The organism is Arthrobacter sp. WCS2018Hpa-7 (assembly GCF_031843805.1).
Classification (GTDB): domain Bacteria; phylum Actinomycetota; class Actinomycetes; order Actinomycetales; family Micrococcaceae; genus Arthrobacter.
The window spans coordinates 284,195-330,767 of the sequence record NZ_JAVTJB010000004.1 but is presented as its reverse complement, the minus strand read 5'-3'; the positions used below and the strand labels follow the sequence as shown (position 1 = coordinate 330,767).

Sequence of the window (46,573 nt, the reverse complement as noted above, 5' to 3'; positions counted from 1 at the left end):
GCCCCTCGCACCCCTTAAGCACAAACACCGCACCCACACCCGCCACACGCACCAGAGGTTACAGGCGCGAACGGCGGAAAAGGCGCGACCCAAAAAACGCCACCCGATGCACCCATTCACCCCCGCGGCGCCCGCTACTGCCCCTCGCACCCCTTAAGCACAAACACCGCACCCACACCCGCCACACGCACCAGAGGTTACAGGCGCGAACGGCGGAAAAGGGCGCGGCGGCGTGAAGAGAAGAAGTGCGCTTACTCGTAAACGTGCGGGGCCAAGGTGCCCACGAAGTCCAGGTTGCGGTACTTTTCGGCGTAGTCGAGGCCGTAGCCCACCACGAATTCGTTGGGGATGTCGTAGCCAACGTACTTGACGTCGATCTCCACCTTGGCGGCGGTCGGCTTGCGGAAGGCCGTGCAGATCTCGACGCTGGCCGTGCCACGGGACTCGAGGTTGGACTTGAGCCAGGAAAGGGTCAGCCCGGAATCGATGATGTCCTCAACAATCAGGACATCCTTGCCCATGAGGTCGGTGTCAAGGTCCTTGAGGATCCGGACAACGCCGGAAGACTGGGTACCGGAACCGTAGGACGAGACAGCCATCCAGTCCATGCTGACATGGCTGTGCAGTGCGCGCGCCAGGTCAGCCATGACCATGACCGCACCCTTGAGGACACCGACGACCAAGATGTCGCGGCCCTCGTAGTCCTTGTCGATCTGCGCCGCGAGTTCCGCGATGCGCGTTTGGATCTGCTCTTTGGTGTAAAGAACGTGCTTGAGATCTGCCTGGACGTCGTTTGAATCCACCAATGGCTCCTGTTTTGATGCTCGGGTGCGGCTACTGTTGGGACGGTTTCTGATGCCGGAATACTAGCTTCCCACAGCGCGCGGCTTCGCGGGGACCGCCGTCGGCCGAATCACGCGCACGACTGGCAGCCGGAGCACCGGCGGAAACCGAACGCTCCTGCTCCAAATCGCTGAGGGACAACCGGTAGACACTGACGTGGCCGGGAAGTTCCACGGGCCCGGCTGACCCTTGGCGTCGAAGCAGCGCTTCCGCAGCTTGGAGGCGCCCGTAGCCGGGTTGTTGACCCCCGACGTCGGCGGCAGCCTTCGCGATGACACGGAACCTCAGCGCTGCCGGCAGCCCACGTACGGCGTCTTCTGGAAGCCATGCGTCGCCGCCTTCACGCCGGACAAGTGAGAGATAGGTCTCGTTGGCCAGATCTTCGAGGAAATCGGCGTCCTGCTGCAGGATGGCGGCGGTCCGGGCAAGCGACTCGGCGACCCCCGGCCCCAGCTTCTCTTCCAGGACAGGCATGACTTCCACGCGGGTCCGGGATCTGGCAAAGGCGGGGTCGGCGTTGCTGGGATCGTGCCAGGGGGAAAGTTCCTCGACCTCGCAGATTTCCAGGGTCTCGTCTCGACGAAGGCCCAGGAAGGGGCGGAGAAGGCGACCACGGGCAGGCCTCATCCCCGCCAAAGACCGAGTCCCCGAACCACGGGCCAAGCCCAGCAACACCTGCTCAGCCTGGTCGTCCAGGGTGTGGCCGAGAAGGATCGCATCACACGCCAGGTCCTCAGCAGCAGATTCCAACGCAGCATGCCGGGCGTCCCTGGCCGCGGCCTCGGGCCCGAATCCAGTGGCCGCGACTTCTACGGTGCGCACTTCCACCGGAGACAGACCCAGCTCGCGCAGCACCGTGGCAGTCCGGGAGGCGACCTCTGCAGAACCCGGCTGCAACTGATGATCCACCACCACGCTGGCAACAGCTATCGGATGTCCATCGACGTGGCCACGCCGGCCGAAGTACGCGGCAACAGTTGCCAGGGCCAGCGAATCCGGCCCACCGCTGCAGGCTACGAGCACCCGCTGGGGGTAACCCGCGGAGGCCAAGGCGTTCTGCAACTGTTTCCGCGCCTTGCCGACGACCGGCGCAAGACGCCCGGGCCGCCGTCGACCCTTACCGCCGGGACCGGCAGCGGAATCGACGCCGGAGCCAACGGCAGAACCGGAAGGAACGCTCAAAGCCCCATCCGCTCAAGCCACAGCTTGGAGTTGTGGATCTCTTCTTCGGTGGGGAGATACTCGGCGGATTCCCACACCCGGTTGAAGCCTTCCATGCCTGCCACGGCCACGACTTCGCGCACGAACTTGGCGCCATCGGTGTACTGGCGCATCTTCGCATCCAGGCCGAGGAGGTTGCGGATGAACTTCTCCACTACGCCGCGGTCCTTGCCGCGCTCGTTGAAGCGCTGGCGGATGGTCTTCACCGAGGGAACGATGCTCGAATCAACGGCATCCATCACCACGTTGGCATGGCCCTCGAGGAGGCTCATGACGGCTGTGATGTGGGACAGGGACGCCTTTTCCTCAGGGTTCTGGAGGAGGTCCAGGATGGCGCCGCGGCCGGGAGTCTTGTCTGAGGGAGTGCGGTCGCGCAGGGACTTGGCCACCGCACCAGCACGCTCCACCAGGGAGTCCATATTGCCCAGGAGGTTGCCGCTGAGCTTCTCGATTTCGTCGAGCATATGGTGCCGGAGCCAGGGCGCGGCCGCGAACTGCACGCGGTGGGTTTGTTCATGCAGGCAGACCCAAAGGCGGAAGTCGTCCGGGTGGACGTTGAGTTCGCGCTCCACGGAAATGATGTTCGGCGCTACGAGCAGGAGCCGGCCACCCGCGGGAGCGTTGGAATCGGGGGCCAGTGCCGCGAAGGGATCGTACTGGCCAAGAACCTTGCTGGAAAGGAATGCGAGTACGGCGCCAAGCTGGGTGCCGGTGATGGCTCCGCTGGCAGCGGCCGCGGCGGGAGTCATGGCCACACCGTTGCGGCTGTCCAGCATCGTCTTCAGCGCGGGCTGGAGCATCACCGCGAAGCTCTGGGTATTGGCTTTGGACCACGAGGCCCGGTCCACCACCAGGACGTGCGAGTCACGCAGGTCCCTGGCAGCCTCCAGACCGGTGATGTCGTGGACGTGCGGGACGGAGATATCCGCGTTGAAGCGCAGGTTTTCCACCGCCTTGCCAATCTCCCCGGCACTAAGCTCCGGACCGGGAGGGGCAAGCCGGGCAGCCGTAGAGGCGGCCAGGTCCCAATTGATCAGGGACGGGGCCCCTGCTGACGAATCGCGGGCAGATGACACCATACGGACCATCACACCACACGAGGCTGACAGCGGGCTCTTAAGTTCGCTCCGCGCGGAGCATTCAGCCCCGGCAACCGCACGAGGCCAACGCCGACGCCGACCGGTCCATGGCCACCTTGTTGGCAGCAGCCCCCGGTTCAAGGTCGTTGCCGATGAAGGAGAACACCAACAAACGCCCGTCGGCGTCCACCACGTAACCGCTCAAAGCGATCACCGTATTAAGCGTCCCCGTCTTGGCCCGGACCAGACCGGCGCCCTCCGCGGTAGTGGCGTCCACATACCTGTCGTCCAGGGTTCCGGTCAGCCCGGCCACCGGGAACCCGTCAAGCGCGGTGCGCAGAGAGAGGTCCGGTCCGCTGGTGATCGCACGGACCACCTCGGCGAACTGGCGGGCACTGACCTGGTTTTCCAACGCCAGTCCGGAGGCGTCGGCCAACTGCATCGAACCGGTGGCGATCCCCAACTCCCCCAGCCGTTGCCGCACGGCCGCAGTGGCGCCGTCGTACGTGGCCTTTTGACTGGAAGCCAAGGCGGTCATCCGCCCCAGCGCCTCGGCGAGGAAGTTGTCCGAGGACTCGAGCATGAGGTCCACCTGCTCGCTGACTGTGGCCGATTCCGCGGCCGCCAGCACCTTGGCGGGGAGACCCTTGCCGCGTTCGACGCCGGGACTCACCGCAACGCCGGCAGCCGCCAGCTGTTCGGCGAACGCCTGGGCGGTAGTGACGGCGGAATCCTGAGGGCGCGGACCTGTCAAGACATCCGGAGCGTAGCGGCCTGAGTTCAGCGCGAGGGAAAACAACGGTGCTGTCTCGCCGGCGGCGACGTCGTCCAGGCTCCACGCAGGGTTAAGGGGTGCGCCGGCGAAGAGTGAGTCGTCCACTTGCACGGTGACCGGTCCCTTGATGCCGGCCGCAGCCAAAGCCGCCGCAGTATCCGAGGCCAGCGAAGCGAGACCGGCGCGCCCAAGAACAGCAGCCGGATCCGATGATGAAGCACCCAGCAGGACGTCCCCTCCCCCGGTCAATACCACTGTTGAGGGGTCCTCGGAAGCGAGCACCCGCGTGGTGAAGCGGGACTCCGGACCGAGGGCTTTCAGCGCAGCCACGGCGGTCAGCAACTTCATATTGGAGGCAGGGATCCGGTTGGCGTCGGCGTCGCGGTCAAAGAGGACCTTGCCGGTGGAAGCGTCCATCACCATGCCACTGATACTGCCTCCGCCGGCCGGTTTCAGCGTGGCATCAAGCTGCCGGGCAACTTCAGCGGGGATTGGAAGGGGAGCATCGGGATTCAGGGGAAGCACTCCGCTGACGTCAGCCAAGCGGTCTGGCTCCTGCTGCCAGGCGGGCACCGGGGGTGACGGCTTGGGCATGCTCAGCAGGCCCGGCACCATACCGGCTACCACCACGGCACCGAGGCACAGCAGGACTCCAGCCAACAGCACCGGCCATTTCAAGCGCCCCCACGCCGAAGATACCCAGCGGGCACCCCCGTTTTTAACGCCCATCATGTAAGTTGCTTGGTCCTGTCAGTCCTGAAATGTCCCCGCCGGTTCAAGAAACCCGGGCCTCTCGCTATATCCTCAATAGTAGTCGGCGGCACCGGCTGCCCTTTTGCCTGCCGCCAGCCCCGGGCTGAGCAGCCTGCCTGAGGCACCGTCACCCGTGACGGCCGCTTCGGCGGAGCGACGCCCCACCCACACCCGTCAAGGAGCATTCCATGAAGCACGACGTGACCATCGAGATCCCCAAGGGATCGCGCGTCAAGTACGAAGTTGACCACGAAACCGGCCGTGTCCGCCTGGACCGCGTCCTGTTCACCTCCATGCAGTACCCCACGCACTACGGTTTCTTCGAGAACACCCTGGGCGAAGACGGCGATCCGCTGGACGCACTGGTGCTCCTGCAGGACTTCGACCTCCACCCGGGCGTCATTGTTGAATCCCGCCCCATCGGCGTCTTCAACATGACCGACGACGGCGGCGGCGACGCCAAGGTCCTCTGCGTCCCCGTTGACGCACGCTTCGACCACATCCAGGAAGTCAGCGACGTCAGCGAATTCCTGATCAAGGAAATCGAGCACTTCTTCACGCGCTACAAGGACCTGGAGCCCGGCAAGTGGGTCAAGGCCGAGGGCTGGGGCGACCGCGCCGCTGCCGAAGCCGAGCTGGAAGCCTCCATCAAGCGCTACGTTCCGGCAGCACACTAGTCCTCCCCCTACTGAGTCGCGGTTAAGCGCGTTTGACCGCTCAAAACGCGCACTGGTGCGACTCAGTTGGGTCCCGACGGCGGCTGGTACGGTTCCCCGCGAACCGCACCGGCCGCCGTCGTTCTTTAACGTCTTCTGCCCGCGTTGTGCACATGGGCATGTCTCCCCATCGCGGTAACCCACGGGTCCGCTTAGGCTGGGACGAGACTTTTCGATGCCTTACACAGGGGGTTCATATGGCTGGGTTCTACGGCGCGGACATCACGCAGCTTCGCAGTCTGGCCGGCGTGATGGGCAAAGCTGCCGACGCCATCAGCCTGCAAAGCACGCAGTTGTCCAATGCCATCAATTCCACAACAGCTTGGCAGGGCCGGGACGCAACGGTGTTCAAGGGCGATTGGAACTCCCAGCATCGGCAGAGCCTGGTCAAGGCCGCCAATATGCTGCGCGAGAATGCCAGCCAGCTCAAGAAGCACGCCAACCAGCAGGAGTTCGCCAGCCACAATGATGGTTCGGGCTCGTCGGTGGGTGTCCTCAAGGACGTCTATGACACCGCGATGGGCGTCAAGGGGTTGGCCGCCCCGTTGTGGACTGCCTACAAATACCTCAAGCTTGGCAATGCGGAATGGGTGAAGACCCGCGAGGTCCTGACCAACTGGCGGGCCGGCGGAACGGTTGTCCGCGACGCCATGACCGCGCTGCGGAACGGTGAGAAAGTCACTGACGTCCTCACCGACCTCAAAGCCAACATCCCTTACAGCCAGGCGTTCCAGGATGCCAGCAAGTTCTCCAAGGGCCTCCGCGTGGCCGGAGCGCTGGCGGCACCGCTGAACATCGTGGGCGGAATCAGCGACATGATCAACCCCCAGCACGATGGCTGGCGCGGCACTGGCGACCGCGTTGCCGGTGGCCTGTCCGTGGTGGGTGGCGTAGGCAGCATCATGCTCATGACAGCAGGCGGCGCGGCCCTGCTGGGGCCCATCGGCGCTCCGATCGTGATCGGTGCGGGCATCGTCGCCGGCGCTTGGGCGCTGGGCAACCTCGTAGCTGACAACTGGGACTCCATCAGCAACTTCGCACGCAACCCTGGCAGCTACATCGCCGATGGTGCCAAGGAGGTGGCGGGCTTCGCCAAGGACGTAGGCAGTAAGGTGGCAGACGGGGTCAGTGACGCCGCCAAGTCAGTCGGAAACTTTGTCGGAGGGATATTCGGATGACCACCAGCACCATGAAATGGACCCAGCGGGACATCGAGGCCGCAGCCAAAGTCCTGGCCTCGGCCAGCGCAGTAGGCGCGCCCTTGCCTACGCTGACCGATGAAGAAGTTGTAGCCCTGGACGGCGTTCAGCACGAACAGCTGGTGGCCCTGCCGTGGCTTTCGGCCCAGGACGCCAGCAAGGAACTGATGTGCGCCATCGCCTTGCGTGGCCTGCTCGCCAAGGAAATCGTGTATCCGGTGGTCTTCGAGGGCGAGACCGAACCGTCCCGCCTGCACGCCACGGAAGAAATCACCGGCGCCCTCACCCTGCGCCGCAGCGGCAGCAGCGTTGTCTCGGTGGAACGCACCGTGTCCACCGGCAAGCGTTGGCTCTACGGCTACCTTCATGACGAAGGTGTCCTGCTCGAGGAAGTGGACGAAAGCGGCTTGCACGGCTTCACCGTGGTCACCCGCGACCAACTGGTTCCGCGCCTGGCGGAATTCGTGGACCCCCAGCAGGCTGCCGCCCGCGACACCGAACCTGCCCTTTACACGGAAGCCCAGTTCGAGGCGCACGCCGCCACCGCCTTGGCCGACACCCAGGCCGCAAGCAACGTAGTGGCCTTCAACTCCACAACCAACGAATTCCCCACGGTCACCGTTTACACCGGCCCGTCCGGCGTCCACGTGCTCACCCCGCGCGTGGAGGGCTCGCCTGAATCCGGCCCGGAGCAGGCAGAATCCGTAACGTTCGAGCTGCAGGAAACCTCCGCGGCATCGTTGGCCCGCGTCCTGGGCGGACTCGCCGGGCTGGCCTGATTCTCTGCACCCAAGCCGCACACCGCCGTCGAGCTGAAAGTCCCTCATGAGCACTTCGAAGTCCATCACCCTCACTGGGATGCTTGACCCTGTCAACGGCCGCCCCGTTCGACGCCATCCTGACACCGGCGCGTACTTCGTCAAGGCTTCGGGCAGTGCCCACTTCTGGGGTCGTGTCCTGGATGCAGTCGTCTTCCTTGTGGGCTACGCGATCCTGGCGGCGGTTGCCGCGGTGATCCGTGAGTCCATGATGAACAGCGGCTCGGCACTCGGATACAACGACGGTGTGTGGCTGACCCTCTACGTTGTCCTGTGGTTCGTGGGCCTGTTGGTCTACGGAATGATCTGGGGAACCGTGGGCAGCGTGGGCGACGCCGCTGCGGGCATGCGCTCGGTGCGGATCAAGAACGGCACGACGGCGGGCGCCTGGTTGGGTGGATGGCGGGCCATCTGCTGGTCCTTCTTTCCGTTCTTCGTGGTGATGCTCATCGCCTCCGCCGTCAGTGGTGGCGGAGACGACACCTGGGATCCGAAGTTCGCCGCTATCGATCGCCGCTCCGGCATTGCGCAGGGCCAGCCGCCCGTTCCGGACCCCAAGGTCGCTGCCGCCGAACAAGCCGCTGCGGCTGATCAGCAGAACCTGCCCAACCTCTATGGCCAGCGCCCGGATGCACGGCCGTAACTGGCTGGTCCGCCGTGTTGAGCGCAAGCTCGCCCCTGAACTGGGACAGCTCCGCTGTGTAGCGTCCTCCTGGCACATCTACTGGAAGGTCCTCATCCCTTGCCTCGTGGTGGGGTTCATTTTTGGGGCCATCGCAGAGTTTGTCAGCCCCATCCGGTCCACCCGGGAAGCCGAGCACTTCAACGATCCCGCGTTCTTTGTGCTGACCAGCATCCTGACGGGTCTGGTGCTGTGGTCCATGACGCTTCTGGGCAGCTTCCGGAAACTGCTGGTGTTCGACGGCGGAATGGTCGCCAAGTACACGCAGAAACAGACCCTCGTGGTGATTCCCTGGGCCGACATCACGCCCGGAACCATCAAAGCCGTGACCACGGCCGACGGCACTGATCCGGACCGCCGATTGGTGGCACGCCGGAAGATTTCCCTGGGAGCCGGAGGCCGGAGCGCCGTGGTTTTCCAGGCCCGCGACATGTTCTGGGTCTTCGCTTCGAACCAGGATCCCGCCCCGTTGGTCCTGGCCATCCACGGGGCCATGAATGATGCAGGAATACCCGGTGCCGCGCGGGCAGCGGCAGGTGCGCTGCCCGCCGTCGTACTTACCGGGCGGATGGCGCTGGACTGACCGGCCTGACTGAACAATGGGCGAAATTTGCCCTTGCAGACCGTCTACCAGCCGGTAGCATGTGATCCACTATGTTCACTCTCACCATCAACCAACGCGACAGCCGCCGCGACGGCGACCTTGTGCCGCAGCTGCTCAAGGACCTGCGGCACATTCCTGCGCGGCTCGACTTTGACCGCTCGGTTGAAGATGAGGTGCAGGGCATCGTCGAATCGGGCCACCAGGCCGTGGAGACTGCCCTGATCGCGCTCCGGTCCAGCCAGTGGTACGTAGGAATCGGCGTAGGACCCATCAATGAGCCGCTGCCCAACCTGGTGAAGGACGCGTCAGGCCACGGCTTGGTGTACGCGCGCCGGGCCGTCGACAGGCTGCGCAACGGCAAAGAGCGGATCCCCGTGGCCGTGGACGGACCATTGAGCGCGTTGGCTGCAGAGGCCGAGGCAGTCCTGCGGCTCCTGGGACACATCGTCCAACACCGCAGCGCAGCGGAATGGCGGGTCCTTGACCTGCTCACACCGGGGGTCCGAGGACAGCAAAAGGCCGTGGCCCAGGAGCTGGGCATCACCACGCAGGCGGTCAGCAAGGCCCTGGCCCGTGCGCAGTGGTCCGAGGAACACGCCGCCCGGCCCGCCGCAGCCCGGCTTCTGCACCTGATCCTGGAAGTGCGCTGATAGGTTCATCACCGGCGGGGCCTTGGGCCGCGCTAGCATAGGTCCCACCACGTCTGACAGCGTTCAGCCGCGTGCCTGACCAGGAGGGCCTATGCCGTACACCGTTGACTTCGAGAATGTCTCTACTGTCGGTTTGGAATCGTCCCCCATGGCCGAGGCTGCCGCAGGATTGCGCGCCAACGAGGCCCGCTATTTCCGCAACAAGTACAAGCACGTCTTCACCGTGAGCCCGGCAGAAGAGCTTCCGGCAGTGGTGGATCGAGTGAGCCGGATCCTGCGCGAAGAACGCGACATCGTCATTGAGTCCCGCCCGCTGGAGGCCACGGCCTTCCAGGTTGAAGACCTCCACATGGCCTACGTCTTCTTTGAGTCAGGACTGTCCGTCAACGTGATGTACAGCCTCGAGGACGGGAAAAGGGCAGTGGGGTTCAAGCTGTCCGACGGGATGGAGATCCCCGCCGAGTTGGAAGCAAAGTTCAAGTTTGCCCGGCAAAAATCAAAGCTCGCCGGAGTGATCCGGGGCTCCTACTTTGTCATCAAGGGTGAGTACCCTCCTACTCCTGCCCAGACGCAGGACTGACCCAACTGAGTCGCAGTTAACGCCGTTTTGAGGGCTCAAAAAGGCATTAACTGCGACTCAGTTGGGTCAGCGGGGGAACTTACTGGTTGCTGATGTTGTCCTTGGCTGTGCCGGCGCGGTCCTGGACATCAGCTGCCGCTGCCTGGCCTTCGTCCTTGACGTTGGCGGCGGCTTCCGTGGCGCTGTCCTTGACGTTCTGCATGGCGTCCTGGGCAGGCTCGCGCAGGTGCTCGGCGACTTCCTGGGCCGCGTGGCTCAGTTCGTCGGTCAGGGGCTGGGCCGCTTCCTTGACGGCTTGGGCGGCTTCGCGCTCCTTGTCCGAGGCCGGAAACAGCGAGGACACCAGCAAGCCTGCGCCGAACGCCATCAGACCGGCAGCGATCGGGCTGCCCTGGGCCTTCCGTGTGATCACCTGCGGGGCATCGCCGATGTCCGAAGCAATTCCCGAAACGGCATCCTGTGCATGGTGGGCTGCGTTTCCGGCCCTGTCCTGCACGTCGTCACGGGCGCCGAAGACGGCCGTCTTGATCTTGTCTACCCTGCGATTGACGATGTGCGACGGCGTGACTTTGTCCGCTACAGCGTCCACGTTGGTGCTGAGCCGCCTGCGGGTTTCTTCGATATCGGCGCGCAGTGCGTCGGGGTTCTGCGTCATCGTGTCTCCTCAGTATTTGGTTTCAGAGCGGGGGGTATTTCCTTGACGGTCTCAGCGGTCCGCGGCATGCCCTTGATGGCGTTCAGCTCCTTGCGGCCAATCGTGGCCAGGATCGCCGCGATGATTCCCCAGATGACCGCAACAATCACTGCGGACCAGCCGAGGCCGACCAGCTGCCCCAAAGCCCACCAGAGTGCGATGGACAGGAACAGCACGGTGATATGGCCGGCCCATGCGGCCCCGGCCAACATTCCGGCACCCTTGCCGGCCTTGGTGGCGGACTCTTTGAGTTCCACCTTGGCCAGTTCCACTTCCTGGCGCATCAACGTGGACACATCACGCGTCAGGTCGCTCAGGAGCTCACCAAGGGGAAGGGTCTCCGCCTTCACGTGGGCTTCTGTGGGAGGCAGATCGGTGGGACTGCTCATCGGTGACCTCCATACTGGGGGTCGTCCGGATCAAGGGGGCTCTCCGGGTCAATCGGTCCTGCCAACGGATCACCCTGGGCCTTGACCCCACCTGCGTCGACTTCGGGGTAAGGGAGCGTGGATCCGTCGTACCCACCGGTGGTTCCGGCGTCATAGCCCGTAGCTGCGCCTCCTGCAGCTACCCCGGTGGTGGTGGCCGAACCATATCCTGCAGTGGTTGCCGTCGGTCCAGGGAGGTCCACTGCTGGAGGTGTTACCGCGCCGCCCTGAGTTGGGTAGTAAACGGCACGGGGCGTCTCCGTGGTGGCCGGCGTGCCGCTTGCGGAGGCTTCGTCGGAGGCGTTGCCTGCCATGCCTCGGCCGAGGCGACCGGCGAGGACACCGGCTCCAGCTGCCAGCAGGAGGAAGGCTCCGGGCTTACGACGTGCGAAACCCTTGACTTCATCCAGCAGCGAGCCGGGATCGCGGCCTTCCAACCACTGGGCAACGGCGGAGGAGCGTTGTGCTGCCTGCTGGACCAGATCCGTAGCGACGCCACCGTTTTGGCTCGAATTTGCCATGGTGGACAGTTCATCGGAGATGGAACGCAAGCCTTCGGCAACACGCTGCTGCTGGACCTGGGCTTGGTCCGTCAGTTCACCCTTGGTCTGCGTCAACAGTTGGCGGGCATTGACTTTGACTTCGTGGGCCACGTGTCCGGCCTCGGACTTGGCGGTGTCCACGACTCCGCCGGCGGCGTCGCTGACGGCGCCTGCCACTCCCGCAGCTTCCTCCTTGGCAGCATCCACCTTGCCGGACGTGCCAGAAGTGCCGGACGTGCCAGAAGTGCCGGACGTGCCTGAAGTGCCGGAATAGTCGGAACCGGTTCCCGAGCCAGCGGGGGTTCCACTGATTCCCCTGGTTCCCGCAGTTTGGGTCTCAACGTCGGCCGAGTCCAAGTAGTTTCCCGTGAACGGTTCGGTGCCTGCATGGGCACCGGTGTTTGGCGCCGCGAAGCTTCCGTCCTGCGGCGATTTGCTCTCAGTCATTATCGCTCTCTTTCCACAGTTGGCAGGCTGCGGACAGCAGCCGGGATAGTAAGTATCGTTACTATCAATGGGTGTGTACCCGCTTGCTGCGGTTCTAATCACCCCATCGAACGAATTGATGTCCCTGCTCACGTTCTGCACTTTCCGCTCGACAGCCGGGACCATACCTGCGAATGTTGGGGTGATGAGCCAACTGCCCACGAGGCGACGGCTGATTCCCGCGCTTCGAAAAACTGTCACCCGCCACCGACTCCTGTTTGCTGCCAAAACGGCCGTTGCAGCAGGCCTCGCTTGGTACCTCGCTCCCTTCATGCCCGGCCCTGCAGCTGCGTATCCGTACTATGCGCCGCTGGGCGCCTTGGTCAGCATGCACCCCACCGTGGCCGACTCCGCCAAACATGGGCTCCAGAGCCTGGTGGGGCTGGTACTGGGCATCGGCATGGCCTTCGCCATCACCACTGTCGCCGCTCCTACTGCCCTGGCTGTTGCCGTGGTGGTGGGCCTTGGCGTGCTCATCGGCGGCCTTCCCCGGCTTGGCACTGCGTCCGAATGGATTCCCATGGCGGCGTTGTTCGTCCTGGTGCTGGGCGACTCCAACGCGGAGGGGTTCTCCTTCGCCTACGTCCTCCAAATGGCCTTGGGCGTCACCGTTGGATTCGCGGTGAACTGGCTGATCTTCCCGCCCCTGCACCTGGACGACATCGATCCCGCCATCGCCGGACACCAAGGCGCTTTGTCCCGCCAACTCAAGGACATGGCCAAGGCCATGGAAGAGTCCTGGCCGCCCAACCACGAGGCCTGGGCCAGCCGCAGCGACGAACTCTCGCTCACAGCAGCCGCCGTGCGGACTGCGGTGCACCAAGCTGAACTGAGCGCCAAAGCGAACCCCAGGTCCCGTCGTCGTGCAACCCGCCTGCCCAGCGACCTCGCCGGGCTGCGAACCCTTGAACGGCTCACGTTCCACGTCCAGGACATCACCGACGTCTTGGCCAGCGCCATCTGGGAGGAGGGCGCGGGGACGGTCATCCCGGACGCCGTGGTGGCCCCGCTCTCGGAAGCCCTGGAATCCGTAGCGGCTGTAGTGGACCACTGGCGGGACGCCGAGAATGGTGAGCTGGCCAACCGACTGGCACGGGCGAAGGACAGCATCGGCGTCCTCAGCGATGCCGTGGCAGAGGCCGCCGCTGACCAATCCCCAGTGAACGCTCCGGCTTCGGTAGCCATGAGCCTGCGACGGATCCTGACCGTGGTGTTGTCCTCCGAATAACGGCTAGCGCGGTTCCAGCGGAGGCGAGCCCTTCCGGCCCTTTCCTGCACCGATCCCGTCCAGCATTTCCGCCAGCGACTCCAGCGAGGAGTGCTTGGGAGACCAGCCCAACAGAGCGTGCGCCCGGGCCGTATCCATGATGGGGGCGTTGGCCGCCATGTCCACCCATCCGCCGTCGGTCACCTGCAGCCGGAGCCTCCAACTGACCTCGACGACGGCGCGGAGCACCGGCAGCGGAAACGGCATGACCCGCCGGGCGTTGAGAATCCACGCCAAGGCGTTGGGGTCGATGACCGGCTCGGCGGCGATGTTGAAAGCACCTTCCGCCTTGCGCTCCAGCACTCGCCAGTAGGCATCAGCGACGTCGGCCGTGTGGGCGGCTTGGAACACCATCTCCTTGGGGATGGGGAGGAACGGCAGCCAAGGCTTACGCGGAACCAGCCGGGGCAGAACCCGGCCCAGGAAGTAGCGGCCAACCTCGCTGCCGCCACCGGCACTGAACATCAGCGCCGGACGGAGCCGTGCCACCACTACGTCCGGGTTCTCCTTGGCAAAACCGTCCAGGAGCCTTTCCTGCGCTGCCTTGTCAGCGCTGTAATGCGAGCTGCTGATCCCGTCTGTGGGCCAGTCTTCCTTGGTCCGTTGGTCTTTGGGTGCAGGCGAATACGCGCCCACGGACGATGCGCACACGACGTGTCCCACTCCGGCTTTGCGCGCGGCTGCCAGCACGTGGGCAGTCCCGGCCACGTTGGTCCGACGAAGCATCTCCCGGTTGTGGTTCGGTTGGATGAGCCAGGCCAGATGAACCACGGCATCCGCTCCTGCCAAAGATGCTTCCAGCGCGGGCTGATCCCCGGCGGCGCTGATGTCCAAGGTGTGCCACTCCACACCGTGATAGGGAGCTGCGTCCGGATCCGGTTGCCGGCGGACGACACCCACGAGTTCCAGGTCCGCGCCTTCTTCAGACCGTGCTTTCTGGAGCCGCTTCAGCAGTTCCGTGCCGCCGTGCCCTGTTGCACCGATGATCACAATACGCATGATGATTCCTTAGGCCTGCGGGGTTTCGCCCGTGGAACGGATGCGTTCCAGGACTGCTGTGGTGGAGTGTTCCGGCACGTAATCCAGGATTGTCACGATGCCGCCGTACCGCTCCACGGCTTCGGTTTCCTGCAGCATTTCCGGCGTATAGTCGCCGCCTTTGGCATAAACGTCCGGCCGCAGGAGTTCGATGAGCGGTATGGGCGTAGGGGTCTCGAACACGGTGACATGGTCCACGCAGCTCAGTGCGGCGATGACTGCTGCGCGGTCGGCCTCGTGGTTGACCGGCCGGTCCGGACCTTTGAGCTTTCGCACGGACGAATCGCTGTTCAGCGCCACCACCAACACGTCGCCCAACTGCTTGGCCTGGTTGAGGTAGCGGGTGTGGCCGCGGTGAAGGACATCGAAGCACCCATTGGTCAGCACAATCCGCTTACCCTCCCGGCGATGCTCCTCCACCTGCCTCGCCAACTCCGCGTCCGTTAGTGCTGTATCAGCGAACCCTTGGAGGTGTTTGGCCAGCTCGTCAGTGGTGCAGACGGAAGTACCTGGCCGGTGCACCACGACATCGGCCGCGGCTTGGGCCAGATCCACGCTGGTGGTCAGCGGCAGTCCGGCCGCCCGGGCAATAGTCAAAGCCGCCACGAACGTGTCGCCGGCGCCAGAAGCCTGCTTTTCTGCTTGCGGCCGCGCCCACGTCCGGTGGGTGGCCGGCTTTGAGGAATCGCCGGTGGGCCGGATGGTCAGGGTCCCCTCCCGGTCCAACGTCACGACGACGGCGGCCGCACCTGAGGTGCGGAGGAGCTGGTCCGCGTGGGCTTCCACGAAGGGGCACCTGGCAGCACCCCCGGGATACTCTGTCCCCAACAGCCTGGCCGCTTCCTGCGCATTTGGTGTGGCGAGGTCAGGCTGGAGGCTTGCCCAGCGTCCCGGATAATGGGCATCCACCACCACCAGGGTGTCCTGCCGGGCAGTGGCAGCTCCGGCTTCCGCGGGATCCGTCGTGTGGCTCCGAGGACCCAAGTGCTCAAAAATTGCGTCCCGCACCTCACCTTCCATTGCCCCTGCCCCGTAGTCGCAGAGCACTACAGCTGACGAGCCGCGGAGTGCTTCGGGGATGGCTGCGGCCACCTGTCGGAGGCCAACTGCGGGGACCTCGTCCGCGGCGTCGTCCAGGCGCAGCATCACCTGCCCGCCACTGCTCACACGGAATTTGGTGGTGGTGGTCATGTCCGCATGGGACACGACATGCGAGACGTCCACTCCTGCGGACTTGAGCTGCTCAAGGAGCGTGCGGCCTCCTGAGTCCTCTCCCACGATTGACACGAAACGAACGTTCGCCCCCATCGCGGCGAGGTTCATCGCAGTATTTGCCGCACCTCCGGGAGCGAAGTCACGGCGTTGGACCTGAACCACAGGCGCCGGGGCTTCACGGCAGAACCGCTCAATGGTGCCATCCCACCAGCCGTCGAGGATGGAGTCGCCGATGACCGTTACAACAGGACGGGACTCAGCCAAACGGCCTGGCAACCAGTCAGCCAGGCCCTCTTGATTCGCCAGGCCCTTTTGATTTACCTTGCCGTCTTGATTGGGCCGACCCTCTTGATTGGATAGGCGTGCCATGGGGTACCTTCCGATTGGGGCTTACAGTTTCCTGTTCCCCTCAGGTACCCCGAGCCGCGGGCTTCACACGCCGGACCCGGGAGATTCCGCCCGGGAGTTTCTGCTCGGAATCGAAGTGCCGGGAGAACCAGCCCGCCGTCTTGCCCGCGAAAGGAATCATCCATGGAGAAACCGCTGACGACTCCAAGCCCCGGGGTGGGTCCAGTCCTGGAGAAGTTCAGCGACGTCCAGCGGATTGCGGTCCTCAGGGGCGGTGGCCTGGGCGACCTGATGTACCTCTACCCGGCCCTTCACGCCGTGAAGAACGCGTACCCCGACGCCACCATCACGCTTCTGGGCACGCCGATCCACGCGGCAGTGGTGGCTGCGGCGGAAGGTCCGGTTGACGCCGTCGAGATGCTGCCCGTGGCACGCGGCGTCCACGACGGTCCCCGCAACGGCGAGCGCTTTGAGGACGATGCTGAGGACCTCGCGGCGCAGGAGGCGTTCTTCGGCGCGATGCGGTCCAGGGAATTCGATGTTGCGTTTCAAATGCACGGTGGCGGACGGTTTTCCAACCCGTTCCTGCTTCGTCTTGGTGCGCGGCACACCGTGGGCACGCGCACCAAGGACGCGGTGCCGTTGGAGCGGAACCTTGATTACGTCTACTACCAGAATGAACCGGACCGCTGGCTGGAGGTTGCGGGTCTCGCCGGAGCTCCGGGCACCTTCTCCCCTCCCTTGTGCCCCAGGCCTGAGCATCGGCAGAACATGGCGGGATTGCGGGATCCGCAGCGAACATCGCTGGTAGTGGTCCACCCGGGTGCCACCGATCCCCGGAGGCGATGGCCGGCGTCGTATTTTGCTGAAGCCGCGGCGGGGTTGGCGCGGGAAGGGGCCCAGGTGCTGATCGTGGGCGACCACACCGAGAAGGCGTTGGCGCAGGAAGTAGCGGAAGCGGCGGTTCGCCAACTTCCTGGGGGTGGCAGGAACGCCGTCCGGTCCGTGGCCGGCGAGCTGGACATTGGAGATTTGGCTGCGCTGCTGTGGGAGGCAACGGTGATGCTCGCCAGCGACAGCGGTCCCCGGCACTTGGCACAGGCGTTGGGGACACCCACGGTGGGGATCTTCTGGGTGGGAAACGTGCTCAATGCGGGGCCTCGTGGCAGGAGTCTGCACCGCGTCCGGATGTCGTGGGCTACGGAGTGCCCCACATGCGGAGCTGACGTCACCCAGGTGGGATGGACCGCGCCGTACTGCGGCCACGACGACACCCTCATCAGGGGCATCGCCGTGACCGACGTTGTTCAGGACGTGCTGGACCTTACGGCCACGAGCCTTCTTCTGCGGGGCAGATAAGGAGTTCGCGGACCTCGCTGCCGAACGGCTGGGAGAGGGCGAACACCACTGCTTGCGCCACGTTGGCGGGATCGTTGAGCTTGGAGTCGTCCTGCGGCTTGTATTGTTCGTCGCGGTCGTCAAAGAAGTGGGTCTTCATGCCACCGGGGATGATGGTGGTGACGCCGATGACTCCCCCGGTTTCGGCGGCCAAGGCACGGCTGAAGCCAATGACACCGAACTTCGAGGCGCAGTACGCCGTGGCATCCGGCAGCGCCCGAAGTCCCAGCGTGGAGGCGATGGTGATGGCCCGTCCGCGGGATCCCTTCAGGTACGGCAACGCCGCACGGACCACGGAAACCGTGCCCAGGAGGTTCACTCCAATGACCTTTTCCCATTCTTCCGCCGGGACGTCGCCCAATTTGCCGCAGCGATCAATGCCGGCGGCAGTGACCACTCCGTCCAGGCCGCCCATAGTTTCGGCAGCCTCCTTGACGGCAGCTTCCACTGCTTCACGGTTGGAGACGTCCACTTCCAGTGCTTTGGCCCCGGTCACGTTGCTGACATCGCGGTCGAAGACGAAGGGCGTGCCCCCGGCGTCGCGGATGGCCTCCACGATCGCAGCGCCAAGGCCGGAGCCGCCTCCAGTGACGATGACGCGACCAGGTGTTTGCGTGTTCATGCGGTTCCTCTCGGTTGATCGTGCTTGGTTGGCTTGGGTGACGTTGTCAGCTGACTTTGGCCAGTGCTGCAGCCAGGCCGCTGGTGGAGCGTGCCGGATGGAAGGGCACAGTGACGCAGCGCCCTCCCCAACCTGCCACCAAGCGGGCTTCCGGCAATTCTTCGGGGGTGTAGTCGCCTCCCTTGACCCAGATATCGGGCCGTATTTCCGTGAGGCAGGCCTCGGGGGTGTCCTCGTCGAAGACCATCACGGCGTCAACGCATTCGAGAGCCAGCAACAACTCCGCGCGGTCCTCCGCGCTGACGATTGGCCGGTGCGCGCCTTTGATCCGCCTGACCGATTCATCGGAATTCAGGCACACGATCAGGCAATCACCCATGCTGCGCGCGGCAGCCAAGGTGCGGGCGTGGCCGGCATGGAGAAGGTCGAAGCAGCCGCCGGTTGCCACCACCGTGCCGCCCCTGGACCGCAAGGCCCGAGCCAGTTGGACGCCGTCCGGGTCAAGGTCGCCGGCGCCCACCAGTTCCAGGCCCTTCAGTTCGACGACGGGACCGGGTTCGACGACGGGACTCACCTCAGGCGCTTCATCCGATGCCGCCGCTTCGGTCACCACCGTCAGCGATGCCGCTCCGCCCGCTGCCAGGAATGCGGACGCATCCTCCACTGCCCGCGCGGCGGCCTGCTCGAGGTCCAACCCAAGCCCCAAGTGCACGGCAAGGCTGCCGGCCAGTCGGTCGCCGGCTCCGCAGGGGTCACTGACATTGGTTCTGGGGGCGGGGATACCCAGCGCCGCACCAGCTGACAGCAAGAGCGCCCCGGCTTCGCCTTTGGTCACCAGAACCGCACCACTTCCCCACTTTTCGAGGAGGTACCGGCCTGCTTCTTCGGCACCTGTGGGCGATTCGATCCCGGCGGTTTTCGCCGCCGCCATGGCCTCGGCAAGGTTCGGCGTCACGACGGCGACCCCCGCCACCGGCTCGGAACCGGCAGGATGCGGGTCCCACACCACGGGGACGCGACGTACGGCGAGGGCGAGCGCTGCACGGATCTCCGTGTTGGCGGTGATTCCCCGGCCGTAGTCGGCCACCACAATGGCCTCTGCCGACGCGATGGCTGCAAGCATCTCCCCCGTGCTGGCGGGAACAGGGGCCTGGGCGCACCCTTGGTCGAACCTGACCATGGGATGAGCACCGATCCTCACCCGCGTCTTGGTGGGCGTTGGGGCGAGCGGGACTCCGGCGAGCACCGAGACACCGGACAGTGCGCGCCTGAGGTGGCTGGCGCCGTCGTCATTGGACAGGGCGGTGACCAGCGAAACGCTGTGGCCGTCCTGCGCGAGCACGGTAGCCACCAGTCCAGCGCCACCAGCACGACGCCGGACGTCGGCGACGTCCACCACGGGCACCGGCGCGTCGGGGCTGAGCCGGGTGGCGGTCCCGTTGATGTCGACGTCCAGGAGAACGTCGCCTACCACTGTGATCCTCATGGCTGCCGCGCTCCGAAGGAGTATGGGCCCGAGCCTGCCCGCTTGGCGACCTCGGCATCAAAGGCCCGGCACACGGCATGGATGGCGATGAGATGGCCTTCCTGCGCATTTGCAGAGAGGGCGGCAACGGTGATGGCTTGATCGCAGGAGTCGGCCAGCGGGTTGGGCCCGGCGCCGGTGAGTGCCCACGTGGTGATGCCGCGTTCCTTGGCTGAACGGACGGCTTTGAGCAGGTTGGGGCTGCGTCCGCTGGTGGAGAGCAGGAGGAGGACATCGCCCGAACGGCCATGGGCCCTGACCTGGCGGGCGAAGACTTCCTCATAGCCGTAGTCGTTGGAGAGCGCCGTGACAGCCGAGGACTCGGCGTGGAGGGAGATGGCGGAGAAGGGGGCGCGTTCGTCATCGAACCTGCCCACGAGCTCGGCCGTCAGGTGCTGCGCCTCAGCCGCCGAACCGCCGTTGCCGGCCGCCAGCAGGCGTTGCCCGGCCAGCAGCCGCTTGGCCAGCTCCGTTCCCCACCCGGCTAATAGCCCCGACTGCGAGCGCAGCGACTCCAGCGCGGGCAGGACGTTGTCCAGGTGTTTGGTGACCTCGGCGTGGTGGGTGGAATTACTGGTGTCCGGGGCCCAACGGCTCGGCAACGTGTCAGGGACTTTGATGTTCACTGTGCCGTTCCTTCCAGTGGTTCCAACCCTTCGTCGGCTTGCCGCGACAGCCCGGCAGCCAGGACGGATCGGTAGGCTTTCTCGGTGTCCGCTGCGATCCGTTCCCACGAGTAGCGGGAGCGTGCCCGGAGTGCTCCGGCGCGACCCATGTCCGCCCGCAAGTCCGGATCGCCCAACAGCTTTCCGAGCGCCCCGGCCAGGGCTTCGGGATCACGTGGCGGGACGTGCAGCCCGGTTTTTTGGTCCACCACCGTTTCCCGCAGGCCGCCCACGGCTGCCGCCACCACCGGGACGCCGCACGCCATGGCTTCAAGGGGCACAATGCCGAACGGCTCGTACCAGGGTGCACAGACTACGGCGTCCGCACTCCGGAAGATGCCGGGCATGGCGTCGCGGGGAACTTGGCCCCGCATGGTCACCTTGTCCTCGACGCCCAGCTCTTTCGCCAGGGAGTGGAGCCGTTGGGCCTCCGGGTCTTCCTCGAGGGTCAGCGCGTCACCGGAACCGCCGACAATCAAGAGTTCGACGTCGTTGAAGCCCGCCTCCGCCAGAAGGGGCAGGGCCTGGATGATCAGGTCCACGCCCTTGCGTTGCACAAGGCGTCCCACGCTCAGGATCCGATGCGTGCGGGACCTGGATTCGACGTCGGACGTTCCCGGGAACAGCGTGAGGTCCACGCCACAGGGGGCAATGGAAATTTTGGATTGGCTGATGCCCAGGGCCTTGAGCTCAAAGACCTCGTCCGGGCACGTGGCGATGACCCAGTCCGCAGCGCGCCCAACCCAGGGTTCCAGCCATTCCCTGCCGGGCGGACTGGTGTCGGCAGCACCTTGGTGGCGGCGTTTCACCGAGCCAAGGGCATGGAAGGTCTGCACCACGGGAACGGGATCGGCTGCCCCTGTCCGTCGTGACGCTTGGACTGCAGCGAGTCCGGACATCCAGAAGTGGGCGTGGACGACGTCGGGGATCTGGTCTCCCCAGTCGGCGCAGATCCCGTCGGCCAGCTCCCCCATGTAGGGCAGGAGTTCGTCCTTGGGGATGTGCCTGGGCGGGCCGGCGTCAACGTGAACCACGGTGAGTCCCGGCCCAACCTGCACCTTTGCGGGGAGTTGGGGGTCGTCCCGCCGCGTGTACACCGTGACCTGATGGCCGCGATCTGCCAGGGCTGATGAAAGTGCCGCCACGTGGACGTTCTGTCCTCCGGCGTCAACGCCTCCCAAGGCGGCCAGCGGACTGGCGTGTTCGGAGACCATGGAGATTTTCATGGGTGCGTCCTCTCTATGTCATGGCTGCCGTTTGTGTCTTGGCTGGCCTTGTGGTCCTGGCGGGTGAAAGCCGGTCCGGATTGCGGATGGGCTCCCCGGCGCTTGCCCTGGGGGAGTTCGGCCAGGAGTTCGTCCCAGGCCCGAAGGAACTTGTTCAGCCCATAGCGTTGCAGCGCGGCCTCGCGGGCCCTCATGCCCATGGCGTAGGCGTCGTCGGGGTCGTCCAGTAGCCGCCTGGCGAACTTTTGGAGCTCGTCGACGTCGTTGGAGACCAAGCCTGCCCCGTGCGGAATGGCGCGGCTCGCCTCAGTGGTGGCCAGAGCCAGGACGGGCATGCCAAGGTGCATGGCTTCCAGCAATGCCAAGCCCAGCGAGGTCCAGCGGAGTGGGTGGAGGTAGAGGCGGCAGCGGGCCAGCTCTTGGTGGAGTTGGGGCGCCTGCACGTCGCCGGCGATATGCAGCCGGACCTCGCTCAGCCCGTAGCCCTTGAGATTCAGTGCTCCGGGCAGCGCTTCCGTGCCCATACCGAAGACCCGCAGCGGCCCCACCCCGGCGAACCCGGGCAGAAGATCGGTTCCCGTGACGCGGCCACGCCGGACGGGTTCGTTGACAACCACCCCCATCTCTTCCTGTTCGCCGGTGTACAGGTGCCCGGGGTCGGGGATGCCGTGCTCGATCACGGCGGTGGTTGCCGTCCCCGTGTCCCAGAAGAGCTGGTTGAAATGGGTCACATGGACCACCGGGATGGTGCTCTGGTCCGCCAACGGGTGCAACGTAAACGGGACGTCGCCCTTGGGGGTGTTGTGCTCCAGGTAGACGGCGGGCAGGTCAATGCCCGGGCGGCGGCCCAGGGAACGGGCCACTGCCGCGATCTCCTCGGGCCTCTGCAGGACAACGGCGTCAACGGCGTCAGGGTCCAACGTCTCCAGGTCCACTTCCTGCGCGGCGGCAGGCCACTGACGGCCGCCGCGCCCCAAACCCCACGCGCCGCCGTCGGACGATGCCGGCAACAAGTACTCATGCTGGCCACGGACGAATGCCTCCATCCATCCGCCGTGGACATGCCACACCAGGATCCTCATGGCTTCCAAACCTTTCGTCGGGTGGACAGGGAGGACACGCCCCCCAGGAGCCTTTCAACAGCTTCGACAACCTGCTCCGGGGTTACCGAGCTCAGACAGGGATGGCCGGGAACCGGGCAGAGGCGGGCCCGGGAGTTCTTGCAGTGCGCCTCCTGGTCTCCCAGCAGTTCCAGCGGAACCCCGTAGGGAGCCCATCGGATGGCCGGAACCACCGGGGCGAACAGGCACACCACGGGCGTTCCCACCGCTGCCGCCAGATGGGCGGGGCCGGTATTGCCGGTGACCACGACGGCGGCTCCCGCCAGTACCGCTGCAAGCGTTCGGAGGTTCGTTCCGCCGCCGAGGTTCCGGGCAGAGGGGCCGGCCACTGTTGCTGTCAGTGAGGTTTCGCCCGGGCCGCCCGTGACCACCACCCGGTGGCCATACGCCTCCAGGAGTTCCACGGTTGCTGCGTGGTGCAACGCGGGCCAGGCCCTTGCCGCCGCAGCGGATCCGGGGTGGACCACAATGTACGGTCCTTCATCGGCCAGTTGCTGGGCTACCCCTTCCGGATCCGGGCCGGTGGTGATGCGCAGCTTTCCGTCGTCGCCGTTGGGCAGCTCGTAGCCGCCGGCCCCCGCGATGGTGAGCGCCCGGACCACTTCCGGCTGGTCCTCCGGAAAGTCTTCCCCCGGCTTGAGCCGGACATCCAGCAGGGAGCCTGCGTAGTCCGTGGAAGCACCCGTGATCTTTTCGACGCCCGCCAAGCGAAGGAGCATCGCCAGCGGAAGCGGAGACTGATGGAAAGAGGTGAGGATCACCGCTTCCTGAATCCGTGAACTGCGGACAAAGTCGATCAGTCCGCGGGTCATCTCTTCGGTGACAGGGGGCGCCGGGTTCACTATCCACGGGCACGCCCAGGTGTGTACCTGGGTCACTCCCGGCAGCATCTCCGCCGCGCTGGATCCCTCGGGGCCGCAGAGCAGCATCACATCATTGGGACGGCTGCCGTCGGGCCGACTGCCATTGGCCACGGCGCGCAAAGCCGGTCCTGACAGGAGGACGTCTCCCATGCTGTCCAAGCGGGCTACCAGGACGCGGCTCATACAGGGGCATCCTGTTCGTCCAGGGCCCCGGAGAGCAGGAGCTCCACGGCATGGCCCAGGTCCTGGGCCACGACGGCGGCAGCCTCGATCTCCTCACGCCGGGTGATGTCCGTTGGTACCAACACGGCCCTTGCACCGGCGGCAGCAGCGGCCTCCATGTCGGCACCAATGTCCCCAATGAAGGCGACCTGCCCCGGAGTGATACCCAAGGTGCTGCACGCTCCCAAGATCATTCCAGGCTCAGGTTTGCGGCAAACGCAGCCGTCCTCCGGTCCGTGCGGGCACACTTCCCACACGTCGAACGGACCCAGCATCTGCTCCACCCGTTGATTGACGGAGTGCATTTGCTCCAGCGTCAGCAGCCCACGCGCCACGCCCGACTGGTTGGTCACCACACCGGTGGCCAGTCCAGCCCGGCGAACTTTTTCGAGGGCAGACAAGGCACCGTCCATGGGCCGCACCAGCTGCGGATCGCCGTTGTAGGGCACGTCAACAACCAGTGTTCCATCGCGGTCAAACAGGACCGCCTTCAACGTTCCGGTTCCTCCCATACCCGCAACGTTCCCCAGTTCTCCGAACGCTAAACAGTGAAACGGTGAGAAGTTCGGTGCCGCTAGACTCCTAGCGGGAGGCCACCATGACCACAGCTGAACACACCGATCAACCCCTGTTGCTTGCCCTGCGCGCGCTAAAGCTCGGCGATCTCCTGGTCGCAGTTCCGGCGCTCCGTGGCCTGCACAGGGCCTTTCCCGAACACCGGATCCTGTACGCGGCGCCGGCATGGATTGCCGAGGCCCTGGAGCTGGTGGGTGGCATCCATCACCTGCCCACTCCTGGGCTGGATGATCCTTTGACCGTCCCCCGGGCAACCGTGGACATTGCGGTCAACCTGCACGGAAATGGCCCTGAGAGCCGGCGTCGGATCGAGGAGTTGCAGGCCAACAGGGTGGTTGCGCATGCTTCCGCTGACGCTGACGGCCCTGAGTGGATCACCGGGATCCCCGAACGCGAGCGCTGGACCCGACTGCTGAACTGGCACGGCATCGACGCCGATCCGCTGGACTACCGGTTGAACCGTCCAGCTGTTCGGTCGCCGCGGCCGGGTGCCACCGTGATCCACGTGGGCGCGGCTTATGGCAGCAGGTTGTGGCCCGTTGAGCGGTTCGCGGACGTCGCCGTCCAGCTCGCTGCGGCGGGGCATGAGGTAGTCCTCACGGGAGGCACCTCCGAGCGCGCCCGGGCGGAGGAGACTGCCGCTTTGGCGAAGCTCAAAGGAGCAAACCTCGACGACGGCCTGCTGGCCGGGCGGCAGGGACTCGCCGAATTCGCGGCAACCATCGCCGATGCCCGGCTGGTGGTCTCGGCCGACACCGGCGCGGCACATCTGGCATCCGCCTACGGACGTCCGTCGGTGGTGCTGTTCGGACCGGCGCCCGTCGACGAGTGGGGTCCGCCGCCGGGACCGCACGTGGTGCTCACCGCCGTCGAACTCCGCCGCGGTGACGTGTTCGCTGCCGATCCGGATCCGGCCCTTCTGGCCGTCAGCGTCCGCGACGTTGTGGACGCAGTGGAGCGGCTGGGTTGCTAGCTGGGTCTTTGCCGCTCCCTTCTCAGGGAGCCGTCCCGTCCTGAAGATGGGCTTCTTCGTCCAACAACTGCGTTTGGAGTGACACCAGGATTTTGGACAGCTTGCGCGATACCTGCATTTGCGACATGCCCAGGGCCTCGGCGATGGTGGACTGCGTCTCCTCGCGGTAATAGCGCCGGTACAGGAGGTGTCGGTCCTCCGGGCTCAGTCCCCGGATGGCGTTGCGCAGGGCCAGCACGTCCTCGAGCCGGTCAGTGGGACAGCCGAAAGCTGACAGGGTGCCCTGAAGGCCGTCCCGGCCATCGGATGCCGGGGCGTCCAGGGAATCCGGGCGCTTGCTGGTTCCGGCCATCAGCGCCTCGCGTACCTGGCATGGCTCCAGACTCAGATCCTCGGCTACTTCCTCCGGGGAGGGCGTCCGCTGCAGGGTTTGGGTCAATTCCTCCGTCCGCGCCAGCACCTGGCGCCGGACGTCCTGGATGGTCCGCGGCGGACGGACAAACCAGCAATGGTCGCGGAGATATCGTTTGACCTCCCCGGCGATGGTGGGCGCGGCATAGGCAGGGAAACTGACGCCCTTGGACTCGTCGTAGCCGCGTGCGGCTTTGATGAGGCCCATATACGCCACTTGCCTGACGTCGTCGAGGTCGTGGGTGTGCGCTGAGTATCTTGCGGCGATGGACTTGGCCAGATTGAGGTGGTCCAGGACCAGGCTGTCCTGGAAGCTCTGCCGAATGCTCCCCTCAGGTTTACCTGCGGACGTCATGTTGCGGAGGCCAAGTTGTTGGGTCTGTCCCATGGGGCTTCAATCCTCTGACCGGCTGAATGTGAGCCCACGGCAAGACTCCTTAAAAAGAGAAGCACACTTACTATTAGCTTTCAACGGGTACCGGGAGTTAGTCTCGAAAGGTAGCCAAATCCACGGATCGGAGATCCACATGGAAGACCCACAAGTCGCCGAGACAACCGTGCTGGCCGATGTCCAGGACTTGCTGCTGAGCACGCCTGACGTCGAGGCGTTCCTTGAGGAGTTGGCCCGGCACTCGGCCAGTATGTTCAGCAATCCTGACCACGAGGTCTACTGCGGCATCACCCTCATGCGTCACCGGACAGCCGGCACCGTAGCCAGCAGCAGCGAACGAGCAAGGCAACTGGACGAGGTCCAATACGCGTTTGCCGACGGGCCTTGCCTCCACGCCTGCCGCGAAGGCGCCCAGGTCCACGTCCTTGACTTCGAAAAAGACAACACCTGGCCCGACTACAACGAGGCCATCACCGGCCATGGGCTTCGCTCCGTGCTGGCGGTACCCTTCCCGCTTCCGGACGACACTTCCCGGGCAGGCCTCAACCTGTATTCCGACCGCCCCAATGCCTTCGACCAAGCGGCCGTACAGCGCGCCAACGACTACGTTGAGCAGGCCTCAAAAGGTCTCCAACTGGCTGTTTTGATTGCCCAGCACAGCCAAACCGCCGCCAACCTGCGCGCCGCCATGGAGTCGCGGACCGTGATCGACATCGCCACGGGCATCATCATCGCCCAAAACCGCTGCACCCAGGAGGAGGCAATCGAGCTCATCAAAAAAGCCTCAAGCAACCGGAACGTCAAGCTGCGGGTGGTTGCCCAGGCCATTGTGGAGTCGGCCGGCGGAGGGCCGGTCCATACAGTGTTCAAGTAGGTCTCTTCCGGTACCGAAGGTCCGACACCGGGGGCGTTCAGCCCTGCATCGCGCCGATGATGGCGCCCATGGCCGTGAAAGTCACCACGTTGTAGCTGCCGTTGATGGCGAAAAGTGTCAGGCTTCGGCGCTCGAACAGGTAATTCACGCCCAGCGCTGTTGCTACCCATCCTAAGCCTGCGGCCAGCCCGGCAAAGGTTCCGAACGCGAACCCACCCCGGCCGATGAACGCTGCCAGGAAAAAGGCCATCACCACGGCCAGAAGGAACGAGCCCACAAAGACGCGGGCCGTTCCGGATTTGAGCTGCTCATCACTGACGCCCGCTGCTTTCTGCCACGGTTTGGCGAACAGCAGCGAATACCAGAGCCCACCCACGACGAACGTGGCCAACGCGGCCAGCAGCACAGCGAGCCAATTGATCTGAACGTCCATCAGTGTCCTCTCCAAGGTGACTTCCTGAATGGACAGTACGCCCGGTCAAGCCCGCGGTCTTGTAAAAACCCCGCAGGCTACCCGACGACTTCCTCCAGCGGGACAAACGTGGCGTACTCCGCGCCGTAGCTCTGCACTACCTGAAGGTACTCAGTGGGCGTGAAACCACTGAAGCGCCGGAAGGAACGGATCAGATGGGGCTGGTCGTAGTAGTCGGCCAGGTGAAGGAGTTCCCGGCCCGGGATTGAGCCCATGGGCAGGGCCGCCGCCTGGTTGACGAGCCTGTTGAACCGGCAGACGTCCGAATACGCCTTGGCCGTGGTTCCACAATCCCGCATCATGATGCGCTCCAGCGTGGACGCGCTGATTCCCAATCCCGCAGCCAACACGCCGATTTCAACGTCGCCCTTGGCCAGGGTCTCCACGGCTTGCAGTGTCCGGGCGTCGGCCGTGTACCCCGGCCTGAGCTGAGCTTCCAGGAAAGTTGCCAGGGCCGTGAAGGCCTGTTCAGGCCCTGCACTGATCAGCTGGGTGCGGAGTTCCGAAAAGCCCGGAAAGATGCTTTCAGCGTCCACCACCCGGTTCTGGAATTCCGACGGCGGCCGGTTGGTGAACGCTGCCAGGCCATAGGCAGTCAGGCGGGCACCAACGTTGAAAAGCTGATTCGGGTTTTCACTGATGACATAACTGCGTTGCAGTCCCGCGTAGAAGCCCGTGGAAACTTCGGTTCCACCGGCTTCCGACAGGGTGGCGGCTGTTCCACCCTCAGGCGGGGTGATCAACCGGTATGGGTCAGACAGATTCAGAATCAGGTGCGCCGAAGGTCCGGGGAGGATCTTCTCGTAACGGGCTCGCGGCTGGGCACGGACAAACCACAACTGGGTAACGAACGGCTGCAGTCCGGGCGGCGCGGGGCACTCTTCGTAGAACACAGCCCCAGTCTAGGTATCCCGCCGACCGTTAGTGCGCAATTACAGGAGGCTGCGCAAAACCTGCGCCGCGCCGTCGTCGAGCACTGAAGCGGTGACCTCATCCGCGACGGCGATTACCTCGTCGGGCGCCTGGCCCATGGCAACGCCGCGGCCGGCCCACGTGAGCATTTCGATGTCGTTGCGGCCATCGCCCACGGCAACCGTGTTGGCCTGGTCCGTTCCGAGCTTGTGGCGCAGAACCTCCAAGGCGCTGGCCTTGGTGACGCCCTCGGCAGCGATGTCCAGCCAGGCAGTCCATCCCACCGAGTACGTCACGCCGGAAAGTCCGATGTGCCTGATGGCCTCATTGAACTCGTCCGAAGTGTTCTCGCTGCTGAAGACCACTACGCGGACTGCCGTGGCATCCAGCATGGTCTGGAAGTCGACGCCGATGGACTCAACACCGAAACTGGCGTCCTGGAAGCGCTCGGTAGAGAGGAAGTTTCCGTCCTCGTCCTCCAGCGCGTATTTGGCGTTGGGCAGCCGTTCCCGCAGGGCCTTCAGAGCCGGAGCGGGATCGAAAGTTGCCTTGTGGATGATCTCGTAACCCTTGTCCAGCGAGGGATCCAGTCGAAGTGTCACGCCGCCATTGCAGCAGACCGCGTAGCCTCGCTCGAGGCCGATCTTCTGGATGATGGGAAGCGTCGCGTTGAGCGAGCGACCCGTAGCGATCATGACGTCGTGGCCGCTTGCGACCACAGCCTGGGCGGCGGAGCGAACTCCCTCCGACATGTGGCCATCGTGGTCCACGAGTGTGCCGTCCACGTCCAATGCGACCATGTACTTGTTGGTGTTATTTGGCTGGTCATCGATGCCAGCAACTGGAGTATCAGTCAAAATAGTCATGCTTACAGTAGAGCAGACACCCCCGACACTGAACTAGGACCGGCGCCACAGCTGTGGATTAACGGAGTGTGAATAGTCATTCTGTGGCGCCTGATCAGTGGCCCGGTTAGGTGCTGGCCGTTGATGGCCGATCACTTGGGACTCTCGAGGATCACGAGTTGCCGGGTGGCCCTCGTCATGGCCACGTAGCGGTCTACGGCGCCTTCAATACCCTGGCCGAAGCCCTCCGGATCGATGAGGACCACGAGGTCGAACTCCAGGCCCTTTGCCAGCTCAGGAGTGAGCCGGCTGACGCGGACACGGTTGGCCGCAGCCGTGGTCATGGCATCCGGCAGGCCCACGACGCAGGCCGTTCCCTCCGGGTTTTCAGCAAGCCAGGAGTCCAGGACCGGCTGTAGTTCCCGCACTGTTCCGTGGCGCACTGGAAGGCCGGTGCTGCGGACCGAAGTAGGCACGTTGGCATCCGGGAGTGCCTGGCGGATGACCGGTTCAGCCTCTGCCATGACCTCCTCCGGTGTGCGGTAGTTGATGCTGAGACTGGCCACGTTGACGGCGCCCAGGCCAACACGTTCCAGACGTTCTTCCCATGATTCCGTGAACCCGTGCCTGGCTTGGGCCCGGTCCCCCACCACCGTGAAACTCCGCGAGGGGCATCGCAGCAACAACATCCTCCACTCTGCGTCAGTCAGCTCCTGGGCTTCATCCACCACGATGTGCGCGAACGGTCCCGCAAGAACATCGGGATCGGCTGACTCCAAGGCGCCCTCCTCCACGAGCTTGTCCCGCATGTCGTCACCGCGCAGCATGAACATCTCCAGGTTTTCGGAGTCGTCAGCGGCTATCAGATCATCCACCACCTGGTCCATGAGCTCCCGCTCAACGGCCAGTGCTGCGTTCCGGGCCCTTCTGCGTCGTGAGGCCTCAGGGTCGCCCAAGCGTTGGCGGGCTGCGTCCAAAAGCGGCAGATCCGCCGTCGTCCATGCTTCCGGGTCTTGACGCCGCAGCCTCGCCCTTTCATCGGGCTGCAGCCATGGCGCACACAACTTCAGATAAGCCGGCACCCGCCACAAGTCCTCCACCAACGCCGAGTAATCCAAGAGGGGCCACGCCTTGGTGAATGCTGCCCTTAGCTCCGCGTTACGGCTAAGCGCGCGGCGAAGCAAGCTTTCGGGAATGTCATGCTGGTCCAGCTTGTCCACGAGGATGGTGAGCAGTGCCTCCCACACCTCATCGCGGGCCTCGTTGTGCGGGGTGCCGGGTTCCGCGGCATCAAACGCCTCGGCCCAGTCCTCGCTGCTGACCCAGACGTCGGCGTAGGGCGTCTCAGCCTCCATGCCTTCAGCCGGCGGTGCCTCGTAGAACTTCACCGCGGACTCAATCGCTTTCACCATCTCCACGGACGACTTCAGCCGGGCAACTTCGGGATCACTTTCGACGACGGCCGTGGCACCTTCCGGGACCAGGTCCCCCAGTGTGCACGTCTGCACCCCTTCTTCACCCAAGCTCGGAAGGACATCGGCGACATAGGTGAGGTAGGGCTGGTGCGGGCCGATGAACAGGACATCGCTCCTTCGATGGTTACCGCGATGACTCAGGCGGGGATCCGAGTAGAGCAGGTATGCCGTGCGGTGCAAGGCGACCACGGTCTTACCGGTGCCGGGGCCGCCGTCAACGACCAAGGCACCGCGGGAGCCGGCGCGGATGATCTGGTCCTGGTCAGCTTGGATGGTCCCCAGCACGTCCCGCATCCGAAGCGAGCGGCTGCTGCCCAAACTGGCGATGAAGGCGGATTGGTCATCCAGGGCAGCGTTGCTTTCCAAGCCGTCAGCAGTGAATACTTCGTCCCAATAATCGCTGATTCGCCCCCTCGTCCAACGGTAGCGGCGGCGGCTTACCAAGCCCATCGGGTTTGCGTGGGTTGCCCCGAAGAAGGGCTCGGCGGCCGGCGAGCGCCAATCGACCAGGAGCCGGCGGCCGTTGCTGTCGGTCAAGCCCAGCCTGCCAACATAAAGGGGCTCCGCGCTTTCCGCGGTGACCATCCTGCCCAAGCAAAGGTCCAGACCGAAGCGCCTCAGAGCCCTCAGTCGCGCAGTGATTCGGTGGATTTCCTGGTCCCGGTCCAAGGCCGCCTGGCCCCGGCCGCCGGGCTGCTTTCGCGTGGCATCAAGCCGTGCTGACAACTCCGCGATTTGTCCCGTCAGGCTGGTGGCGATGGCTTCGAACTGCTGCTCGTCGGTGCTGATCAGCTTCGGATCGGCCTTGCGCGCAAGGTGCTCAGACAATACGAAAGCACTGGTTCTTGCTGGGCTGATTTCGGGCATGGCACGACTCCTTTCCTCTGGGTGATGGGGTTCGTGGATCAATTGTTCGGCACGTGGGGGGCCTTGCCGCAAGCCCCGGGGTGCGTTATAAATTGAGTATGGAAGGGATCATTCCCTTCCTTTTTCGTGCCCTTTCCCGCCCTTGTTCGAAATCCCCGCCGCACAACGCCGAGCGTGCCGAACAGCAGCGAGTTTGAGGGGCGCGGGCTAGGGTAGTCGGATGCCTTCAGGAATGACCGGAGCTCAGCTATCAGCCCTCTACGACGCCGGGAATCAATGGGCCGAGGATGACGACTTCTTTCTGGCCTTCGTTAGTGAGCGGCCGAACAGCCGGGTGTTGGACCTTGGTTGCGGCACCGGCCGAATGACTCTGGCGGTTGCTGCGGCAGGCCACTCCGTTGTTGGCATCGACCCAAACCCTGACTCCCTTGCGGCCGCCCAAAGGAAGCGCGGGGCAGAAGCCGTCATGTGGATTGACGGTACGTCGGCGGCGATCCCCCAAGAAGCCACTTTTGATGTGGCAATCATGACAGCGCACGTGGCCCAGGCGATTAACGACGACGACGGCTGGTCCCGAACGCTTGCCGACGTCCACCGCGCATTGGTCCCCGGAGGCATGCTTGTCTTTGATTCCCGCGACCCTGCAGCCAGGGCGTGGGAACACTGGACTCCGGCCAAGACGCGGCGCGTACACACTCTTCCCGACGGCTCCATGGTGGAAGCCTGGATCGAATGCGCTGCAGAGACCGGTGGGCTCGTTGCCCTGACCGAGCATCGACTCTGTAACGGGAGCACCGAGGAAACGGAGACCTCCGTCCTGGCCTTCCGCACGGAAGATCAGCTCCGCCACGATCTAAACTCGGCGGGCTTCACTGTGAACCACCTCTACGGCGGCTGGGCAGGCGAGGACGTGGGAAGCGGACAGGGCGAACTGATCGTGATTGCGCACAAGCCCGCATAGATTCCCGCCCTGGTTCGAATCCCCCCGCCGCACAACGTGGAGCGTGACGAACGAATGAGGGTTTGAGCGTTATCCACGGCCCGCCGACAGCAATCCTGTCCGGACGCCCGGGAGCAGTCCGGCACCGATCAGCTTCCGGCGCAGCCTCTCCGGGTTCTCCACGTCTGCCCATCCCCAACGTGCGAATCCGAAGCCCAAGGCACGAATCCGGTCTTCCCGCAGCTTCTCGTTGTACACCGCTTCCTCAATCGTGGCGCCGTTGCGTAGTTCCGGAGTGGTGTATTTCGCCTTTCCGTCGAACTCCCCCACAACACCCGTCCGCCCGTCCATTCCGGGCCACCAAAAATCACTTCGGCCAATGAACCCGTCCATATCGCTGAAATCGTGCTGTAGCTCCGGCTGTTCGATGCCAAGAAACTGAAACGCTGCCCGGCTGAACGACTCTCCGGGAGATTCAGTCAAAGGAGACGCCAGTGATAACGCCAGTTCCGCACGGCGCCTGGCAGCAGCGTGCGGGTGAGCCTTGACGGCCGCAGCAACCTGGTCCACATCCAGGAGGTTGGACTCCTGCGCCAACCTTCCCATCTTCCAGAGCTTCCGGGCTACTCCGTCTGCCACCACCAGGGACTGGCTAAGCGTCGAAGAGAACGCTACGTCCAGGGCCGTATTCAAGAGTCCCGTGCCCATGAATTCTCCGAGCCTTACGGGGGCAACCTCAGGATTCACGTGGTATCGCAAGGGGAAGCCTCGATCCCTGGGGACCTGCTGACTGTCATTGCCCGCACTCACCATGGACAAAGTGGGCCTGCGTCGTCCCGCGCGGCTTGGATTCGGAGCAACGCATTCCACATAGGACGGGGTCCGCAGGATGGGTATCCCCATGACGAAGGCGGCAGTTTCCCGGCAGAAGACAAGGCCTGGAATGGCTCTGGCGGCTGCGGCAACCGTCCAAGCGAAGCGAATCCACGGCTGAGCCGCCAACCATCGGGATGTCTCTACGTAGTAGCCGCGGCGAATTCTCACCAGCTTTCCTGCCATGAAGCTGCTGTGTACTGCATCCGTCCGCCCCCCGGAGCGGAGAATCGCAGGGGTTTCTATGAGGCCAGGTGATACGTCCATCACTCCACCTTGCCCGGCGCAAGCCGTCATTCAGCCGCAGAAGACCGCTATGTGCACAACCACGGATGTGGAGGACAAGTGGCAACAGAAAATCCCGCCCCTGTCCGCCACGCGAGCCGTACAACGGCCGGGGAAGCGAACGGGGGCGGGATCCGCCAAAGAACTAGAGAACCGGCAGAACCTCAAGCCCGCCAAGGTACTTCTGCAGCGCCTTGGGAACGTTGACGGAACCGTCCGGGTTCTGGTGGTGCTCCAGGATGGCAACGATCCAGCGCGTGGTGGCCAAGGTGCCGTTCAGCGTGGCAACGGCACGGGTTCCCTTGGCAACACCTTCGTCATTGATCACGCGTTCGCGGATGTTGAGGCGGCGCGCCTGGAACGTGGTGCAGTTGGACGTCGAGGTGAGCTCTCGGTAGGCGTTTTGGGTGGGAACCCACGCTTCACAGTCGAACTTGCGGGCAGCGGACATGCCGAGGTCGCCGGCGGCGGTGTCGATCACGCGGTAGGGGAGCTCGCACTTGGCCAGCATTTCCTCTTCCCACGCGAGCAGACGCTCGTGTTCGGCAGCTGCTTCTTCAACCGTGGTGTAGATGAACATCTCCACCTTGTTGAACTGGTGCACGCGGATGATGCCACGGGTGTCCTTGCCGTGCGAACCGGCCTCGCGGCGGTAGCACGAGCTCTGGCCCGCGAAGCGGATGGGGCCTGCGGAGAGGTCCAGGATCTCGTCTGCGTGGTAGCCGGCGAGGGCCACCTCAGAGGTTCCCACAAGGTAAAGGTCGTCTTCAGCGAGACGGTAGATCTCGGCGTCGTGCTTGACATCAAAACCGGTGCCCTGCATGGTTTCCGGGCGCACCAAAGTGGGGGTGATCATGGGGACGAAGCCGGCGTCGATGGCCTGCTCCATGGCCATCTGCAGCAAAGCCATTTCCAGCCGGGCGCCCACGCCGCGGAGGAAGTAGAAACGCGAGCCGGAAACCTTGGCGCCGCGTTCCATGTCGATAGCGCCAATCAGTTCACCGATTTCCAGGTGGTCTTTCGGCTCGAAGTCCGTGAATTCGCGCGGAGTACCAACGGTCTTGACCACAACGTAGTCATCCTCGCCACCCTCGGGGACACCGTCCACCACGAGGTTGGGGATCACCCGGAGCAGTTCTTCCTGCTTTGCCTGCGCGGCTGAGGCTTCAGCGGCTGCGGCTTTGACCGAGTTGGCCAGTTCCTTGACCTCGGCCAGCAGCGCCTGCTTTTCCTCGCCCTTGGCCTGCGCCACCTTCTTGCCGAAAGCGTTTTGCTCGGCGCGGAGCGTCTCGTGGCGGATCAGCGCGGCACGGCGATCGGAGTCAGCGGAGATGATCGCGTCCACAACGGACTCGTCGGCGCCACGGGCGCGCTGGCTGGCACGGAACTTGTCCGGATTTTCGCTGAGGTCTTTTACGTCGATCACCTGACAAGAGTATCGAATCCGCCGCGGATTTCCGGTCCGCAGCGGGTAAAGGGCGCCCGGCCCGGACGCGCGGCAAGGAGGGACCTGCCCAGAGGATAGTGTTGGAGCACCATGAGCGACTGGATCCTGTACGTGATTCTCGCTGGGGGCGTGGCCTTTGCCGTCTCCAGTTGGTGGGGTGTGCGCCGATTGAAAGCCCGGCACATCAGAAGCGCTGTTCGGGAGGATACGCACAAGCCCGGCGCCGGGGACCAGCGGGTGGCCGTCATCCTCAACCCCGTCAAGAACAACGCGGATGTGGCCCGGCAGGCCATCATCGACGCCTGCGACCTCGCGGGATGGGACGCCCCCAAGTTCTACGAAACCACCGTGGATGATCCCGGCTACAGTCAGTCCCGGGAGGCCCTGGCCTACGGGGCCGACGTCGTTCTGGCGTGCGGCGGCGACGGTACAGTGCGCGTGGTGGCTGAGTCACTGGCGCACAAGAACGTTGCCATGGGCCTCATCCCCCTGGGCACCGGAAACCTGCTGGCGCGCAACGTGGATTTGGATGTCACGGACCTTGCGGACTGCATCCAGATCGCGCTGTTCGGCCACCAGCGCTACATCGATACCGCCACCATGGGCGTGGAGAACGACATCACCGGAGAGTCCGCCGAACACACCTTCCTGGTCATCGCCGGCATGGGCCTGGATGCTGAGGTTGTTGGCGACACCAGGGACAACCTCAAGAAAAGCGTTGGCTGGCTGGCCTACACCGAAGCCGGCGTCCGGCACCTGCCTGGCCGCCGCAAACGCGTCACCATCACCATGGACGACCAGCCAGAGCAGGCCCGGAAGATCCGCAGCGTACTCTTCGCCAACTGTGGTTTGATCCCCGGCGGCATCGACTTCATCCCCCAGGCCATGATCGACGACGGCATGCTGGACATTGTGGTCATGAGTCCCCGCAGCGCTTTCGGCTGGCTCGCCATGTACACCAAGGTCCTCTTCAAGCACAACGCAAACCTGCCGATGATGAGCTTCTACCGATCCGGCAAGGTGGTCATCCGCAGCCAGGAACCCATGGCAACGCAGCTCGACGGCGACCCCTCGGGTGAGGCTACTACGGTCACCGTCCAGGTGGCGCCAGGGTCCCTGCTGGTGCGCGTGCCAAAAGCCAAAACCGCTTAAACAGCACCCTTTTCGGGTTGTGCTGCGTTCTTCCCGGCTTCTTCAGCTGCTGCCTTGGCTGCGGCCCGGGCCTCGGACTGCTCCTTGATCATGGCCTGCTCCTCTTCGAAGCGCAGGCGATCCGCACGATCAGCGTCGTCGCCGTCCCAGTCATCTTTGTTTTCACTTGAGGGCTTGGGATTGACGATCATGCCCTGGCCGTCTTTGTCATCGCTGTGGACAGTCATGACCGCTCCCTTCGTTTGCCATTCATCCATCGTTTATGGATCAGGCAAGCATACGCACAGAAGCATGACTGCGAAAGGGCATGCATTTCAGGCTGCAGACAGCGCCTAGGAGCCCTTGAGGATCGAATCAACCCACGCGTGCGCCGAGGCAAAGGCGGCGTCGGAAGTATGCGGAGCCACTACGGCCGGCTGTTTATCGGCGCGGGCGTAGGAGCCCAGGAACCGGGTGGCCGGGCTGATGCGGTGAAGGCCTGCAAGGGCGTCGGCTACCCGTGAATCCGTGGCGTGACCGTCGGCGTCGATGCTGAAGAAGTAGTGGCCCAAGTACTGTCCGGTGGGCCGGGATTCGATGCGGCTGAGGTTCACTCCGCGGGAGGCGAACTGGTCCAGGATCTCCATGAGCGCCCCGGGGTGGTCCTCGGGCAACGGGACAACAACGGTGGTCTTGTCAGCTCCGGTTCGGTCCGGAAGAACACCGGGCCGGCTCACCAGGATGAACCGCGTGACCGCCTCGGGGTTGTCGCCGATGTCCTCCGCCAGAACATTCAGGCCGGGTTGTTCCGCAGCGACCAACGGCGCGCAAATGGCGGCTTCATACGGCGCATCATCCTCCAGCAGGCCCATGGCGGAGGCCGCCGTCGAGGACCCCGGAACGTAATCGGCGTTCGGAAGGTGTTCATCCACCCATAGGCGGCACTGCGCCCAGGCGTGGCCGTGCGTCGAGATCCGCTTGATGTCGGAAAGTTCGAAGCCGGGCCTCGCCACGAGCACGAAGGTGATGGGGACCAGGGCCTCACGGATTATCCGGAGCTCCTGGCCTGTGGCGATCGCGTCCAAGGTGGCAGTGACCCCGCCCTCCACCGAGTTCTCGATGGGGACCATGGCTGCGTCAGCCTCGCCGGCACGGACCCGATCCAGGGCTGTGTTGACGTTGGTGCAGGGAATCCGTGTGGCGTCAGCAGCACCCGGCACCTGCAGGAGGGCAGCCTCGGTGAAGGTGCCCTCAGGGCCGAGGAACGTGTAGGTAACTGGTGACGTCAAGAAATATTCCTTGCTGGTTATATACGCAGGCTAGAGAACAACCGGCTTCAGTCCGTTGTCCGACACCATGGGATTGCCGGCTTCGAACCACATATCCATGCCGCCGGCTACGTTGACGGCCGAGTAGCCCTGCCCTACGAGCCACTGCACGGCGCGGAAAGAACGACCACCGGTGCGGCAGATGACAAAGAGGTCGTCGTCCGGATCAAGCTCATCCAGGCGTGCCGGAAGCTGGTCCATGGGGATGTGGCGCGCACCTTCGGCATGACCGGCCACCCACTCGTAGTCTTCGCGGACGTCCAGAATGCTGGCGTCTGCCGGAATGTCGCCCACAGGCACGGTATCGAAGTCGCTCATGGCGGTCCCTTCCCATCGATTAAGTCCAGGATCCAGCCTAGTCCCCGCCGCGTGGCACCGTAACTTCCCAGGCGGTCCGCGCTTGCTTCCCGACGCCGGGACGCTAAGACTGGGACCCAAGCACCCCCCCAACACTCGCGCGTTAGGAGTACCCCATGGCCGCTGGGCACCCCACCATTCTGGCGACATCCGGCGGCTATAAGCCCGGTGACCGGACGAGGCTCGAGTTCAACCACCTGATGCATTACGCCGTGGAGCTGTCCGGCGTCACGGGCCGGGCGCCGCGCGTCACACATATCGGTACTGCGTCCGGCGACCAGCGATGGTGGGCCGCGGAAATGGACCAGGCCGCCCGCATCGCAGGGTTCGATTTCAGCCACCTCAACCTTTTCACCATGCCCAACATCGAGGACCCGGAGGCCCATCTCCTGGAGCAGGACGTGGTGTGGGTCAATGGCGGGTCGGTGGTGAACCTGCTGGCCGTCTGGCGCGCGCACGGCCTGGACGGAATTTTGCGGAAAGCGTGGGAAAGCGGTGTGGTCCTGGCCGGGGTTTCCGCCGGCTCCATCTGTTGGTACCAAGGCGGCGTGACCGATTCCTTTGGGCCGGAACTCAAACCCGTCACCAACGCCTTGGGCTTCCTCCCCTACGGCAACGGGGTCCACTATGACTCAGAGCTGCGCCGCGCGCCTGCCATTCACCAGCTGGTGGCCAACGGAACTCTGGGCGAGACGCACTGCACGGACGACGGCGTCGGGCTGGTTTACCGGGGCACGGAACTTGTGGAAGTGGTGTCCGAGGTGAAGAATAAGGCTGCCTTCCGGGTGACCGCCGGAGCGGGCGAGAGCGTGGATGCTGTTGCTGTGGAGGAACGGTTGGAGTCGCGTTTCCTTGGCTGATCCTTACGTGCATGACATATCGCGAATGACGGCTGTTGAGCTGCGTGATGCCCTGGCGTCGGGCGAAGTCTCTGCCCGTGAAGCCACCTCGCATTTCGTCTCTGCAATCGAGTCCCGGAACAAGAACCTGGGCGCCTTTGTCACTATCACCACCGAACAAGCCCTGAGGGACGCCGCTGCCGCGGATCACCTGCACTCCAGGCTTGTCCGGGAGGGTCGTCCGGAAGAGCTCCCCCTGCTTCATGGCATGCCGACCGCTTTTAAGGACCTCACCGATGTTGCCGGCGTTCCCACCACCCACGGCAGCGCGGCCCTTGAGCCCAAGCCCGCACCGGAAGATGGTGCCCTCGCAGCAACCCTGAAGGCCCAAGGAGTCATCTCACTGGGCAAGACGCAGGTTCCAGAGTTCGGACTGACGGCCTACAGCGAAAACCGCATCGCACCGCCGTCGCGCAATCCACATTCCCTGGCTCGAAGCTCTGGCGGCTCGTCGGGTGGCAGCGCTGCCGCGGTGGCCGCGGGCCTGGTTCCGTTCGCTCCGGGGACCGACGGCGGCGGGTCCATTCGGATCCCGGCCGGCGCGTGCGGCCTGGTGGGGTTGAAGCCGGGGCGGGGCGTAGTGCCATCGGGTGCGAGCGCGGGAGACGCCGCCAAGTTGGTGGTGGCCGGACCGCTGGCAAAAACCGCTGGGGATGCAGCGCTGCTGATGGACGCGCTGGTCCCCCGGGATCAAGCGCCCGACGGCGGATACCTCGCCAACGTGGGGCGGGCGCCGGAGCCCCTGAGGATCGGCGTGACCCTGGATAGCCCGTGGGCTGGCATCTACCCGTTCCACATCGAGCAGGAAGCGATGGACGCCCTCTCGCTGGGGATCAGGCTGCTGGAAAAGGCAGGCCACAGCGTTGCCGAAGCCGAAATCCGCTACGACAACCGCTATCCCGAAGCCTTCACCACGGCCTGGACCGCCGGCGTCGGGAGTGCCCGGATAGCACCCCAGCGTGAGGCGTTGCTGACCCCGCTGACCCGGACGTTCCGGCGTCGGGCACAACAGCGGAGCGCGTTAAAGGTCAACGAGGCCTTGAGTTTCCTGCGTCAGTTCGAGCACGACACCATCACGCAGTACTCGGACTGGGACCTGATGCTCATGCCGACGCTGGCGCAGACACCGCGGCCGATCGGTTGGTTTACCGGTGGCGGCCACAGTGGCGAACTCTGGCCGAGCGAGTGGGCCGGTGACGCAGACGAGGATTACAAACGGCAATGCGAGTACGCGCCGTGGTCCTCCATGGTGAATGTGTGCGGGCTCCCGGCGATCAGCGTTCCGGTGCACACGACGCAGGGCGGACTGCCCATGGGGATCCAGCTGATTGGCCGGCCGGGATCTGAACTGGTGCTCCTCCAGCTCGCGGCCGTCCTTGAGAGCCACTGAGGCCGCAGAGGTCCTCTTACGCCCGCCTGAGTCGCGCGTCTAACATATGGAAAGTGGTTGCCCCGGGCATATATCGATGTGACAATGCCCGCAGTCAGTGCCAGCATTGAGAAAATGAGCACACCTCAAACCACGGCTGAGTCCGCAAAGCCAGCGGGCGATACGTCATTCTTCGGCCACCCAAAGATGTTGGCCAGCCTCTTCTCCGTGGAAATGTGGGAGCGATTCTCCTTCTACGGCATGCAGGGAATCCTGCTTTACTACATGTACTTCACCGCCGAGCAGGGCGGTCTTTCCATTGACCAGGGCCTCGCCGCTGGTTTGGTGGGCGCGTACGGTGGTGGCGTTTACCTGTCGACGATCCTCGGCGCATGGCTCGCCGACCGTCTCTTCGGCTCCGAAAAGGTCCTTTTCGGCTCAGCCATCATGATCATGGCCGGCCACATCGCACTGGCCCTCCTGCCGGGCATCCCCGGCTTGATCGCTGGCCTGGTGCTGGTGGGCATCGGCTCCGGTGGCCTGAAAGCCAACGCTACTGCGCTGGTCGGCAGCCTCTACGGCGAAAAGGACGAGCGCCGTGACGCCGGCTTCTCCATCTTCTACATGGGCATCAACATCGGTGGGCTCATCGGCCCGTTGGTCACCGGCTGGCTCCAGACGAGCTACGGCTTCCACGTCGGTTTCGGCGCCGCGGCGGTGGGCATGGCGATCGGTCTGGTGGTCTACTCGCTGGGCCGCAAGAGGCTCCCTGAGGAAGCACACCGCGTTCCCAACCCCCTCCCGGCGAAGGACCGCACCAAGTACGGCCTGATCTTCCTGGGTATCCTGATCGTCATCGGAGTCCTGCTGGGCACCGGGATTGTCAACGCCAACAACCTGGCCCGGAGCATGGCCTACGCTGCAATCGGTGCCGCGGTGGTCTACCTGTTCCTGATCTTCCGCAGCCCGCTGGTCACCGCCGTGGAGCGCAAGCGCGTGATCGCCTTCATCCCCCTGTTCATTGCATCGGCCGGATTCTGGGCGCTCTTCCAGCAGCAGTTCACGTTCATCGCTGTGTACTCGCAGGAGAAGCTGGACCGCAACCTGTTCGGTTGGGAAATGCCGGCGGCCTGGGTCCAGTCCATCAACCCGGTGTTCATCATCATCTTCGCCGGCGTCATGGCTGCCCTGTGGACCAAGCTGGGTTCCAAGCAGCCGAGTTCGCCGCTGAAGTTCTCCGCAGGCCTGTTCATCATGGGCCTGGCGTTCCTTGCCTTCATCCCGCTGGCCGGCGAAGGCAAGACCCCGCTGCTGGCACTGGTGGGCATCCTGTTCATGTTCACCCTGGCCGAGCTGTTCCTCTCCCCCATCGGCCTGTCCGTGAGCACCAAGCTCGCCCCGCAGGCCTTCCATACCCAGATGGTGGCGCTGTTCTTCCTGTCCGTCTCGCTCGGCACCACGCTGGCCGGCATCCTCGCCGGCCTCTACAACCCGGAGGACGAACTGCCGTACTTCCTGGGCATCGGCAGCGTGGCAGTGGTCCTGGCTGTCGGTTTGGCTGCAGCATCGCCCGCGATCAAAAAGCTGATGGGCGGCGTGCGGTAACAGCCGTAACGGACTGACGTTAAACGACGACGGCGGCCCTTGCGTTCGGTGGGATTCCCACCTGACGCAAGGGCCGCCGTCGTACGCGTTTGTTTAGTAGTTGTAGCGGCCGCTGCTGGAGGCGCCGATCGCAGCGAAGAAGATGATGCCGAAGATCACCGTCAGCGCGATGCCGATGTAACCCATCACCAGGCCGGCGATTGCCATGCCCTTGCCTGCGGGCTCGCGCTTGAGGCCGAGGTGGCCCAGGATCACGGCGGCGATCTGCGGAAGGATGAAGAATCCGAAGCCAACAAAAATGGCGATACCGCAGCACATGCTGGCAATACTCAGACCCTTGGGCTCGGCCTGCATGGCGTAGTACGCAGGCTGGCCGTACGGTGACTGCGGCTGGCCGTAAGGCTGCTGGCCATAGGGCTGCTGACCGAACGTCTGCTGCTGCTGGTACGGGCTGGGCGGCTGGCCGTACGGCGACGGCGGCTGCTGGCTGTAGTCACCCGGCGTGTAAGCGCTGGCAGGCGGCTGCGGCTGGGCGTAGAAATCGTTCTGGCCCTGGGCATTTTGCGTGTACGCGTCCTGCGCGTGAGAGTCCTGCCCGTGTGCGCTCTGCCCATAGGGCGGGAGGGGCTGCGTGGCGTTGGCGCCCTCGCTTGATGCGCCCTGGTCTGCGGCGCCCTGGTGCGGTGCGCCCTCGTGCGGTGCGCTCTGGCCGGGTGCGCTCGACTCGGGCGCGCTGAACTGTGCGGGCGGGACGTACTGCGGCGGTTCGTAGCCCGCCGGCTTGTCCTCGTTGCCCTTGGATGGCTGATCTGACATGGAATCCCCCTGAAAGTGGTCTTTGCTCCCAACACTACCGCCGTCCGGCGCGCCGCATAAGGTAACGCGCACTGATGGCATGGGCACAACAACCCATCCCGAAAGATTCATGCATAAGCATGGAATATTTTCGAGTCAGACTCGGTTTATAGGAATAGCGACTTAAGCAGCGCTCACCAAAGAAATCGGCGGGATCCGTCCCGCGAAGGAGGAATCATGGGTAACTTCGAAGGCAAGACCGCGCTCGTCACCGGCGGCGGCTCAGGGCTTGGGGAAGCCATCAGCAAGGACCTCGCCAAGAACGGCGTCAAGGTAGTAATTACTGACGTCAACCTCGACGCCGCCACCCGCGTGGCCAACCAAATCACGGCCGACGGCGGCACTGCGGTTCCGTTCCAGGCCAACACTGCGGTGGCTGAAGACAGCAAGAAGGCCGTCGACTTCGCCGTGGAAACGTACGGCGCCCTCAACTACGCCGTGAACAACGCCGGCATCGGCGGCGCCAGCGCTCCTGTGGGCGACGTCGACATCGAGGACTGGGACAAGGTCATCGCCATCAACTTGAGCGGAGTCCTGTACGGCCTGCGCTATCAGATCCCGGCCATCCTCGCCGCGGGCGCTTCCGAAGGCGCCATTGTGAACATGGCTTCGATCCATGGTGCCGTCGCAGCTCCCGGCAACGCCGCCTACACCGCTGCCAAGCATGCCGTGGTGGGCCTGACCAAGAACGCTGCTGCCGAATACGGCGCACAGGGTCTCCGCGTCAACGCAATCGGCCCGGGCTACATTGACACTCCCTTGCTGGCCGCTGCCCCGAAGGAAGTCATTACCGGGCTCGAGGCCAAGCACCCGCTGGGTCGTTTGGGCACGGCCGATGAAATTGCGAACGTCACCACGTTCCTCCTTTCCGACAAGGCCAGCTTCATGACGGGCTCCTACGTCCTGGTCGATGGTGGTTACACGGCCGTCTAGCACTGGTTTTGAAGCGCTCCGGCGGGGGTAAGGGTGGGGCATCGCTACCGTTACCCCCGATCGCGCCCGTAACCTCTGGAGCGAAACGCGCGAAAGGGTGCGCCCCGGGGCTACGAGTGGCGCGCCAGGCGGGAACGGGTGCACCCGGCGGAAAGAGCTGCACCGCGAACGAAAGCGGGTTCCCGGGGTTTACGGGTGGGGCATCGCTACCGTTACCCCCGATCGCACCCGTAACCTCTGGAGCGAACCGCGCGAAAGGGTGCGCCCCGGGGCTACGAGTGGCGCGCCCAGCGGGAACGGGTGCACCCGGGTGCGGTCTTAACGGGGAATGAATCTTTGCTGGCTTGGCGGTTTTTGTCCTGACGTAACACCGCCTTTCGGCGTCACAGGGGCCGGATCCCGGACATTTCGTGTCAGCTGACGCCAAGGTCTGGCATGCTGGACCCCATGGCTAGCCGAGCGGGCACAGTTGCCCTTCCCCAGGACCTTGTTGACATCACAGCCCTGCTGGACGCGTATTTCGACGTAGCTCCGGACTTGGGTGATCCCGCGCAGCGCGTGGCGTTTGGAACGTCGGGACACCGCGGATCCAGCTTGAAGGCATCGTTCAACGAGCCTCACATCCTTGCGATCACGCAAGCAATCGTCGAATACCGTGGACGCCAGGGCATCACCGGCCCGCTGTTCATTGGCCGTGACACCCACGCCCTCAGCGAGCCGGCGCAGAATTCCGCCCTGGAAGTGCTGGCCGCCAACGGCGTGACCGTCCTGGTGGACGCCCGCCACGGCTATACTCCCACGCCGGCCTTGAGCCACGCGATCCTGAAGTACAACCGCGAAGCTGCGCCGGGCACCCCCCAGGCCGACGGCATCGTGGTCACCCCCAGCCATAACCCTCCCGGCGACGGTGGCTTCAAATACAATCCTCCCCACGGCGGCCCGGCCGACACTGATGCCACCGGATGGATCGCCGACCGCGCCAATCAGCTCCTCGAGAACGGTCTCCGCGGCGTCAAGCGCATTCCGTTGAACGATGCCCTGAGCGCTGACACCACCGGCAAGTTCGACTTCCTCAGCAGCTACGTTGACGATCTTCCCTCGGTGCTCAACCTCGACGCCATCCGCAACGCAGGTGTCCGGATCGGAGCCGACCCCATGGGCGGCGCCTCCGTGGATTACTGGGGCGAAATCGGCGAGCGTCACCAACTCAACCTCACGGTTGTAAACCCCACCGTCGATCCGCAGTGGGCGTTCATGACCCTCGACTGGGACGAGAAGATCCGCATGGATTGCTCGTCGCCGTCGGCCATGGCGTCCCTCATTCAGCGCATGGCCGCTGGTGCCGACGGCACCGCCGCCTTCGACGTCGCAACCGGTAACGACGCCGACGCCGATCGCCACGGCATCGTGACACCGGACGGTGGTTTGATGAACCCGAACCACTATCTGGCTGTCGCCATCGATTACCTGTACCGGAACCGCGGCGGATGGAACCCGGAGTCCGTTGTGGGCAAGACCCTGGTGTCCTCCTCGATCATCGACCGCGTTGCGGGCGGGCTCGGCCGGAAGCTGGTTGAGGTTCCCGTGGGCTTCAAGTGGTTCGTGCCCGGGCTGCTGTCCGGCGAAGGCGCATTCGGTGGCGAGGAATCGGCCGGCGCTTCCTTCAACAAGCTCGACGGCAGCGTGTGGACCACGGACAAGGACGGCATCCTGCTGGCCCTCCTGGCCTCGGAGATCACCGCCGTCACGGGGTCCTCCCCTTCGCAGCTGTACAAGGGCCTGACGGACCAGTTCGGCGCGCCCGTTTACGCCCGCATCGACGCCGCCGCCACGCGTGAGCAGAAGTCCAAACTGGGCAAGCTCTCCGCCGCCGACGTCACCGCGACGTCCCTTGCCGGCGAAGAGATCACGGCCAAGCTCACCGAGGCTCCGGGCAACGGCGCATCGATCGGCGGCCTGAAAGTTGTCACGGAGAATGCCTGGTTCGCGGCCCGCCCCTCCGGCACCGAGGACGTCTACAAGATCTACGCCGAGTCCTTCAAGGGTGCGGACCACTTGAAGCAGGTGCAGGAAGAGGCCAAGGCGCTGGTGGACGGGGTTATCGCCTGACTCCAACCATCTCTCACCTCCCACGGCCTTCCGGCCAGCCCTCTTTCACCTCCCGCGGCCTTCCAGCCAGCCCTCTTTCACCTCTCGCGGGCCTCCGGCCAACCATCTCTCACCTCCCGCGGGCTTCCAGCCAACCATCTCTCACCTGCCCTAGAGTCGTGGGAAGGACATGCAACCCGGGGGGAACGATGAGGCTCGAGGCCTGGCACGTAATGGTTTTACTCATACTGCTGGTGGTGGCCGCCGTGGTGATCGTGGCGGTGACCCTACTCGTCCGCTGGGTCATCCGAGCGGCAGATCATCGTGATCGGGGCAATCGACCCGAGCGGGAGTGACAGAGCGTCGGGCTCAAAACCCGAGAGATCTGCGAGAGCGTCGGGCCCCAAACCCGCGGCACCTGATCGAGCGTCCGGCTCAAACCCGAGGGACCTGAGCGAGCGTCGGGCCCCAAACCCGAGGCACCTGATCGAGCGTCGGGCCCCAAACCCGAGAGACCTGATCGAGCGTCGGACTCAAGCCCGAGGGTTGTGAGAGAGCGATCTATGGGTTCGGCCCGGCCAGGGTGCCCGCAACGCAAAACGCCCGCCCACATTCCTGTGAGCGGGCGTTTTTGTTGCCTAAAAACTTAGACGGTGCGAACAACGTCGTCGTAGGCGAACTTCGGCTTGGCTTCGCCCCAGGCTTCCGGGCCGGGCTGGCCGATGTTGACCACGAGGAAGCTCTTCTGGTCACCGGCCGGGAAGAACTCGGCGTCGATGGCGGAGAAGTCGGCACCGGTCATCGGGCCCGCGGCGAAACCGAGTGAGCGTACGGCCAGGATGAAATACCCGGCCTGCAAGTGAGCGTTGTTATTGCCCGTAGCAGCGGCGAAAGCGGGATCGGCGTCGTACATTGCCTTGGGCGCGCCGTAGGCGGGCAGGAACTTGTCCCACTGCCCCTGCCAGTCGGTGTCGTAGGAGAGGATGGCGACCAGCGGGGCGGAGGCGGTCTTGGCCTTGTTGCCGTTGGAAAGGGTGTCCACCAGCTTGGCGCGGGCCTCGTCCGAGCGGACGTAGGTCACGCGGAG

The 46,573-nt window shown here is 64.6% G+C and carries 46 protein-coding genes (1 of these 46 only partly in view); 18 read left to right on the top strand and 28 right to left on the bottom strand.

The annotated features are described in order from the left end of the window. Window positions 1–251 precede the first annotated feature (251 nt). From hpt to dacB, 4 genes are all read right to left on the bottom strand, one after another. Window positions 252–803, bottom strand: a complete 552-nt coding sequence (hpt, locus tag RQH14_RS07280) for a hypoxanthine phosphoribosyltransferase (RefSeq protein ID WP_026540856.1) — start codon at window positions 801–803, stop codon at window positions 252–254. A gap of 31 nt (window positions 804–834) precedes the next feature. After that, window positions 835–1,905, bottom strand: coding sequence for a tRNA lysidine(34) synthetase TilS (gene tilS / locus RQH14_RS07275; RefSeq protein ID WP_311212655.1), 1,071 nt, complete (start codon window positions 1,903–1,905; stop codon window positions 835–837). Window positions 1,906–2,021: 116 nt separating this feature from the next. Beyond that, a complete protein-coding gene (locus RQH14_RS07270; protein ID WP_311212654.1) occupies window positions 2,022–3,143 on the bottom strand; it encodes a zinc-dependent metalloprotease in 1,122 nt (373 codons plus the stop codon). 61 nt (window positions 3,144–3,204) lie between these two features. After that, window positions 3,205–4,647, bottom strand: coding sequence for a D-alanyl-D-alanine carboxypeptidase/D-alanyl-D-alanine-endopeptidase (gene dacB / locus RQH14_RS07265; protein WP_311212653.1), 1,443 nt, complete (start codon window positions 4,645–4,647; stop codon window positions 3,205–3,207). 212 nt (window positions 4,648–4,859) lie between these two features. Here dacB and RQH14_RS07260 point away from each other — a divergent pair, with 212 nt between their 5' ends. From RQH14_RS07260 to RQH14_RS07230, 7 genes are all read left to right on the top strand, one after another. After that, window positions 4,860–5,348, top strand: coding sequence for an inorganic diphosphatase (locus RQH14_RS07260; RefSeq protein ID WP_024818962.1), 489 nt, complete (start codon window positions 4,860–4,862; stop codon window positions 5,346–5,348). Between the two features lie 236 nt (window positions 5,349–5,584). Further along, window positions 5,585–6,565 carry a hypothetical protein gene (locus RQH14_RS07255; RefSeq protein ID WP_311212639.1) on the top strand — a complete coding sequence of 327 codons (981 nt, stop codon included), beginning with the start codon at window positions 5,585–5,587 and terminating at the stop codon, window positions 6,563–6,565. Next, window positions 6,562–7,365, top strand: coding sequence for a hypothetical protein (locus RQH14_RS07250; RefSeq protein WP_311212638.1), 804 nt, complete (start codon window positions 6,562–6,564; stop codon window positions 7,363–7,365). The genes RQH14_RS07255 and RQH14_RS07250 overlap by 4 nt, the downstream gene beginning before the upstream one ends. Before the next feature lie 46 nt (window positions 7,366–7,411). Further along, a complete protein-coding gene (locus RQH14_RS07245) occupies window positions 7,412–8,047 on the top strand; it encodes a hypothetical protein (RefSeq protein WP_311212637.1) in 636 nt (211 codons plus the stop codon). Beyond that, a complete protein-coding gene (locus RQH14_RS07240) occupies window positions 8,019–8,669 on the top strand; it encodes a hypothetical protein (protein ID WP_311212636.1) in 651 nt (216 codons plus the stop codon). The genes RQH14_RS07245 and RQH14_RS07240 overlap by 29 nt, the downstream gene beginning before the upstream one ends. A gap of 71 nt (window positions 8,670–8,740) precedes the next feature. After that, on the top strand, window positions 8,741–9,340 hold the full coding sequence (locus RQH14_RS07235) for a hypothetical protein (RefSeq protein ID WP_311212635.1): 600 nt from the start codon (window positions 8,741–8,743) through the stop codon (window positions 9,338–9,340). 91 nt (window positions 9,341–9,431) lie between these two features. Continuing rightward, window positions 9,432–9,920: a phage tail protein gene (locus tag RQH14_RS07230; protein WP_311212634.1), complete on the top strand. Its 489-nt coding sequence runs from the start codon at window positions 9,432–9,434 to the stop codon at window positions 9,918–9,920. Window positions 9,921–9,999: 79 nt separating this feature from the next. Here RQH14_RS07230 and RQH14_RS07225 read toward each other — a convergent pair whose 3' ends face one another. The 3 genes from RQH14_RS07225 to RQH14_RS07215 are packed head-to-tail and all read right to left on the bottom strand — an operon-like array spanning window position 10,000 to window position 12,031. Beyond that, window positions 10,000–10,575 (bottom strand): DUF3618 domain-containing protein, encoded by a 576-nt coding sequence (locus tag RQH14_RS07225; RefSeq protein WP_311212633.1) that lies wholly within the window; start codon window positions 10,573–10,575, stop codon window positions 10,000–10,002. Continuing rightward, window positions 10,572–11,003 (bottom strand): phage holin family protein, encoded by a 432-nt coding sequence (locus tag RQH14_RS07220; RefSeq protein WP_311212632.1) that lies wholly within the window; start codon window positions 11,001–11,003, stop codon window positions 10,572–10,574. Before RQH14_RS07220 ends, RQH14_RS07225 begins: the two co-directional genes overlap by 4 nt. Further along, entirely contained in the window at window positions 11,000–12,031 is a 1,032-nt protein-coding gene (locus RQH14_RS07215) for a hypothetical protein (protein WP_311212631.1), read from the bottom strand. The genes RQH14_RS07220 and RQH14_RS07215 overlap by 4 nt, the downstream gene beginning before the upstream one ends. A 184-nt stretch (window positions 12,032–12,215) precedes the next feature. On the opposite strand from RQH14_RS07215, the gene RQH14_RS07210 reads away from it, so the two are divergent. Then, window positions 12,216–13,298 (top strand): aromatic acid exporter family protein, encoded by a 1,083-nt coding sequence (locus RQH14_RS07210; protein ID WP_311212630.1) that lies wholly within the window; start codon window positions 12,216–12,218, stop codon window positions 13,296–13,298. Between the two features lie 3 nt (window positions 13,299–13,301). Here RQH14_RS07210 and RQH14_RS07205 read toward each other — a convergent pair whose 3' ends face one another. Both RQH14_RS07205 and rfaE2 read right to left on the bottom strand, forming a co-directional pair. Beyond that, window positions 13,302–14,336, bottom strand: a complete 1,035-nt coding sequence (locus tag RQH14_RS07205; RefSeq protein WP_311212629.1) for an NAD-dependent epimerase/dehydratase family protein — start codon at window positions 14,334–14,336, stop codon at window positions 13,302–13,304. A gap of 9 nt (window positions 14,337–14,345) precedes the next feature. After that, window positions 14,346–15,959: a D-glycero-beta-D-manno-heptose 1-phosphate adenylyltransferase gene (rfaE2, locus tag RQH14_RS07200; RefSeq protein ID WP_311212628.1), complete on the bottom strand. Its 1,614-nt coding sequence runs from the start codon at window positions 15,957–15,959 to the stop codon at window positions 14,346–14,348. A 162-nt stretch (window positions 15,960–16,121) separates the two neighbouring features. On the opposite strand from rfaE2, the gene RQH14_RS07195 reads away from it, so the two are divergent. Beyond that, window positions 16,122–17,297, top strand: coding sequence for a glycosyltransferase family 9 protein (locus RQH14_RS07195; RefSeq protein ID WP_311212627.1), 1,176 nt, complete (start codon window positions 16,122–16,124; stop codon window positions 17,295–17,297). Here RQH14_RS07195 and RQH14_RS07190 read toward each other — a convergent pair. The 7 genes from RQH14_RS07190 to RQH14_RS07160 are packed head-to-tail and all read right to left on the bottom strand — an operon-like array spanning window position 17,263 to window position 24,092. Next, the gene (locus RQH14_RS07190; RefSeq protein ID WP_311212626.1) at window positions 17,263–17,958 is read right to left on the bottom strand and encodes an SDR family oxidoreductase; all 696 of its coding nucleotides are present in this window, start codon (window positions 17,956–17,958) and stop codon (window positions 17,263–17,265) included. The two genes, RQH14_RS07195 and RQH14_RS07190, sit on opposite strands and share 35 nt — an antisense overlap. 46 nt (window positions 17,959–18,004) lie before the next feature. Next, the gene (locus RQH14_RS07185) at window positions 18,005–19,444 is read right to left on the bottom strand and encodes a PfkB family carbohydrate kinase (RefSeq protein WP_311212625.1); all 1,440 of its coding nucleotides are present in this window, start codon (window positions 19,442–19,444) and stop codon (window positions 18,005–18,007) included. Then, window positions 19,441–20,085 carry an SIS domain-containing protein gene (locus RQH14_RS07180; RefSeq protein WP_311212652.1) on the bottom strand — a complete coding sequence of 215 codons (645 nt, stop codon included), beginning with the start codon at window positions 20,083–20,085 and terminating at the stop codon, window positions 19,441–19,443. The genes RQH14_RS07185 and RQH14_RS07180 overlap by 4 nt, the downstream gene beginning before the upstream one ends. 20 nt (window positions 20,086–20,105) lie before the next feature. Further along, entirely contained in the window at window positions 20,106–21,374 is a 1,269-nt protein-coding gene (locus RQH14_RS07175; protein ID WP_311212624.1) for a glycosyltransferase, read from the bottom strand. Beyond that, window positions 21,371–22,456, bottom strand: a complete 1,086-nt coding sequence (locus RQH14_RS07170; RefSeq protein ID WP_311212623.1) for a glycosyltransferase — start codon at window positions 22,454–22,456, stop codon at window positions 21,371–21,373. Before RQH14_RS07170 ends, RQH14_RS07175 begins: the two co-directional genes overlap by 4 nt. Further along, window positions 22,453–23,541, bottom strand: coding sequence for a glycosyltransferase family 9 protein (locus RQH14_RS07165; protein ID WP_311212622.1), 1,089 nt, complete (start codon window positions 23,539–23,541; stop codon window positions 22,453–22,455). Before RQH14_RS07165 ends, RQH14_RS07170 begins: the two co-directional genes overlap by 4 nt. Further along, complete coding sequence (locus tag RQH14_RS07160) at window positions 23,538–24,092, bottom strand: HAD family hydrolase (protein ID WP_311212621.1); 555 nt, start codon at window positions 24,090–24,092, stop codon at window positions 23,538–23,540. The genes RQH14_RS07165 and RQH14_RS07160 overlap by 4 nt, the downstream gene beginning before the upstream one ends. 86 nt (window positions 24,093–24,178) lie before the next feature. On the opposite strand from RQH14_RS07160, the gene RQH14_RS07155 reads away from it, so the two are divergent. Next, entirely contained in the window at window positions 24,179–25,129 is a 951-nt protein-coding gene (locus RQH14_RS07155) for a glycosyltransferase family 9 protein (RefSeq protein ID WP_311212620.1), read from the top strand. Window positions 25,130–25,151: 22 nt separating this feature from the next. Here RQH14_RS07155 and RQH14_RS07150 read toward each other — a convergent pair whose 3' ends face one another. After that, the gene (locus RQH14_RS07150; RefSeq protein ID WP_311212619.1) at window positions 25,152–25,928 is read right to left on the bottom strand and encodes a sigma-70 family RNA polymerase sigma factor; all 777 of its coding nucleotides are present in this window, start codon (window positions 25,926–25,928) and stop codon (window positions 25,152–25,154) included. Between the two features lie 139 nt (window positions 25,929–26,067). On the opposite strand from RQH14_RS07150, the gene RQH14_RS07145 reads away from it, so the two are divergent. Next, window positions 26,068–26,805, top strand: coding sequence for a GAF and ANTAR domain-containing protein (locus RQH14_RS07145; RefSeq protein ID WP_311212618.1), 738 nt, complete (start codon window positions 26,068–26,070; stop codon window positions 26,803–26,805). A 37-nt stretch (window positions 26,806–26,842) separates the two neighbouring features. Here the strand turns inward: RQH14_RS07145 and RQH14_RS07140 are convergent, their stop codons facing one another. From RQH14_RS07140 to helR, 4 genes are all read right to left on the bottom strand, one after another. Then, window positions 26,843–27,238, bottom strand: a complete 396-nt coding sequence (locus RQH14_RS07140; protein ID WP_311212617.1) for a DUF1761 domain-containing protein — start codon at window positions 27,236–27,238, stop codon at window positions 26,843–26,845. A gap of 77 nt (window positions 27,239–27,315) precedes the next feature. Continuing rightward, window positions 27,316–28,170: an AraC family transcriptional regulator gene (locus RQH14_RS07135; RefSeq protein ID WP_311212616.1), complete on the bottom strand. Its 855-nt coding sequence runs from the start codon at window positions 28,168–28,170 to the stop codon at window positions 27,316–27,318. A gap of 39 nt (window positions 28,171–28,209) precedes the next feature. Beyond that, entirely contained in the window at window positions 28,210–29,055 is an 846-nt protein-coding gene (locus RQH14_RS07130) for an HAD family hydrolase (protein WP_311212615.1), read from the bottom strand. A gap of 131 nt (window positions 29,056–29,186) precedes the next feature. After that, on the bottom strand, window positions 29,187–31,376 hold the full coding sequence (helR, locus tag RQH14_RS07125; RefSeq protein WP_311212614.1) for an RNA polymerase recycling motor ATPase HelR: 2,190 nt from the start codon (window positions 31,374–31,376) through the stop codon (window positions 29,187–29,189). Window positions 31,377–31,608: 232 nt separating this feature from the next. Here helR and RQH14_RS07120 point away from each other — a divergent pair, with 232 nt between their 5' ends. After that, a complete protein-coding gene (locus RQH14_RS07120) occupies window positions 31,609–32,337 on the top strand; it encodes a class I SAM-dependent methyltransferase (protein WP_311212613.1) in 729 nt (242 codons plus the stop codon). A 69-nt stretch (window positions 32,338–32,406) separates the two neighbouring features. On the opposite strand, the gene RQH14_RS07115 is transcribed toward RQH14_RS07120, so the two are convergent. Together RQH14_RS07115 and serS are read right to left on the bottom strand one after the other, a co-directional pair. Next, entirely contained in the window at window positions 32,407–33,456 is a 1,050-nt protein-coding gene (locus RQH14_RS07115) for a hypothetical protein (RefSeq protein ID WP_311212612.1), read from the bottom strand. Between the two features lie 163 nt (window positions 33,457–33,619). Further along, window positions 33,620–34,900 (bottom strand): serine--tRNA ligase, encoded by a 1,281-nt coding sequence (serS, locus tag RQH14_RS07110; protein ID WP_311212611.1) that lies wholly within the window; start codon window positions 34,898–34,900, stop codon window positions 33,620–33,622. Window positions 34,901–35,011: 111 nt separating this feature from the next. Here serS and RQH14_RS07105 point away from each other — a divergent pair, with 111 nt between their 5' ends. Beyond that, window positions 35,012–36,073 (top strand): diacylglycerol kinase family protein, encoded by a 1,062-nt coding sequence (locus RQH14_RS07105; RefSeq protein ID WP_311212610.1) that lies wholly within the window; start codon window positions 35,012–35,014, stop codon window positions 36,071–36,073. Here the strand turns inward: RQH14_RS07105 and RQH14_RS07100 are convergent. The 3 genes from RQH14_RS07100 to RQH14_RS07090 all read right to left on the bottom strand — a co-directional run bounded on the left by RQH14_RS07100 (window position 36,070) and on the right by RQH14_RS07090 (window position 37,698). Beyond that, window positions 36,070–36,300 (bottom strand): hypothetical protein, encoded by a 231-nt coding sequence (locus RQH14_RS07100; RefSeq protein WP_280625687.1) that lies wholly within the window; start codon window positions 36,298–36,300, stop codon window positions 36,070–36,072. The genes RQH14_RS07105 and RQH14_RS07100 overlap by 4 nt on opposite strands. A gap of 105 nt (window positions 36,301–36,405) precedes the next feature. After that, complete coding sequence (pheA, locus tag RQH14_RS07095) at window positions 36,406–37,341, bottom strand: prephenate dehydratase (RefSeq protein WP_311212609.1); 936 nt, start codon at window positions 37,339–37,341, stop codon at window positions 36,406–36,408. Between the two features lie 30 nt (window positions 37,342–37,371). After that, window positions 37,372–37,698 (bottom strand): rhodanese-like domain-containing protein, encoded by a 327-nt coding sequence (locus RQH14_RS07090; RefSeq protein ID WP_261611902.1) that lies wholly within the window; start codon window positions 37,696–37,698, stop codon window positions 37,372–37,374. 155 nt (window positions 37,699–37,853) lie between these two features. Here RQH14_RS07090 and RQH14_RS07085 point away from each other — a divergent pair, with 155 nt between their 5' ends. The 3 genes from RQH14_RS07085 (at window position 37,854) to RQH14_RS07075 (ending at window position 41,610) form a co-directional block, all read left to right on the top strand. Next, the gene (locus tag RQH14_RS07085) at window positions 37,854–38,597 is read left to right on the top strand and encodes a peptidase E (protein WP_311212608.1); all 744 of its coding nucleotides are present in this window, start codon (window positions 37,854–37,856) and stop codon (window positions 38,595–38,597) included. A 25-nt stretch (window positions 38,598–38,622) separates the two neighbouring features. Then, window positions 38,623–40,026 carry an amidase gene (locus RQH14_RS07080; protein ID WP_311212607.1) on the top strand — a complete coding sequence of 468 codons (1,404 nt, stop codon included), beginning with the start codon at window positions 38,623–38,625 and terminating at the stop codon, window positions 40,024–40,026. Window positions 40,027–40,110: 84 nt separating this feature from the next. Continuing rightward, window positions 40,111–41,610: a peptide MFS transporter gene (locus tag RQH14_RS07075; protein WP_311212606.1), complete on the top strand. Its 1,500-nt coding sequence runs from the start codon at window positions 40,111–40,113 to the stop codon at window positions 41,608–41,610. Between the two features lie 93 nt (window positions 41,611–41,703). Here the strand turns inward: RQH14_RS07075 and RQH14_RS07070 are convergent, their stop codons facing one another. After that, window positions 41,704–42,426 carry a DUF4190 domain-containing protein gene (locus tag RQH14_RS07070; protein WP_311212605.1) on the bottom strand — a complete coding sequence of 241 codons (723 nt, stop codon included), beginning with the start codon at window positions 42,424–42,426 and terminating at the stop codon, window positions 41,704–41,706. A gap of 216 nt (window positions 42,427–42,642) precedes the next feature. Between RQH14_RS07070 and RQH14_RS07065 the strand changes: the two genes are divergently transcribed. Both RQH14_RS07065 and pgm read left to right on the top strand, forming a co-directional pair. Next, a complete protein-coding gene (locus tag RQH14_RS07065) occupies window positions 42,643–43,398 on the top strand; it encodes a glucose 1-dehydrogenase (protein WP_311212604.1) in 756 nt (251 codons plus the stop codon). Between the two features lie 447 nt (window positions 43,399–43,845). Further along, a complete protein-coding gene (pgm, locus tag RQH14_RS07060) occupies window positions 43,846–45,507 on the top strand; it encodes a phosphoglucomutase (alpha-D-glucose-1,6-bisphosphate-dependent) (RefSeq protein WP_311212603.1) in 1,662 nt (553 codons plus the stop codon). Between the two features lie 625 nt (window positions 45,508–46,132). Here the strand turns inward: pgm and RQH14_RS07055 are convergent. After that, window positions 46,133–46,573: the 3' portion of a malonic semialdehyde reductase gene (locus RQH14_RS07055; protein ID WP_311212602.1), read on the bottom strand. 165 nt of this gene lie beyond the right edge of the window; 441 of the gene's 606 nt are visible here — the last part of the coding sequence; its start codon lies beyond the right edge, outside the window; it ends in the stop codon at window positions 46,133–46,135.

Excerpts from the sequence above, each read along its gene's own strand:
- RQH14_RS07270 (WP_311212654.1), bottom strand. The coding sequence starts at position 3,143 with ATGGTGTCATCTGCCCGCGATTCGTCAGCAGGGGCCCCGTCCCTGATC.
- dacB (WP_311212653.1), bottom strand. The coding sequence starts at position 4,647 with ATGGGCGTTAAAAACGGGGGTGCCCGCTGGGTATCTTCGGCGTGGGGG.
- RQH14_RS07260 (WP_024818962.1), top strand. The coding sequence starts at position 4,860 with ATGAAGCACGACGTGACCATCGAGATCCCCAAGGGATCGCGCGTCAAG.
- RQH14_RS07255 (WP_311212639.1), top strand. The coding sequence starts at position 5,585 with ATGGCTGGGTTCTACGGCGCGGACATCACGCAGCTTCGCAGTCTGGCC.
- RQH14_RS07250 (WP_311212638.1), top strand. The coding sequence starts at position 6,562 with ATGACCACCAGCACCATGAAATGGACCCAGCGGGACATCGAGGCCGCA.
- RQH14_RS07245 (WP_311212637.1), top strand. The coding sequence starts at position 7,412 with ATGAGCACTTCGAAGTCCATCACCCTCACTGGGATGCTTGACCCTGTC.
- RQH14_RS07240 (WP_311212636.1), top strand. The coding sequence starts at position 8,019 with ATGGCCAGCGCCCGGATGCACGGCCGTAACTGGCTGGTCCGCCGTGTT.
- RQH14_RS07235 (WP_311212635.1), top strand. The coding sequence starts at position 8,741 with ATGTTCACTCTCACCATCAACCAACGCGACAGCCGCCGCGACGGCGAC.
- RQH14_RS07230 (WP_311212634.1), top strand. The coding sequence starts at position 9,432 with ATGCCGTACACCGTTGACTTCGAGAATGTCTCTACTGTCGGTTTGGAA.
- RQH14_RS07225 (WP_311212633.1), bottom strand. The coding sequence starts at position 10,575 with ATGACGCAGAACCCCGACGCACTGCGCGCCGATATCGAAGAAACCCGC.
- RQH14_RS07220 (WP_311212632.1), bottom strand. The coding sequence starts at position 11,003 with ATGAGCAGTCCCACCGATCTGCCTCCCACAGAAGCCCACGTGAAGGCG.
- RQH14_RS07215 (WP_311212631.1), bottom strand. The coding sequence starts at position 12,031 with ATGACTGAGAGCAAATCGCCGCAGGACGGAAGCTTCGCGGCGCCAAAC.
- RQH14_RS07210 (WP_311212630.1), top strand. The coding sequence starts at position 12,216 with ATGAGCCAACTGCCCACGAGGCGACGGCTGATTCCCGCGCTTCGAAAA.
- RQH14_RS07205 (WP_311212629.1), bottom strand. The coding sequence starts at position 14,336 with ATGCGTATTGTGATCATCGGTGCAACAGGGCACGGCGGCACGGAACTG.
- rfaE2 (WP_311212628.1), bottom strand. The coding sequence starts at position 15,959 with ATGGCACGCCTATCCAATCAAGAGGGTCGGCCCAATCAAGACGGCAAG.
- RQH14_RS07195 (WP_311212627.1), top strand. The coding sequence starts at position 16,122 with ATGGAGAAACCGCTGACGACTCCAAGCCCCGGGGTGGGTCCAGTCCTG.
- RQH14_RS07190 (WP_311212626.1), bottom strand. The coding sequence starts at position 17,958 with ATGAACACGCAAACACCTGGTCGCGTCATCGTCACTGGAGGCGGCTCC.
- RQH14_RS07185 (WP_311212625.1), bottom strand. The coding sequence starts at position 19,444 with ATGAGGATCACAGTGGTAGGCGACGTTCTCCTGGACGTCGACATCAAC.
- RQH14_RS07175 (WP_311212624.1), bottom strand. The coding sequence starts at position 21,374 with ATGAAAATCTCCATGGTCTCCGAACACGCCAGTCCGCTGGCCGCCTTG.
- RQH14_RS07170 (WP_311212623.1), bottom strand. The coding sequence starts at position 22,456 with ATGAGGATCCTGGTGTGGCATGTCCACGGCGGATGGATGGAGGCATTC.
- RQH14_RS07165 (WP_311212622.1), bottom strand. The coding sequence starts at position 23,541 with ATGAGCCGCGTCCTGGTAGCCCGCTTGGACAGCATGGGAGACGTCCTC.
- RQH14_RS07160 (WP_311212621.1), bottom strand. The coding sequence starts at position 24,092 with ATGGGAGGAACCGGAACGTTGAAGGCGGTCCTGTTTGACCGCGATGGA.
- RQH14_RS07155 (WP_311212620.1), top strand. The coding sequence starts at position 24,179 with ATGACCACAGCTGAACACACCGATCAACCCCTGTTGCTTGCCCTGCGC.
- RQH14_RS07150 (WP_311212619.1), bottom strand. The coding sequence starts at position 25,928 with ATGGGACAGACCCAACAACTTGGCCTCCGCAACATGACGTCCGCAGGT.
- RQH14_RS07145 (WP_311212618.1), top strand. The coding sequence starts at position 26,068 with ATGGAAGACCCACAAGTCGCCGAGACAACCGTGCTGGCCGATGTCCAG.
- RQH14_RS07140 (WP_311212617.1), bottom strand. The coding sequence starts at position 27,238 with ATGGACGTTCAGATCAATTGGCTCGCTGTGCTGCTGGCCGCGTTGGCC.
- RQH14_RS07130 (WP_311212615.1), bottom strand. The coding sequence starts at position 29,055 with ATGACTATTTTGACTGATACTCCAGTTGCTGGCATCGATGACCAGCCA.
- helR (WP_311212614.1), bottom strand. The coding sequence starts at position 31,376 with ATGCCCGAAATCAGCCCAGCAAGAACCAGTGCTTTCGTATTGTCTGAG.
- RQH14_RS07120 (WP_311212613.1), top strand. The coding sequence starts at position 31,609 with ATGACCGGAGCTCAGCTATCAGCCCTCTACGACGCCGGGAATCAATGG.
- RQH14_RS07115 (WP_311212612.1), bottom strand. The coding sequence starts at position 33,456 with ATGGACGTATCACCTGGCCTCATAGAAACCCCTGCGATTCTCCGCTCC.
- RQH14_RS07105 (WP_311212610.1), top strand. The coding sequence starts at position 35,012 with ATGAGCGACTGGATCCTGTACGTGATTCTCGCTGGGGGCGTGGCCTTT.
- RQH14_RS07100 (WP_280625687.1), bottom strand. The coding sequence starts at position 36,300 with ATGACTGTCCACAGCGATGACAAAGACGGCCAGGGCATGATCGTCAAT.
- RQH14_RS07090 (WP_261611902.1), bottom strand. The coding sequence starts at position 37,698 with ATGAGCGACTTCGATACCGTGCCTGTGGGCGACATTCCGGCAGACGCC.
- RQH14_RS07085 (WP_311212608.1), top strand. The coding sequence starts at position 37,854 with ATGGCCGCTGGGCACCCCACCATTCTGGCGACATCCGGCGGCTATAAG.
- RQH14_RS07080 (WP_311212607.1), top strand. The coding sequence starts at position 38,623 with ATGACGGCTGTTGAGCTGCGTGATGCCCTGGCGTCGGGCGAAGTCTCT.
- RQH14_RS07075 (WP_311212606.1), top strand. The coding sequence starts at position 40,111 with ATGCCCGCAGTCAGTGCCAGCATTGAGAAAATGAGCACACCTCAAACC.
- RQH14_RS07070 (WP_311212605.1), bottom strand. The coding sequence starts at position 42,426 with ATGTCAGATCAGCCATCCAAGGGCAACGAGGACAAGCCGGCGGGCTAC.
- RQH14_RS07065 (WP_311212604.1), top strand. The coding sequence starts at position 42,643 with ATGGGTAACTTCGAAGGCAAGACCGCGCTCGTCACCGGCGGCGGCTCA.
- pgm (WP_311212603.1), top strand. The coding sequence starts at position 43,846 with ATGGCTAGCCGAGCGGGCACAGTTGCCCTTCCCCAGGACCTTGTTGAC.